We start from the raw sequence: 54,620 nt of genomic DNA, 5'->3' as shown, positions 1-54,620 counted from the left end.
GGCACGGCGGGACGGTTCCGTTCACCTCGGTCACCGTCACGACGGGTCTGCCCACCCGGACGGGAACGGTCTTCGTGGCCCGTACCGGTCTGGGACCGCTGGGCTTCGACGATCCGATGGAAGTCGTGCGGTGGACCCCGCCCGCCGCCGGCAGGGCTGGGCTGTGCGCGTTGGAGAAGCGGGGTTCGGTGGTGCGCGGCCGGGCGTCGATCGACGTGCGGCCGACCGATTCGGGCTCCCACGTCATCTGGGTCGAGGAACTGCGCGTGCGGCTGCTGCCCCGCTGGGCCGATCCCCTGCTGGCGACCGCGGGCCGACGGGTCTTCTCGCGCGAGCTCGGCGTCCTGCTGGAGGACTGAGCGACACGCGCACCGGGTGGACCGCGTCCCCGGGCACACCCAGAAGGGGCGGCGGCGAGGCCGGTGAGGTATTCCGGACTCATGGGTCTCCGGCAATGGCAGGAAGGGCTGCGGGACGGCACCGGGCCGAGCAGGGCACTTCTCGCGGCGCCGTTCGCGCTGATCGCCGTCGTGACCGTGGTCGACATCAATGTGCCGCCCGAAGTGCATCTCGGGCCCTTCCTCGTGGCGGCACCGGCGCTCACCGCGTCGTTCGCCGGTCCGCGCATGACCGCCTTCGTCGGCGTGGTCGCCGTGATGGCCCAGGCTGCCGTGGCGCTGACGCGCTCCAGCATCACCGACCTCAATCACATGTACCAGATCGGCGCACTGTTCCTGATCTCGGCGATCGTCACGCTCTTCGCCCACCTGCGGGAGCGCAGCGCGGCGGAGATGGTGCAGCTGCGCACCGTGGCCGAGGCCGCTCAGCGCAGCGTGCTCCGCCCCCTGCCCGTACGCAGCGGCCCCCTGCACCTCGCCTCGCTCTACCTGGCGGCCGAGGAGGGCGCACAGCTCGGCGGCGATCTGTACGCGGCGGCCCGCACGGCGGAGGGGACCCGCGTGATCATCGGCGACGTGCGCGGCAAAGGCCTGGACGCCATCAGCGGCGCCGCCGGGGTTCTGGGCGCCTTCCGCGCCCTGGCCCGCCAGGAGGGGCGCCTTCCCGGCCTGGTGACACGGCTGGACACCAGCGTGGCGGCCCACCGGATCGACTCACTGAACGAGAGCGCCGACCGGACGGACGATCCCGGTATCGCCGAGGCCTTCGTCACCGCCGCCGTGCTGGACCTGCCGGACGCGGCTCCGGAGCTCCGTCTGGTCAGCTGCGGGCATCCGCCGCCCCTGCTGCTGCGGGCGGGCCGGGTGCACGCGCTCGACGCCACGGAACCGGGCCCGCCCCTGGGGGTGGGTCCTCTGTCGGGGGCGCCGCCCACGGAGGACGTGTTCGCCTTCCGGTCCGGTGACGTGCTGCTGCTGTACACCGACGGCGTCACCGAGGCGCGGGACCGCACGGGACGCTTCTACCCGCTGGCCGAGCGGGCGGCCTCGTGGACCGGCCTGGGGCCCGAGCGGCTGCTGGAGGAGGCGCGTGCCGATCTGCTGCGGCACGCCGGGGGCCGCCTGGGCGACGACGCGGCCATCGTCGCGGTGGAGAGGCTTCCGGGCCCGGGGTGAGCCCGGACCGGCGCAGAGGGCCGGGGGATGGCGCCCCCGGCCCCGAGGCCGGCGCGCGGGTCTCAGGCGGGCCAGGTGCCGGTGGCCAGGAACTGGTCGATCGTCTCGGTGTACGGCCGGATGTCCAGGCCCTGCGCGCGGAGCCAGTCGTCCGAGTAGTACTTGTCGAGGTAGCGGTCGCCCGGGTCGCAGAAGAGCGTGACGACGCTTCCGGTGCTGCCCCTCCCGACCATCTCGGAGACGATCTTGAAGGCGCTCCAGAGGCCGGTGCCGGTGGAGCCGCCCGCCTTGCGGCCGATGGAGCGCTCCAGCACGCGGACGGCCGCGACACTGGCCGCGTCGGGCACCTTCATCATCCGGTCGATGGCTCCGGGCACGAAGCTCGGCTCCATCCGGGGCCTGCCGATGCCTTCGATGCGTGAACCGCAGTCGCTGGCCGCCAGCGGATCGTGCCGGGTCCACCCGTCGAAGAAACAGGAGTTCTCCGGGTCGGGCACGCAGATCCGCGTGTCGTGCTGCATGTAGCGGACGTAGCGTCCGATGGTCGCGGACGTACCACCGGTGCCCGCGGTGGCGACGATCCAGGTGGGCTCCGGATAGCGCTCCAGCCGCAACTGCTCGTAGATGGACTCGGCGATGTTGTTGTTGCCCCGCCAGTCGGTGGCACGCTCGGCGTAGGTGAACTGGTCCATGTAGTGTCCGCCGGTCTCGGCCGCGAGGGCCGCCGACTCCTCGTACAGCCGCCGGGAGTCGTCGACGAAATGGCACTGTCCGCCGTGGAATTCGATCAGACGGCACTTCTCGGGGCTGGTGGTCCGGGGCATCACCGCGACGAACGGCACACCGATCAGCTTCGCGAAGTACGCCTCCGAGACCGCGGTCGAGCCGCTGGAGGCCTCGATGACCGGCTTGCCGCGGCGGATCCAGCCGTTGCAGAGCCCGTAGAGGAAGAGCGAACGGGCCAGCCGGTGCTTGAGGCTGCCTGTGGGGTGCGTCGACTCGTCCTTGAGGTAGAGGTCGATGCCCCAGTGCTCGGGCAGGGGGAAGCGCAGGAGATGGGTGTCCGCCGAACGGTTGGCGTCCGCCTGGACCTTGCGCACCGCCTCTTTGAGCCAGTCCCGGTATTCCGGATCGCTCCGGTCGATGTCCACGGTCTCCATGACGCCACCGCCGGGTGTGTGCTCACCGGTGTCCATCAGCGCTCTCCTTCGGGGGATGACGGCGATACTCCGTGGGCCCACGATATTCTCCCCACCTGCACAAACGTTCACTTTGACGGTCCATAGCCTTCCCTTGGCCCAGGCGTCCCGGCCTCCCGCGCCCCGGTGCGGGGGCCGGACGGAATCGGTCGCGACGCGCTCTGGTGCAGGGGCCGTGTCCCCGGGCAGACTTGCAGAAGCCGGTACAAGGGGGGCGAAGTAGCCATGGCCGAGACAGAATTCAGTGCTGCGGATCTCGGTGCGCCGGATTTCGGCGCGGTGGAGTTCAGAGCGAGCGACGTCAGGATCCAGCGGTGGGCGAGGTCGCTGACCAGAGCCGGCCAAGTGATCGTCAAGGACGGCCGGATCGCCCTGCTCACGAGCAACGGACGGGAGATCGCCAGCGCTCCGGTGACGACGGTGACCGCGGGAAGACCGTGGTTCCCGGCCGCCGACTCGGCGGTCGCCCGCATCAACGGGGTGCGGTACCGGCTGACCATGGGCCAGCGCAATCGCAGACCCGGCGGAGCAGCCCCGGTCCGCAGATTCCTGGAGGCGCTGCGGAGTGCCGCGGGGCGGCGGGCCTGACGCTGCGGTCCGCTACGGACACCGCGAGTTGCGGAGGCCAACCCCCTGCGTCACGCTGGTGACACGTCACTGATGGTGTACCGGCGGTGACAGCGGAAGCCGCCCCGCCGGGAGCCACGCAGGGCGGACCACGCATGACCAGAAACAGCAGTCAGCCATCTGCTGGATCCGTTCCTTCGTCTTCTTCCGGACCTATTTCGGGGAGTCGCAGCCGTGATCAGCGAGCCAAGCAGGCACTGCGCGGTGGAGCTCCAGGCCCTGCCGTCGCGGATCGGTCAGGTCCGCAGAATAATCTCGGCGCAACTGCGCTACTGGCATCTCGATCCTCTGATCGACCATGCGGCGCTAGGCGTGACCGAACTGCTGACCAACGTCCACCGGCATGCACAGCCGGACAAATCGTGCACCGTCGAGATCGAGCTGCTGCTCGACCGGCTGACGGTCTCCGTCCACGACCACGACCCCCGGCTGCCGACCGTGTGCGACGCCGATTCGTCCGCGACCTCCGGTCGCGGGCTGGCGATGATCGCAGCGGTCAGCGAGAGCTGGGGCATACGACCGAGCGACGACGCGGGAAAAGTCATCTGGTTCACCCTGCCCGCGCCGTCCTTCACCACCGCTCTGCCCCCTCTACCGGTCTACGGGTCGACGACCGACGGCCCGTTCGGCTCGGCCGTCCCGGGGCTCATGGAGCCGACCGCGGCACGGACGCGGGCCCGCTCGGCCGTCGTCGGCTGACGGGGAACGAGTCCGCCTTCGGCACTCAGCACACCGGGAGCGCGTCGATCCACCCGCGATCGACGCGCTCCGCCCCGTCCGGGTCCCGGGCCTCACCCGCCACCCGTCACGCCGGGCCGTCCTTGTCGTAGCGGCCGTAGGGCTCGTCGAGGACGGAGAGCCTGCGCCAGTACTCGTCCTCGTCGATCTCGCCCGCGGCGAACCGCCGGCCCAGGAGGCCGATCGGCGAGTGCTCGCCCGCGGGGCCGCCCCTTCGGACACCGTGCGGCTGCCACGGACCTCCGCGTCCGCGCAGGACGGTCCGGCGCAGCAGCGTGACGACGCCGACGGCGACAGCGGCCCAGATGATCGGGAAGAGGAGGATCCAGGGTCCGGGTCCTCCGGAGTTCGCCAGGGTGTCCATCTCGGTCAGCTCCTCGTTCGGGGCGTTCAGCCATGTGTTCCTGTCACGTACGAGCCTGTCTCCGGGCGGGCCCCGGGGCGTCGTACGGGTGGCGGCAGTCCGCGTACGGCACGGGGAGTACGCGCCGTCCGGCGGCGTGCTTCCCCGGGTTCACAGATCGGCGCAGATTCTGTACCTACTGGTATGTACAGTGGCACCATGAGCACTCCGGAGCGGTTGATCGAGGCCACCCAGGAGCTCCTGTGGGAGCGCGGCTACGTGGGCACCAGCCCCAAGGCGATCCAGCAGCGGGCGGGGGCGGGCCAGGGCAGCATGTACCACCACTTCGCGGGCAAGCCCGATCTGGCGCTCGCCGCGGTCTCCCGCACCGCCGAGGAGATGCGGAAGACGGCCGGGCGCCTCCTGGACGGTCCCGGCTCGGCGTACGAGCGGATCTCCGCCTACCTGCTGCGCGAGCGCGAGGTCCTGAGGGGCTGTCCGGTGGGGCGGCTGACCATGGATCCCGAGGTGGTCGCGAGCGACGCCCTGCGGGCACCGGTGGACGAGACCATCGACTGGCTGCGGGGGCGCCTCGCCGAGATCCTCCAGGAAGGCCTGGACGGGGGCGAGTTCCCCCCGGGCATCGAACCCCGTGACGTGGCGGCGGCCGTCGTGGCCACGGCCCAGGGGGGCTACGTCCTGGCCCGTGCGTCCGGGTCCGCGGCGGCGTTCGACGCGGCCGTCCGAGGGCTGCTCTCCCTGCTCGCCCCGCACCCCACACCGGCCCTCCCCGCCTGAGGAGTACGCGATGCACGCCATGCAGTACGAGTTGACCCTGCCCGCCGACTACGACATGGAGATCATCCGCAAGCGGGTCGCGACCAGGGGCCATCTCCTCGACGACTTCCCCGGCCTGGGCCTCAAGGCCTACCTGATCCGCGAACGCGGCGAGACCTCGCCGGTCAACCAGTACGCCCCGCTGTATCTGTGGTCGGTTCCCGAGGGCATGAACAGCTTCCTCTGGGGCCCCGGATTCCAGGGCGTCGTGGACGACTTCGGCCGCCCCGAGGTGCAGCACTGGACCGGGCTCTCCTATCGGGAGGGAGCGGTTCCGGAGGCGCTCCCCCGCACCGCGGTCCGCCATCGCGAGCGGGTCCCGGACACCGTCCGGCCCGCCGCCGCGGTGGAGGCGGCACTGGCGGAGAGCCGCCGGCTGGCCACGGTTCCCGGCGTCGTCGCCACGGCGCTGGCCGCCGATCCGCGCCGGTGGGAGCTGCTCCACTTCACGCTCTGGGAGGAGGAGCCGCAGCCCGGGGTCCCGGGCGACCGCTACGAGGTACTCCACCTGTCGGCGCCGGAGCGTGACCTGCTGGGCCGGGGGAGGCAGTGGTGACCCGGGTCCGTACGGTGCTCGGGGACGTGCCCGCCGAGGAGCTGGGCGTCTGCGACGCGCACGACCACCTCTTCATCCGCACTCCCGTGCTGCCCGGGCTGGAGCTGGACGACCCGGAAGGGGCCCGGGAGCGGCTGCGGAGCTTCGACGAGCTGGGCGGGGGGACCGTCGTCCAGTGGACTCCGTACGGAATGGGCCGGCGGCCCGGAGACCTGGCGGCCCTGTCGCGAGCGGGTGGGACGCGGATCGTCGCCGCCACCGGACTGCACCAGGCTGCCCATTACGCACCCGGGCTGCTCGGCCGGATCATGCCGGCGCTGGAGGACCTGTTCGTCTCGGAGATCACGGACGGGATCGGCTCCACCGGGGTGCGGGCGGGCCTGATCAAGGTGGCCGGGGCGTTCCACGGAGTCGACGGACACGCCAGGCGCACCATGACGGCGGCCGCGGGAGCCCACCACCGTACGGGCGCTCCGATCGCCGTCCATCTGGAACTGGGCACGGGTGCGCAGGACGTGCTGGATCTGCTGTGCGGGGAGCTGGGAGTGGAACCGCGGCGGGTGGTCCTCGGCCACCTGGGCCGGTTTCCCGACGGCGTCGCTCAGCTCGACGCCGCGCGGGCGGGTGCGTTCCTGGCGTTCGACGGCCCCTCACGGACCCACCACGCGACGGACTGGCGGCTTCCCGAACAGCTCGCCGCGCTCGCGGAGGCCGGGTTCGGCGGGCAGTTGCTGCTCGGCGGCGACACCACGGTGCCGGGGACCCCGGGCATGCCGTACCTGCTGCGGCGCCTGCGCCCACGACTGGTGCGTTCGCTCGGCGAGGAGCTCCTGGATGCGGTGCTCGTCACCAACCCGGCGCGGGCGTTCGCCCTGGCCACGGCCTGAGCCGCCCGAACCGGGCCGGCCACGTGCCACCCGCGCCTGGCCGGGGCAGGCCAGTGCGGCCGGCGCGGTCGGCGGGTCAGGCCAGTGCGGCCAGCGGGTCGTCGAGCACGGGCTGCCAGGCCAGCTCGGCAGCGCCCACCAGGCTGTTGTGGTCCAGCGTGCAGGAGAGGATCGGCACGCTCCCGCTGCGGCCCCACAGACTGCGGTCGGCCACCACGGCCCGCAGCCGTTCGGGGTCGGCCTCCAGGAGGTCGCGGTGCAGTCCGCCCAGGATGATCCGGTCCGGGTTGAGGATGTTGACCAGTCCGGCGAGGCCCAGGCCGAGACGGTCGATCAGTTCCTCGGCGGCGGCCCGCACCTGGGGGTCGCCGTACTCCGTGCGGAGCAGGTCGCCGGACTGCTTGAGCAGCGACTCCTCGGGGCCGGGCTGCCGGCGGGCGGCGGTGAGGAAGGCGAGGGGGTCCGTCTCGACGTCGAGGCAGCCTCGTCCGCCGCAGTGGCAGGGACGGCCCTCGGGGTTCACCGTCAGATGCCCCACCTCGAGGGCGAGTCCCGAACTCCCGCTGTGCAGGCGGCCGTCCAGGACGAGGGCACCGCCCACCCCCCGGTGACCGGTCGCGACACAGAGCAGGTGCTGGGCACCGCGCCCGGCGCCGTGCCGGTGCTCGGCGAGCGCGGCGAGATTGACGTCGTTGCCGGTGAACGCGGGGCCGGCGATCCCCGCGGCACGTACACAGGCGGAGAAGATCTCCCGGACGGGCGCCCCGGCCGGCCAGGCGATGTGCAGCGGATTGAGCGCCGTGCCGTCGGGCTCGGCCACGGCGGACGGCACGGCGAGCCCCGCACCGACACAGCGCAGCCCGCTCTCGCGCAGGAGCCGGGCCCCGGCCTCGACCACCTCGCCGAGGACCTGGGCGGGATCGGCCATGACGGCGACGCAGCCGGGCGAGGTCGCGACGATCCGGCCCCCGAGCCCGACGAGCGCGGCACGGAAGCCGTCGGAGTGCACCTGCGCGGCGAGGGCCACGGGCCCGCTGTCCCGGACGGACAGCCGGTGCGAGGGACGGCCCTGCGACCCGGCGGCGGAGCCGGGGCTGGAGTCGACCTTGATGAGCCCGAGCGCCTCGAGCTCCGCGGCCACCGCGCCGGCGGTGGCACGCGTGACACCGAGTTCGGAGGTCAGTACGGCGCGCGTGGGAGCGCGCCCCGTGTGAACGAGCTCCAGGGCGGGCCCGAGCGCGCTGCGGCCCCTCTCCAACTTCGTCCGCGTGGTGGTCGACTTGCCGTTCATGGGGGCGAGTCTCCCATGATCCCGGGCCGTTGCCGACGCTTCGGCATCCTGCCCCGGCCACCGGACAGCCGCCGCGGCAGCTGTCTTGCGTGCGCCGCCGGGACCACCCTATGCTCACTTTGTGCCGCAAGTAAACAAACTGCGGACGGCCCTGTCGGGGGGAACCGGCGGAGACACCGCCCCTCCCCCGCCGACTCGCCTCCGTACCGCGCTGACCGTGTTCTTCGCCCTTGACGGGTTCCTCTTCGCCGGCTGGGTGGTCCGCATCCCGGCCATCAAGCATCAGACCGGAGCCACCCCCTCCACCCTCGGACTCGCCCTGCTCGGCGTCTCCGCGGGTGCGGTGATCACCATGATGCTCACCGGCAGGCTCTGCCGGCGTCACGGCAGCCATGCGGTCACCGTGGTCTGCGGTGTACTACTGTCGCTGAGCATCGCCCTCCCGGCACAGACGGGTTCGGCTCTCTCCCTCGGTCTCGTGCTCCTGCTCTTCGGCGCCGCGTACGGCGGCATGAACGTGGCGATGAACAGCGCGGCCGTCGATCTGGTCGCAGCGATGCGCCGCCCGGTCATGCCGAGCTTCCACGCCGCGTTCAGCCTCGGTGGCATGGCAGGCGCCGGGCTCGGAGGGCTGGTCGCCGGCAGCCTCTCGCCCGCTGCACACCTCTTCGCCCTCACGGGTGTCGGCCTCCTCGTCACCGCGGTCACCGGCCCCGTGCTCCTGCGCGGCGGAACGGCCGCCGCTCCCCCGGCGGGGCAGCGGGTGGCGGACGCCGCGGAGAAGCGGGCGGCGGACGCCAAGGACGAGCGGGCGGCGGATGCGCCTGGGCAACGGGGCGTGGATGCTCCGGCGCGGCCCGGGAGAATGAGCGCCCACGCACGCAGGATCGTCGCCCTGTTCGGCGTGATCGCTCTCTGCACGGCGTACGGGGAAGGCGCCCTGGCCGAATGGGGCGCGCTGCACCTCAGTCAGGATCTCGGAGCCGGCCCCGGTCCGGCCGCCGCCGGATACTCCGTCTTCGCACTGACGATGGCCATCGGCAGGCTCACCGGCACCACGCTCCTCGAACGATTCGGGCAGACCCGCACCCTGGTGGCGGGCGGGGCGACGGCAGCGGCCGGGATGCTGCTCGGTGCGCTGGCGCCGACCCTGTGGCTCGCCCTGGCCGGTTTCGCCGTGGCCGGTCTCGGACTGGCCAACATATTTCCCGTCGCGGTCGGCCGGGCAGGCGCACTGGCCGGTCCGAGCGGTGTGGCGGCCGCGTCGACCCTCGGCTACGGCGGGATGCTCCTCGGCCCGCCGGTGATCGGCTTCCTCGCCGACTGGTTCTCCCTTCCGGTCGCCCTCGTCACGGTGACGCTGCTCGCCGCCACGGCGGCGGTACTGGGCTACGCGGCCCGCAACGCGGCGAACACCTGAGCGGTTGAGTAGGCGTACTCAGGCACGGGCGGCTCCCCCGGCGCACGATGGAGGCCTCAGCCATCGACGGGGAGCGGGACATGAGCAACCAGGTGATGAACATGCAGCAGCTTCGCGCACTTGCGCGGCTGACGTTCGGCAACGCGGTTTCGCGGGTCTATCTCGGCCTCGTGCTGGCGGTCTCGGTGTTCGTCGCGGTGGACACGTTGTTCGTGTCCCACGACGACGCGTCGTTCGCCGGTGTCTGGGTCTTCTTCCTGGCCGCGCCGACCGTGTTCCTCTTCCTCCTGGGCAGCTCGATGGCGGGTGCGGACGCCGGAGGGCCCGCCTGGTTCGTCTATCTCGCGCTGGCCGTGTCGGTGCTCGTGCAGGCATGCGCGCTGGGCTGGTTCTCGCGGCTGCTCCGGGGGCCCCGCCGGAGCAGCCCGGCACACCCCCAGGGCGCCTGAGCCGGCTCTGGCACAATCGCCGGCGTGGAGACCTGGGAGCACCTGACCGCCCTTGCCGCCGAAGGCGACGCGCTCGCCTCCGCCGCCCGAGAGGCAGGGCCCGCGGCGCCCGTGCCGACGTGCCCGGGGTGGCGGGTGCGCGACCTTCTCCGGCACACGTGCATGGTCCACAGCTGGGCCACCGCGTTCGTCGCCGAAGGGCACCGGACCTACCGCCCTGAAGCCGGGGAGCCCGACCTGGACGGGGACGCGCTCCTCGACCGGTTCACCGAGGGCCACCGCATGCTGGTCGACGTGCTCCGGGCCGCGCCCGCCGGCCTGGAGTGCTGGACCGTCTTTCCCGCGGCGTCGTCGCCGCTCGCCTTCTGGGCGCGCCGCCAGGCACACGAGACCAGGATCCACCGGGTGGACGCCGAGTCGGCGAGGGGCGGCCCGCTGACGGCCGTGTCACCGCCGCACGCGGTGGACGGCATCGACGAACTGCTGACCGGCTTCCACGCCCGTGCCAAGAGCCGCGTCCGCACGGACTCCCCGCGCACTCTCCGGGTACGGGCCGTGGACACCGACGCGGTGTGGACCGTACGGCTGTCGGCCGGCCCGCCGGTCACCGTGCGCGGAACCGCCGCCCTGGACACGACCGCCGACTGCACTCTGAGCGGTACGGCCGAGGACCTCTTCCTGGTCCTCTGGAACCGCCTGCCGCTCGCGTCCGTCGACCTGTCGGGTGACCGCGAGGTCGCCGCGCTGTGGGAGAGGACCTCCGCGGTCGTCTGATCCTGAACGGAGTCCGCGTCCGGTCGTGAACGCGGTCCGCGTCCCGCCGTGAACGCGGACCGTGACCCGTCGCGAACGCGGACCGTGTCCCCTCGCGAACGCGGACCGTGTCAGGGCCGGGGCCCGGGACGTCTTCGGTCCGGGCCCCCGAGCCGGTCCCGGGTGCGGCACGCCGGCACGTACTTGTCGCCGGCCACGCCCACTGTGAGACTCGGTACATGCCACGACGCACGCAGGCGGAGCGGGACGCGATCACCGTCGAGACGGGCTACGCACTGGTGAGCGGCGCCTTGGTGGCCGCGGCCACCTTCTCCGGGGTGTTCCTCCCCGCCGTGTTCCTCGATCTGCCGAGCGGTGCCCGGCACCTGCTGTTCCGGGCGGGTGCCGTGCTCGGCGCGCTGGTCTTCGTCGCGCGGGTGGTCCACGTGCTGTGGCGTTTCCCCCGCGCGTCGGAGAAGCGGCGCCTGCCGCCCGGTCAGCCGAGCCAGCCCGGACGCACAAGCCCCGACTCGTAGGCCAGCACGACGAGTTGCGCCCTGTCCCGGACGCCCAGTTTGACCATGGCGCGGCTGACATGGGTCTTGGCGGTGAGCGGGCTGACGACGAGTCTGCGGGCGATCTCCTCGTTGGAGAGCCCCATGCCGACCAGGGCCATGACCTCACGCTCGCGTTCGGTGAGCTCGTCCAGGACCGTCGCCGCAGCGGGTTCCTTGGAGCGAGCGGCGAACTCGGCGATCAGCCGGCGCGTCACTCCCGGCGACAGCAGGGCGTCCCCGCCCACCACCGCGCGCACAGCCCGCAGCAGCTCGTCCGGTTCGGTGTCCTTCACCAGGAAGCCGGAAGCACCCGAGCGGATCGCCTCGAAGACGTACTCGTCGAGTTCGAAGGTGGTGAGCATGACCACCTTCACCTCGTGGAGCGCCGGATCGCCGGTGATCGCACGGGTCGCCGCCAGACCGTCCAGCTTCGGCATGCGGATGTCCATGAGCACGGTGTCGGGGCGGAGTTCGCGCACCAGGCGTACGGCCTCGGCGCCGTCGGCTGCCTCGCCGGCCACCTCGATGTCGGGCTGGGCGTCCAGCAGCGCGCGGAAGCCGGCCCGGACCAGCGCCTGGTCATCGGCCAGCAGTACGCGGATCATGATGCCCCCTCCGTCCCCGCCGCGTCCCGTGCGGCGGCGTCGCCCCGGCCGGGCCTCAGCGGGAGTTCCGCCGTCACCCGGAAGCCGCCTCCGGGCCGTGGGCCCGCGTCGATCGTGCCACCCAGCGCCGCGGCCCGCTCCCGCATCCCGATCAGCCCGTTGCCGCTGCCGCCCGCCTCGTCACCTGTCGCGGGCCCTTCGTCGTCGATGACCAGCCCGAGGTGCGCGTCCCCGTGGGCGACGCGGATGTGCGCGGTGCGCGATCCGGAGTGCCGCACCACGTTCGTCAGGGCTTCCTGCACGATGCGGAAGGCCGCGAGGTCTGCGCCGGGCGGAACCGGGCCGCGCGCTCCGTCGGTCTCGACCGTGACGGTCAGGCCCGCTCCGGCGGCCTGGTCGACCAGCTCGGGCAGCCGGTCCAGCCCGGGAGCCGGGGCCCGGGGGGCGTCGCCCGGGGCCCGGAGGTTCTCCAGCACCTGGCGCACCTCGCCGAGCGCCTCCTTGCTGGCGGACTTGATCGTGGTGAGGGCCGTCCGCGCCTGTTCGGGATCGGAGTCGAGCAGTGCCAGCCCCACCCCGGCCTGGACGTTGATCACGGAGATGCTGTGCGCCAGGACGTCGTGCAGTTCGCGGGCCATGCGCAGGCGTTCCTCGTCGGCCCGGCGTCTTTCCGCGGCCGCCCGCTCCGCCCTGGCCGCCGCCCACTGCTCACGGCGCACCCGGAGGAGTTCCGCCGCGGCGACGATCGCCACGACCCAGGCGGTGACGAACGCTTCCTGCCCCCAGGGAGCCGGGCCGTCGCCGTCCGGCGGAAGCCATCGGTACAGCCAGTGCGCGGCCAGCAGATGCCCCGCCCACAGCGTGCCCAGCGACCACCACGCGGCGGTGCGGTGCCCCGACACGATCGCGCCGAAGCAGCCGACGGCGACAGCGAGGAACACGGGGCCGTACGGATACCCCAGTCCGAGGTAGACGAGCGTAGCGGCGGACGTACCGGCGACGGCGACGACGGGGTGCCGGTGACGCACGAGCAGCACGGCCACCGCCGCGAACAGCAGCAGCCGCGCGACGAGGCCCAGCGGTTCGCGGCCCTGGCCGTGCGCCGCGACGGTGGTGCCGCCCATCACGATCACTCCGACCACGACGGTCGAGAGCCATGGCAGGCGGTCGCCGCGTGTCCCCGAGCCGCCGGGGAGCCCGCCGCCGGCGTACCTCCCGCGCCACGGTGGCCCGTGGCCGGCCCGTCTGCCGCCCGGATCCGGGCGGGGGTCCGCTCCCGGGTGCGCTCGCTGCTGATGCATACCGGCCACGCTAGACGCGCGGACCCCCGGTGCACGTCAGCCGGGCGTGGTGGTCCCCCGTACTCCCTGTGGAGTACCTGTCCGGCCCGGAGGACCTCGTGAGCCGCGCCTCAGGCCCCCTGGCCGCCGGTGCGCGTCGGCACGCGGCCGTCCAGCAGGCCCACCGAGCGGCCGAGTCCGTGCACCGCGTGCCGGAAGAGGGGTTCGCGCGCCTCGACGACCCGGTTGAACTGCCCGAAGAGCTCGAAGGAGATCAGCCCGAAGAGCTGTGCCCACGCGGGAACGAGGGCGGCGACCACGGCCGGCGGGAGATCGGGGGCCAGGTCGGCCGCCATGCGCGCGGCCTCGGGCCCCAGCTCGGGGCCCAGCGGGGGAACGGCGAGTCCCTCGGTGAGGTGCGCGTCGCGCAGCAGGGCGATGAGGACCAGGCCCACGCGGGACGCCGGACCGACGGTGTCCTGGGGGGCGGTGTAGCCGGGGACGGGCGAGCCGAAGATCAGCGCGTACTCATGGGGGTGGGCGAGCGCCCAGTCCCGTACGGCGCAGGCGACCTCCGTCCAGCGGGCGGCGTGGGTGGAGGCCGGACCACCCGCCTTCGAGCGGGCCGCCTCCGCGACTTCGCCCACCGCGTCGTAGGCGTCGACGATGAGCGCCGTCAGGAGGTCGTCGCGGCTGGGGAAGTAGCGGTAGAGCGCGGAGGATGCCATGCCCAGCTCACGGGCCACGGCGCGCAGGGAGAGCTTCGCGGCGCCCTCGGCCGCGAGCTGGGTTCTCGCCTCGTCCTTGATCGCCGCGGTGACTTCGATACGGGCGCGTTCCCTGGCTCCTCGGATGGTGCTCATGGGCTCCAGTGTGCCACGCATTCGGAGCGCCGAACACAAACGAGAGCACCGCTCTTGCTTTAGGGCCCCGCGCTCGTGCACACTGATCTCAAGCGAGAGCACCGCTCTCCCATTGGGGCAGGAGTCACCCGTGTCGCAGCAGCCGTACTACCTCCAGGCCAACGCCTTCGCCCAGCGGATGAACAGCGTCGTCGGGTGGCTCGCCCGCCACGGCGTCAGCCTCCTCGGCTCCGCCGAGATGTCGGTGCGGGGCCGCAAGAGCGGCCGGATGCAGCGCATCCCCGTGAACCCCCACCACTACGAGGGCGTCCAGTACCTGATCTCCGCCCGCGGCCATTCCCAGTGGGTACGCAACATGCGCGTGGCCGGGGGCGGGGAGCTGAAGGTGGGCCGGAAGGTCCGCACCTTCACCGCCGTGGAGATCGCGGACGACGAGCAGAAGGCGCGGATCGTCCGTGCCTACCTGAAGCGCTGGGGCTGGGAGGTCAACCAGTACTTCCAGGGCATCACCGCGAAGTCGACCGACGCCGAACTCCTCGCCGCCTGCCCCGACCACCCCGTCTTCCGGATCACGGTCGGGAGCTGACCTCGTCCGCTCCCCGGCGGTCCATCACATGGAGCGCCCGCTGGGCCAGAGGATGCGAACGGACGAGATCGGCGAGCGAGGTCGTCCCCCGGGTGATCCCCGCGAAGGCGTTCCAGGCAGGGCGGAAGCCGGTCAGCACCGCGTGCAGGAGACCGGGGCGCCGCTCGAACAGCTTGAGCATGCGCCGTCCGACGCTCATCTCGACACCCAGCCCGGCCTTGATCGCGAACGCGTAGTTGAGTGCCTGCCGCCGGGCGTCGACCGCGTCGTGGGACTCCGCGATCCGCACCGCCCATTCACCAGCGAGCCGCCCGGACCGCAGCGCGAAGGAGATGCCCTCCCTGGTCCAGGGCTCCAGCAGGCCGGCCGCGTCACCGCAGACCACCACCCGTCCGCGGGAGAGGGGCGAGTCGTCGCTGCGGCACCGGGTCAGATGACCGGAGGAGACCGTCGGCTCGAACCCGGCGAGACCGAGCCGGCCGACGAAGTCCTCGAGATAGCGCTTCGTCCCCGCTCCGTCACCTCGTGCCGAGATCACCCCGACGGTGAGTGTGTCGCCCTTGGGGAACACCCAGCCGTAACTGCCCGGCATGGGCCCCCAGTCGATGAGCACCCGGCCGGCCCAGTCCTCCGCGACCGTCTCCGGAACGGGGATCTCCGCCTCGAGCCCGAGGTCGACCTGGTCGAGCTTCACGCCGACATGAGCCCCTATGCGGCCCGCGCTGCCGTCCGCGCCGACGACGGCCCGGGCGAGCACCGTCTCACCGCCGGCGAGCACCAGCGCGACCGTGCGCCGGTCGGGGACCGCGGGGCCGTGCTGCTCCACCCGCGTCACCGCCGCACCCGTCCGGAGCTCGGCGCCCGCCTTCTGGGCCTCCTCGACCAGACCGGCGTCGAACTCCGGCCGGTTGATCAGCCCGAAGAGCATGCGCTTGGACTTGCGGGTACGGGACAGCTTCCCGTTGAGCGAGAAGGTGACCGCGTGGATCCGGTCCTTCAGGGGCAGTTCGAATCCGGGCGGCAGGGAGTCCCGCGAATACCCGATGATTCCACCACCGCACGTCTTGTAGCGGGGGATCTCCGCCTTCTCCAGCAACAGCACCCTGCGGCCCGCCACGGCTGCCGCGTACGCCGCGGAAGCTCCGGCCGGGCCTGCGCCGACCACGACGACGTCCCATACCGAGGACTCCTGCGGTACCGACGGCGACTCATCCGGCTCACGTCCGGCGTCTGCGTTCTCGCTGCTCACGATGTGCTTCTGCTCCCGATCCGACCTGTGGCCCCAGCTGCTCACGGCATCCTACGGCGCGTCGCGGCCGAACTCCGCTGTGGGAGGATCAGCCATGAATTCGTCGTACACGCAACGCCGCATCCACGGCGTCGCACCCGGCCGCGTACACACCGCGCCATAGTCCTAACGTCGCACCCACGAGGAGCGTGCCCATGACCGCCCGTCCGATTTCCGAGACCGTTTCCTCGCTGATGCCCCGCGCGAAGGCGGAGCTCGCCGAGTTGGTGGGCTTCAGGTCGGTGGCGGACCCCGCACAGTTCCCCGTGAGCGAGTGCGAGGCGGCGGCCGGATGGGTGGCGGACGCGCTGCGCGCCGAGGACTTCCAGGACGTCGCCCTGGTCGACACCCCCGACGGGACCCAGTCGGTCTACGGCTACCTCCCCGGCCCGGCCGGCGCGCCCACGGTGCTGCTCTACGCGCACTACGACGTGCAGCCGCCGCTGGACGAGTCCGCGTGGCTCTCCCCGCCGTTCGAGCTGACGGAGCGGGACGGCCGCTGGTTCGGGCGGGGGGCCGCGGACTGCAAGGGCGGGTTCATCATGCATCTGCTCGCACTGCGCGCGCTCAAGGCGAACGGCGGCGTCCCGGTCTCGGTCAAGGTGATCGCGGAGGGCTCGGAGGAGCAGGGCACCGGCGGCCTCGAACGGTACGCCGAGGCGCACCCGGAGCTGCTGGCCGCCGACACGATCGTCATCGGTGACACCGGGAACTTCCGCGTCGGACTGCCCACCGTCACCGCGACCCTGCGGGGCATGACCATGCTGCGGGTGAAGCTGGACACGCTCGAAGGGAACCTGCACTCCGGGCAGTTCGGCGGCGCGGCCCCCGACGCCCTGGCGGCGATGATCCAGCTGCTTGCGTCGCTGCGGGCCGAGGACGGCACGACCACGGTCGACGGACTCACGGCCGGGACGGAGTGGGACGGCCTGCAGTATCCGGTGGACGAGTTCCGCAACGACGCCAAGGTGCTCGACGGCGTGGAGCTCATCGGGACCGGCACGGTCGCCGACCGCATCTGGGCCCGGCCCGCGGTCACCGTCGTCGGCATCGACTGCCCGCCGGTCGTCGGCGCCACGCCGTCGCTGCAGGCGAGCGCCCGGGCGCAGATCAGTCTGCGGGTGCCGCCCGGCCAGGACGCCACCGAGGCGACGAAGCTGCTGACCGCACACCTGGAGTCGCACGCTCCCTGGGGTGCGCGGGTCTCGGTCGAACAGGTCGGCCAGGGACAGCCGTTCCGCGCGGACACCACCAGCCCGGCCTACACCTCGATGGCCGACGCCATGCGGCTGGCCTATCCGGGTGAGGAGATGCAGTCGTCCGGCATGGGCGGCTCCATCCCCCTCTGCAACACCCTGGCCGCGCTCTACCCGGAGGCGGAGATCCTGCTCATCGGGCTGAGCGAGCCCGAGGCCCAGATCCACGCGGTGAACGAGAGCGTGTCCCCCCAGGAGCTCGAGCGGCTCTCGGTCGCCGAGGCGCTGTTCCTGCGCAACTACGCGGACTCCAAGAAGGCCTGAGGCCCACGGGCCCCGGGAGTTCGCTCCGGGCGAAGTCGCCCGGAGCGGAATTCCGGGCGGCGCCCTCCTGGCCTCCGTACGTTCGCCGCATGGACACCGTCGAGGTACTCCCTCCCTCAGCTGCACATGTTCCGCTTCCCCATCGGCCGGGCCTACCTGTGGCGTGACGGGGCGGACCTGACCCTGATCGACGCGGGCGGCGTGCGCGCGGCCGGCGCGATCGAGGACGGCGTGCGCCGGCTGGGCCTGGATCCGGGCCGGATCCGGCCCGAAGGGGAGCTCGCCACCGTCCTCCAGCTCGTGGTCGACCCGTGTGGGCGGCGCCTCGGGGACCGTCAGCGCATGGGCGTACCGGGGCCGTTCCCAGTCGTGCAGCACGGGGTCGGGCGCGCGTTCCCCGCTCCGGACGACGGGGCGTCCGACCGGTGGGCAAGGACCTCGCAGCCGTGGCGGTCCGCGAGCTCCTGGGCGGCCCCGTAGTGGTCGCGGTGGCCGTGGGTGAGGCGATGCCGGCGCGCGGGTGGCGCACTCCCCCGGGCGCACTCCCGGCTCCATCGCCGTTCACCTGCCGCGCGACGTCGTGCTGTGCACCGGGGACGCCGTGGCCGGGGTGGGCCGGGTGATGCAGGGAGTGTTCAACACCGGCCACACGCACCCGCGGTCGTCCTTCCGCCGGCTCGCCGCCCTGTCGCCCGCCGTCGCCTGCTTCGGCGCCCCGGTCACCGTCGGCACGGCGGCGGTCCTGCGGGCTGCCGCCGGGTGAACGGCGGCCCCCAGGGGGCTACCGGCCGCCCACGGGCACCCCGGCCTCCAGATTCAGCACGGTGGACCGCTCGCGGGCCCGCAGCGCCCAGCGGAGCCGCTCGAAGCGGGTCGGCGGGAGCATGCCGGCCGCTTCCTCCTCGGTGACGAACCGCCAGCCGCGCAGCTCGGAACCCGGCAGCAGCAGCTGTCCGGCCTCGTCACCGCAGAGGCGGCCGCCGTCGAACAGGAAGCGCAGTCCTCCGTACGCGGGCGGCTTCGGTGCCTCCCAGTCGACCACCAGGAGCTTCGGAACCGTGTCCAGGCGAAGCCCGAGCTCCTCCGCGACCTCCCGGATGCCCGCCTGCGCCGGGGCCTCTCCCGGCTCCACCACGCCGCCGGGGAACTCCCAGCCGGGTTTGTAGGTGGGGTCGACGAGCAGCACCCTGTCCTCCTCGTCGAAGAGCAGCACCCCGGATGCCACGGTCTCCGCACGCGGCTCGGGGGTCTGGACTATCCCGCACTCCCTGGCCTCACCGCTGCGCAGCGCTTCGGCGATGCGCTCGGCCGTCTCGTACGGGGTGAGGGCGCTGGTGTCGATCGTGTGGGCGTCCGCCCCGATCCACCCGAGCGCCGCACGGTAGGGCTCGATGTGCTCGTACGCCCACTGCCGGATCCGCTCGCTGTGCTCGGGGTCTCCGGCGCATTCCTCGCGCTCGGCTATCCGTCTCCGCAGGATCGTTTCGTCCGGTGCGAGCAGCACATGGCGCACCGGGATGCGCCTGGAGGCGAGTCCGCCGAAGATCTCGTCGCGGTAGTCCTGCCGGAGCAGGGTCATCGGCACCACCAGCACCCCGGGGAGTTCGGCGAGGAGCGCGGCGGCCGTGTCGACCACCATGCGCCGCCAGATCGGCAGGTCCTGGAAGTCGGTCACCTCGGCGAGCTTCTTCTGGGGCAGCAGCCTACGCAGCCCCCCGCCGGTGAGTCCGGGGTCGTAGAAGGTGCTGTTCGGGATCAGATCGATCAGTTCGCACGCGGCGCTGGTCTTGCCCGCACTGAACGCACCGTTGATCCAGACGATCACGGTTCCCCCTCTTCCGTAGCCCCCTGTGGCTTGCCCGCATCACCCCGCTCCGGAAACCCGCGGGGGTGATGCGGTTGCGCCGGCGCGTCCGCCGGGGGCATTCCACGGTACGGGCCCGGGCGGTCGCACTGCCGTAACGGGGGACGGCGGACGTCGTTGGAGCGGTCAGTCACTGGAACGACGAGGGGATACGCGGTGCGTCGCACGGTACTTGAGCAGTTTCCCGCGGGAGGGCCGCGGGGCAGCCGGCCCGCCGAGGAGTTCGCGGCGGCCCGCCGGGGCGAGGGCGTGGCGGCCGAAGTCGTGATGGACCTGGAGCGGGACGCCTTCCTGGTGGTGGTGCCCCAGCAGCCGCAGCAGCCCGCGGACCGCGGCCGCTGACACGAGGCCCCTGCCGGTGGGGGCTACGGCGCGGCGACGGCCCGCACGCCGTTCGCGATGCCGGGGCGGACCGTCGAGGCCGCGGCCGCCGCGCCCACCAGGCCCGCGTCGGTGCCCATCACCGCGGAGGTCACGGTGAGGCCCTGGACGAAGGAGAGGGTCGCGTAGTCGCGCAGGGACCTGCGCAGCGGCGCGAAGAGCACCTCGCCCGCACCGGCGACCCCTCCGCCGATCACGGCGATGTCGATGTCGGTCAGGGTGGCGGTGGCGGCGATGCCGGCGGCGAGTGCCTGGGCGGCCCTCTCGAAGGAGGCTGCGGCGACCGGGTCACCGGCCCGCGCGGCGGCGGCCACCGCCGCTGCCGTGGCATCGCCGTCCGGGCCGGGGCGCCAGCCGTTCTCCAGGGCCCGCCGGGCGATGTTCGGTCCGCTGGCGAGGCGCTCCACGCATCCGCGCGCGCCGCAGGGGCAGAGGTCGCCGTCCAGGTCGACGCTGATGTGACCGATGTGACCGGCGTTGCCGGAGGGGCCGGGGTGCAGCTTTCCTCCGAGTACGAGGCCACCGCCGACGCCGGTGGAGACGACCAGGCACAGCGCGTTGTCGTAGCCGCGGGCGGCGCCCAGCCAGTGTTCGGCCGCCGTCATCGCGACCCCGTCGCCGACGAGCGTGACCGGAAGTCCGCCGGTCGCCGCCGCCACCCGGTCGACCAGCGGGAAGTCGCGCCAGCCCGGGACGTTGACCGGACTGACCGTGCCGGCCGAGGCGTCCACGGGCCCCGCGGAGCCGATGCCCACCGCGCCGGCCCGGTGCCACAGCGGGGAGGCCGTCAGCTCCGCCAGGACATCGCCCACCGCGCCCATCACGGCCTCGGCGCCCTCACGGGCGGGCGTCGGGCGCTGTGCCCGCACGAGGAGGGAACCGCCGCCGTCCACCAACGCTCCGGCGATCTTGGTACCGCCGATGTCGAGCGCGGCGACGAGGTCGGTAAGCATCGGTGTGGACTCTCCGGAGGGTGGGGCGCAGGACCTGCGTCTTCAGTCAGATGGTCCACCCAGTCTCCATTCTCTTGACAACGTTGTCCAGGGCCTATGCTCGACGCCACAGCATCCGGCCCTCCCCGGCACCACCCGGCGGGGTCCGGAATCACCCGTTCCCGACGACAGGACAGCGCACCGTGGCCGAGACCGCCCGCCATTCCGAGTCCCGCTACGGCAACAGGCCGACCATGAAGGATGTGGCAGCCCGTGCCGGAGTGGGCCTCAAGACGGTCTCACGCGTGGTGAACAGCGAGCCCGGGGTCACCCCCGACACCGAGCGCCGCGTCCAGGAGGCGATCGAGGCTCTCGGGTTCCGGCGCAACGACAGCGCGCGCGTCCTGCGCAAGGGGCGTACCGCTTCCATCGGCCTGGTGCTGGAGGACCTGGCCGACCCCTTCTACGGCCCGCTGAGCCGCGCCGTGGAGGAAGTGGCCCGCGCCCACGGCGCGCTGCTGATCAACGGCTCCAGCGCCGAGGACCCCGAGCGCGAGCAGGAGCTCGTCCTCGCGCTCTGCGCCCGCCGGGTGGACGGCCTCATCGTGATCCCGGCCGGTGACGACCACCGCTATCTCGAACCCGAGATGAAGGCGGGCATCGCCACCGTGTTCGTCGACCGCCCGGCGGGCCGGGTGGACGCGGACATGGTCCTCTCGGACAGCTTCGGCGGCGCACGCGCGGGGGTCGCCCATCTGATCGCGCACGGCCACCGCAGGATCGGGTTCATCGGCGACCAGCCGCGGATCCACACCGCGACGGAACGTCTGCGCGGCTATCACGCGGCCCTGTCCGACGCCGGGATCGAGGTCGAGGACGCCTGGGTCTCCCTCGGGCCGACCGACCCGGCGCGGGTCAGGGCGGCAGCCGAGACCATGCTGAGCGGCCCCGAGCCGGTGACCGCGCTCTTCGCGGGCAACAACCGTGTGACGGTCACCGCCGTCCGCGTCCTGGCCGAGTGCGACCGCAGGATCGCCCTGGTCGGCTTCGACGACATCGAGCTGGCCGACCTGCTCGGCATCACGGTGATCTCGCAGGACGCCGCGGCGGTCGGCCGCACCGCGGCGGAACACCTGTTCCGCCGCCTGGACGGCGCCGCGCACGCCCCCGCGAGGGTGGAGCTCCCCACCAGGCTCATCCCCCGCGGCTCGGGGGAGCTGCCGCCCGCCTGAGGCGGACCGAACGGCGCCGTCACCGCCCGGGAGGGGGTACGGCGCCGTCACCGCCCCGGAGGGCCTACGGCGCCGTCACGGTCAGCCCGCCGCGGCGGGGCGAGGCGAAGCCGTCCAGATCCGCGCGGCTCAGACCGGTGAGGCCGGTGACCTCGTCGGTGTCCAGCGCTCCGCAGTCGATGCCGCGCAGCAGGTAGCCGCTGAGCGCCTTCGCGGTCGCGGGCTCGTCCATGACGTCCCCGCCCGCCTTGGCGACGTAGGCGGCGAGACGGCCCGCTGCCTGGCCGAGGCCCTCGCGGTAGAAGGTGTACACGGCGGCGTAGCGGGTGGGCAGATGCCCCGGGTGCATGTCCCAGCCCTGGTAGTAGGCGCGGGCCAGGGCACGGCGGGTGAGGCCGTAGTGGAGCCGCCAGGCGTCGTGGACCTGGGCGGTGGGTCCGACCGGGAGGACGTTCGTGGAGCCGTCGCAGACCCTCACACCGGTGCCCGCGGCGGCGACCTGCATGACGGCCTTGGCGTGGTCGGCGGCGGGGTGGTCGCCGGCCTGGTAGGCGGGGCTGACACCGACGCACGCGCTGTAGTCGAAGGTCCCGTAGTGCAGGCCGGTCGCCCGCCCCCGCGCGGCGTCGATCATGCGGGCCACCGCGGCGGTGCCGTCGGCGGCGAGGATCGACTGGCTCGTCTCGATCTGGATCTCGAACCCGATGCGCCCGGCCGGCAGGCCGTGGGTCTCCTCGAAGGCCTCCAGGAGCCGCACGAAGGCGGAGACCTGTTCGGGGTACGTCACCTTGGGCAGCGTCAGGACGAGCCCCTCGGGGAGGCCTCCGGCCCTCATCAGGCCGGTGAGAAAGATGTCGGTGGTCCTGATGCCCCGGTCGCGCACAGCGGCTTCCATGCACTTCATCCGGATGCCCGTGTACGGGGCCGCCGTCCCGTCGGCGTACGCCTGCGCGACCAGGCGCGCCGCACGCGCGGCGGCCTCGTCCTCCTCGGCGTCCGGTCGCGGTCCGTAGCCGTCCTCGAAGTCGATGCGCAGGTCCTCGACCGGCTCACGCTCCAGCTTGGCGCGGACCCGGTCGTGGACGGGTACGGCGAGCTCCTGGGGGATGCCGAGCACCCCGGCGAACGCGGAGGCGTCGGGGGCGTGCTCGTCGAGCGCCGCCAGCGCCTGGTCGCCCCAGGTGCGCAGGGTGGTGGCGGTGAAGGCGTCGGCGGGGACGTAGACGGTGTGGACGGGCTGGCGTGTACCGGGGTCCCCCGGGTAGCGGCGGGCGAGTTCGGCGTCCACCGCTGTGAGGGAGGCGCTGATGTCCTGACCGACCGCGCCGGCGAGGCTCGTTGCCACCTTCTCCTGCTGACCCATGACCGTCACCCTCCACGTGTTCAGTGATTTCCACTTCCCGGAATCTTTCATCCGCATAGTGAAGTTATAAGTCTCCTGGTCGTGCGTCAATGGTGATCGGAAACGGCCCGGGGCCGCGTGGTGAGGACACCACGCGGCCCCGGGCCGTCGTACGGGCAGAGCTCCTGCCGGGTCAGCCCTTGCGGGACTTGACCTCGTCGGTGAGCTGGGGGACCACGTTGAAGAGGTCGCCGACGACGCCGTAGTCGACGAGGTCGAAGATCGGGGCTTCGGCGTCCTTGTTGACCGCGACGATGGTCTTGGACGTCTGCATGCCGGCCCGGTGCTGGATCGCGCCGGAGATGCCGGAGGCGATGTACAGCTGCGGGGACACGCTCTTGCCGGTCTGGCCGACCTGGTTGGTGTGCGGGTACCAGCCGGCGTCGACCGCGGCGCGGGAGGCACCGACGGCCGCGCCGAGGGAGTCGGCGAGCGCCTCGATGATCGCGAAGTTCTCCGCGCCGTTGACTCCGCGGCCGCCGGAGACGACGATCGCGGCCTCGGTCAGGTCCGGGCGCCCGGTCGACTCGCGCGGGGTGCGGGAGAGGACCTTGGTGCCGGTGGCCGTCGCGGAGAAGGTGACGGCGAGGGCCTCGACGGCGCCCGCGGCCGGGGCGGCCTCGACGGCGGCCGAGTTCGGCTTGACCGTGATGACCGGAGTGCCCTTGGAGACACGGGACTTCGTGGTGTAGGAGGCGGCGAACGCCGACTGCGTGGCGACCGGGCCGGAGTCACCGGCCTCCAGGTCCACGGCGTCGGTGATGATGCCGGAGCCGGTGCGCAGCGCGAGGCGGGCCGCGATCTCCTTGGCCTCGGCCGAGGAGGGCAGCAGCACGGCGGCCGGGGACACCGCGTCGTAGGCGGCCTGGAGCGCGTCCACCTTCGGCACGACGAGGTAGTCGGAGAACTCCGGCGCGTCGGCGGTCAGCACCTTGACCGCGCCGTGCTCGGCGAGCACGGCGGCGGTGTCGGCGGCACCGTTGCCGAGCGCGACGGCGACCGGCTCGCCGATACGGCGGGCGAGCGTCAGCAGCTCCAGGGTGGGCTTGCGGACGGCACCGTCCACGTGGTCGACATAGACGAGAACTTCAGCCATGGGACTTCAATCTCCTGCGTGCGAAAGAGGCGGGGCGGTGAAGGGGACGACCGGGGCTCAGATGAACTTCTGGCCCGCGAGGAACTCGGCCAGCTGCTTGCCGCCCTCGCCCTCGTCCTTGACGATCGTGCCCGCCGTGCGGGCGGGACGCTCGGCCGCGGAGTCGACCGCGGTCCAGGAGCCGCCCAGCCCGACCTCGTCCGCCTCGATCTCGAGGTCCTCGAGGTCCAGGGACTCGACCGGCTTCTTCTTGGCCGCCATGATGCCCTTGAACGACGGGTAGCGGGCCTCGCCCGACTGGTCGGTCACGGAGACGACCGCGGGGAGGGACGCCTCGAGCTGCTCGCTCGCGGTGTCGCCGTCACGGCGGCCCTTGACCGAGCCGCCCTCGACCGAGACCTCGGAGAGCAGCGTGACCTGCGGGACGCCGAGGCGCTCCGCGAGCAGCGCCGGAAGGACGCCCATGGTGCCGTCCGTCGACGCCATGCCGCAGATGACCAGGTCGTAACCGGTCTTCTCGACGGCCTTGGCCAGCACCAGGGAGGTGCCGATGACGTCGGTGCCGTGCAGGTCGTCGTCCTCGACGTGGACGGCCTTGTCGGCGCCCATGGACAGCGCCTTGCGCAGCGCGTCCTTGGCGTCCTCGGGACCCACCGTGAGGACGGTGATCTCCGCGTCGTCCGCCTCGCCGGCGATCTGCAGCGCCTGCTCGACCGCGTACTCGTCGAGCTCCGACAGCAGACCGTCGACGTCGTCACGGTCCAGGGTCAGGTCATCGGCGAAATGCCGGTCGCCAGTGGCGTCGGGCACGTACTTCACACAGACAACGATCCTCAAGCTCACGCCGGCTCTCCTACTGCATCGTCATTTCTGGGCTGCCTTGTTGCACGCAGCATAGGCGCCTTATCGGGCGGTTTCCGGTCGGGGCGACCGGGCCCGGCGACTGAAATATTACTCGCCAGTACACCCAGTACGTTACCCATAAGCAAGCGCTTGGAACTGTGACGTAGCCAACGACCGGTCCCTGGTGGCGGCTTGCTCGCGCTCAGTCTCGCAGAGCGGTGAATCGGCCCTGGTGGTAGACCAGCGGCCGGCCTCCTCCGGAGGGGTCCCCGGCCACCACCTGGGCGATCACGATGCGGTGGTCGCCCGCCGGGATCCGGGTCACCACCCGGCAGACCAGCCAGGCCACCACTCCCCCGAGGAGAGGCACCCCCTCCGGGCCGGTGCGCCAGTCGGTGGCCGGGCCGAACCGGTCGGCCCCGCTGCGTGCGAACGTCGCCGCCAGCTCCCGCTGGTCCTCGCCGAGTATGTGCACTCCGACGTGCTCCGCCCCCGCGACGACGGGCCAGCTGGAGGACGAGGTGCCCACACCGAAGGAGATGAGCGGAGGCTCGGCGGCGACCGAGTTGAGCGAGGTCGCGGTGAAACCGACGGGGCCCTCTCCCGCTGCGGTGATCACGGCCACTCCGGCGGCGTGCTGCCGGAAGACGGAGCGGAGGAGGTCGGGGTCGGCGGTCCGTGGAGTGCCGAGATCGGGCGAAGCCGTCATGGAGAGATCCTTCTGCGAGGAGGCGTACGGGTCCGTGGGTTCTTCAGGCACCCGGACAGCGCGCGCTCGCGTGGCGCACGAGGTCGACATGGACCCGGCCGAAGAGAAGGAGTTCTGGCGGCATAGCGTCAGAGTGACGATGCGTGGTGCGCACAGTCAAGTGTGTCCCGTCATGTGGGAGATGCGTCACGGTCCGTCACATCGCCTGCCCCAGTGCGGCGACGACGTCCGCCGTGCGGGGCTGACCCGCCGCCCGGCGCACGACGCGGCCCGTCGCGTCGAGCACCAGGACCGTGGGGGTCCGGCTGATGCCCAGGCTGCGTACGAGCGCGAGATGCGCCTCGGCGTCGATCTCGACGTGGGTGACGCCTTCGACCATCCCCGCCACCTCCGCGAGCGTGCGCCGGGTGGCACGGCACGGCTGGCAGAACGCGCTGGAGAACTGCACCAGCGTGGCCCGATTGCCCAGTTCCGCGCCGAGTTGAGCCGCGTCCAACGTGTCGGCACTCGTCTGCCCGCCCATCTCCGCCTCCCTCTCATATGTCTGCGCAGAGCGTCAGCACCCTGCGACCGCATTACATTCCCGGAAGATTCACGTGACGAGAATCTCCCGCCCCGGGCCCTTTGGGGCTGGCCACGGCGTCGCACATGGGGCACGATCGCCCCAATGCCGAAAACCTACGGCTGCGTAACTTCCGCCGGGAGAACCCTCCCCAGGCATTGAAGAAGGGTCTTCATCCAGATGGCAGAACTCGTCTATCGGCCGGTCATCGGCGCCGCTCGCACGCTGTTCAAGGCGCTCGACCTGAAGATCGACACCCAGGGTTCGGAGCACATCCCGAAGACCGGTGGCGCGGTTCTGGTCAGCAACCACATCAGCTATCTGGACTTCATCTTCACCGGACTCGGCGCCCTCCCCCAGAAGCGGCTCGTCCGCTTCATGGCGAAGGAGTCGGTGTTCCGGCACAAGGTGTCGGGACCGCTGATGCGCGGCATGAAGCACATCCCCGTCGACCGCAACCAGGGCGAGGACGCCTACGCGCACGCCCTCGCGTCCCTGCGCTCGGGCGAGATCGTCGGTGTGTTCCCCGAGGCGACCATCTCGCAGTCCTTCACACTGAAGAGCTTCAAGTCGGGCGCCGCGCGGCTGGCCCAGGAGGCCGGCGTCCCGCTGATCCCGATGGCGCTGTGGGGCACCCAGCGGCTGTGGACCAAGGGGCGCCCGCGCAATTTCCGGCGCAGCCACACCCCGATCACGATCCGCGTGGGCGAGGCCATGGAGGCTCCCACCGACCAGTACGCGGGGGCGATCACCCGCCGTCTGCGCGAGCGCGTCCAGGAGCTCCTCGAGGCGGCGCAGCGCTCCTATCCGGTACGGCCCAAGGACGCGGCCGACACCTGGTGGGTACCGGCGCACCTCGGCGGTACGGCTCCGACGCCCGCAGAGGTGCGCGAGCACGGCTGACGGGCCGCACGGCGGAGGAAACGTCACGCCGGGTCGCGGAGGGCCGTCGTGCCGCGCCGCGGCCCGTCCTCCGCACCGCGCCCGGCCCGTGAAACGCGTGTACGGCCGACCGGATGCAACGCATCTCAGGTCGGCCGTACACGCGTTTCCGCTACTGCCGGGCCATCTCTTCCTTGAGCGCCAGCAGGAAGGCGTCGACATCGTCCTCACGGGTGTCGAAGGCGCACATCCAGCGGACGTCCCCCGCCTTCTCGTCCCAGAAGTAGAACCGGAACCGCTTCTGCAGCCGTTCGGTCACCTCGTGCGGCAGCCGCGCGAAGACCGCGTTGGCCTGGACCGGGTGGAGGATCTCCACACCGTCCACCGCCCGGACCCCCTCGGCGAGCCGCTGGGCCATGGCGTTGGCGTGGCGTGCGTTGCGCAGCCAGAGGTCCCGCGCGAGGAGCGCCTCGAGCTGGACCGAGACGAAACGCATCTTGGAGGCGAGCTGCATCGACAGCTTGCGCAGATGCTTCATGGCCCGGACGGAGTCCGGGTCCAGGACCACGACGGCCTCGCCGAAGAGCGCGCCGTTCTTGGTGCCGCCGAACGAGAGCACGTCGACACCCACCGTGTTGGTGAACGTACGCATCGGCACGTCCAGCGACGCGGCGGCGTTCGCTATCCGGGCTCCGTCGAGGTGCACCTTCATGCCCCGCTCGTGGGCGTGGTCGCAGACGGCCCGGATCTCGTCGGGCGTGTAGACGGTGCCCAGCTCGGTGTTCTGGGTGATCGAGACGACCTGCGGCATCGCCCGGTGCTCGTCCTCCCAGCCGTACGCCTCCCGGTCGATGAGCTCCGGGGTCAGCTTGCCGTCCGTTGTCGGCACGGTGAGCAGCTTCAGTCCGCCCACCCGCTCCGGCGCCCCGCCCTCGTCCACGTTGATGTGGGCGGACTCGGCGCAGATCACGGCGCCCCAGCGGTCGGTCAGCGCCTGGAGGGCGAGGACGTTCGCTCCGGTGCCGTTGAAGACCGGGAAGGCTTCGGCGGTGGGGCCGAAATGGCTGTGCATGATCCGCTGGAGGTGCCCGGTGTAGTCGTCCTCGCCGTAGGCGACCTGATGGCCGCCGTTGGCGAGTGCGAGGGCGGCGAGAACCTCCGGGTGCACTCCGGCGTAGTTGTCACTGGCGAAACCGCGCACCCGCGGGTCGTGGTGACGTCGCGCGTCGGTCCTTACGGTTGCGGGGTCAGCCACAGACGCTTTCCGTTCACTTCTCCGGCGGGCACGTCCCAGACGCCGGCGATGGCCTCGGCCAGCTCCTTGACGTCCGTGAAGCCCGCGAACTTCGCATTCGGGCGCTCGGCGCGCATCGCGTCGTGCACCAGTGCCTTGACCACCAGGATCGCAGCAGCCGATGTGGGGCCCGCGTCGCCCCCCGCCTTGCGGAAGGCGTCGGCGAGGGCGAGCGTCCAGGCCTCGGCCGCCGCCTTGGACGCGGCGTAGGCCGCGTTGCCGGCGGTGGGGCTGCTGGCGCCGGCCGCGCTGATCAGCAGGTACCGGCCCCGGTCGCTCCGCTGGAGCACCTCCTGGAAGGCCAGCGAGGTGGACTGGACGGTACGGATCAGCAGTTTCTCGAGGAAGTCCCAGTCGGCGAGGCTGGTGTCCGCGAAGCCCGCGCCGCCGCGCCAGCCACCGACGAGGTGGACCAGGCCGTCGACGCGTCCGAATTCCTTCTCGGTCTTGAGGGCCCACTCCCGCGCCGCCCCCGGGTCGAGAAGATCGACCGTGTCGCCGGTGACGGTCGCTCCGCCGTGGGCGTAGCGAGCCGCGTCGACCGCTTCGACGAGCCGCTCGGGATTCGCGTCGGAGGCGACCACGGTCGCTCCCGCCTCGGCGAGCCTGAGCAGGGTCGCCCGGCCCGCAGGGCCCGCCGCACCCGCCACCGCGATCACCGCGCCCTCGAGCACACCGCTGTTGGCCCCGACTGTTCCGTTCATCGCCACCGCCTCCTCAGAACCCGCGCTCACGCAGCTGCCCGCCCGGCCTCCGCCGCAGTGATCCCCTTGGTCGAGGCGATCACGTGCTTCAGCTTCTTGGAGAGCGCCTCATAGAACATGCTCAGGGGAAACTCGTCCGGAAGCACGTCGTCGACGAGCTTCCGAGGCGGTTGATCGAGGTCCAGGGCGTCCGGTCCCTTGGCCCAGCGGGATCCCGGGTGGGGTGAGAGATAGGTCGAGACCAGGTCGTACGCCGCGAACCAGTGCACCAGCTTGGGGCGGTCGATGCCGTCGCGGTAGAGCTTCTCGATCTCTTCGCAGAGCTGGTTGGTGACCTGCGGGGCCCGGGCCCAGTCGATCTTGAGGGTGTTGTCCGTCCAGCGGACGACGTCGTGCTTGTGGAGGTAGGCGAAGAGGAGCTGGCCTCCGAGGCCGTCGTAGTTGCGCACGCGCTCGCCGGTGACGGGGAAGCGGAACATCCGGTCGAAGAGCACGGCGAACTGGACGTCACGCCCCTGCCCGAAGCCGTCGGCCTCCAGCTTCACGGCCTCCCGGAAGGCGGTGAGGTCGCAGCGGAGCTCCTCGAGGCCGTACATCCAGAACGGCTGGCGCTGCTTGATCATGAAGGGGTCGAACGGCAGGTCGCCGTGGCTGTGCGTGCGGTCGTGGACCATGTCCCAGAGCACGAAGGCCTGCTCGCAGCGCTTCTGGTCGCCGAGCATCTCCCGGATGTCGTCGGGCAGCTCCAGGCCCAGCAGGTCGACCGACGCCTCGGTCACGCGGCGGAAGCGGGCTGCCTCGCGGTCGCAGAAGATGCCGCCCCAGCTGAAGCGCTCCGGCGCCTCGCGCACGGCGATGGTCTCGGGGAAGAGCACGGCGGAGTTGGTGTCGTATCCCGAGGTGAAGTCCTCGAACGTGATGCCGCAGAACAGCGGGTTGTCGTAGCGCGTGGCCTCGAGGTCGGCGAGCCACTCGGGCCACACCATCCGCAGCACGACCGCTTCGAGATTGCGGTCCGGATTCCCGTTCTGCGTGTACATCGCGAACACGACCAGGTGCTGGAGGCCGTCGGCGCGGCCCTTCGCGGGCTGGAAGGCGAGCAGGGAGTCGAGGAAGTCCGGGACGTCGAAGCCGCCCGCGGCCCATCGGCGCAGGTCGGCGACGAGCGCACGGTGGTATGCGTCGTCGTGCGGGAGCAGCGGGGAGAGCTGCTCGACCGCGGCGACCACACGCTCGACGACGGCCGTGGCCGCCTCGGGGGCCGGAGCGCCGTCCGCCCGGAAGTCTATGGAGCCGTCCTCGGCCTGCCAGGGGCGGAGCTCCTCCACGGCGCTCTTGAGCGACGGCCAGGCAGGGTGCTCCACGACCCGCTGGGCCGCGGTCGTCCCGCCGGTGGCGGTGGCTTGCTCAAGAATTTCCGTCATGACACTTCCTTCACGGGAGAACCTCGCGTCAAGCAACCGTATCCATGCCCGGTTCCTTCAGACAAGTGGAGGGCAGAAGATTATCCTGCCGCCTCCCATGTTCACCGTTATTTTTCCTGCCACACCTCCCTCCGGCAACTTCTTCCGCCGGGTCGGCCGGGCCGTGGCCGTCCGCACGCGCGAACTGGTTCCCTGTGGGTAGGTGCCGCACGCGGGGCAACACGACGGACGGAAGCGGGAGTGCCTTGACTTTTCTCACCATCGGTCATCGCGGGGTCATGGGTGTCGAACCGGAGAACACGCTGCGCTCGTTCGCGCACGCGGAGCAGGCCGGCATGGACGCGGTCGAGCTGGATCTCCATCTCAGCAAGGACGGCGCGCTCGCCGTGATGCACGACGCCGCCGTGGACCGCACGACGGACGGGCGGGGCCTGATCGCCGACAAGACCCTGGCGGAGCTCCGCGAGCTCGACGCCGGACAGGGTGAGCGGGTGCCCGTCTTCGAGGAGGTCCTCGATGCGGTCGGCTCGCCCGTCCAGGCCGAGATCAAGGACGTGGCGGCCGCCAGGGCGCTGGCCGAGGTGATGCTGCGACGCGACCTGCCCGGGCGCGTGGAGGTGTCCTCGTTCCACGACGAGGCCGTCGCCGAGATCGCGCAGCTGGTACCGGGTGTGCGGACGGTGCTCATCGCCAGCCGCTGGGAGAGCGACGTGGTGGACCGGGCGAAGGCGGTGGGCGCCGCGACGCTCGCCCTGAACATCCGGCGCCTGACACTCGAGGTGGTCGAGCAGGCGCACGCGGAGGGCCTGAAGGTGATCGGCTGGGTGGTCAACACCCCGGACCACCTGCGCCTCGCCCGTGCGCTCGGCCTGGACGGCGCGACGACCGACTACCCGGAGATCCGGCGCGCGGGCCGCTTCACCGCGTGAGACGGCCCGCGCACCCCGGGCGCTCCCCCGCGCCCTACAGCTCCTTGACCAGCAGCTCGAACGCGAGGTCGTCGCGCTGCGGGATGCCGAAGCGCTCGTCGCCGTACGGGAAGGGCGTCAGCTCTCCCGTACGGCGGTAGCCGCGGCGCTCGTACCAGGCGACGAGCTCCTGGCGGACCGAGATCACCGTCATCTGCATCTCGCTCGCGCCCCACTCCTCACGGGCCGTGCGTTCCGCCTCGGCGATGATCATCTTGCCGAGGCCGGCGCCCTGCAGCTCCGGCTTGACCGCGAACATGCCGAAGTACGCGGCCCTGCCACGGTGTTCGAGCTGGCAGCAGGCGACCGGGGCACCGTCCAGTTCGGCGACGAGGACCCGGCCCGAGGTCGCCGCGAGCACCTCGCGCACCCCGTCGGCGTCGGTCCGCTGCCCCTGGAGGATGTCCGCCTCGGTGGTCCACCCGGCCCGGCTCGCGTCGCCCCGGTAGGCACTCTCCACGAGTCGCACGAGGACCGGCACATCGTCCTCGCTCGCGTCGCGGAAGGTCAGTTCTGCCCGTGCCGTGGCCGGTGCGATGTCCATGTGGCTCTTCTCCCGTGGTGTGCTGCCGCTGTGCATTCCCGAGACTAACCCGGCGCCGACCGCCCCCCGCAGGCCCGGGCGCGCTCCCCCAGTACCCCAATGCGCCCCGGTAGGAGCGCCCGGAGCGGGGCATCGATGGGACGACACCGGCGTCATTTCGCCGCAGGGGGAGGTGCACCGTGCACGGACCGGCTCTGACCGGCTGGCTGCTCATGGCGTTGTGCGGGGCCACGGGGGCGTACTGCCTGCTGCGGACCCGCACCGGCACGGAGCGGGAGCGCGGATCGGCGCGCGCGGAAGCGCTGATGGGATTCGGAATGGCCGCGATGGCGGTGCCCGCCGCCCTGCTCACTCTCCCGGACTGGATGTGGGTGGCCTACGCGGTGGTCTTCGGTGCCGCCGCGCTGCACGCCGTCGCGCATGCCAGGGACGGCGGACACCACCTGCACCATCTGGTCGGCTCGCTGGCCATGGTCTACATGGCCGTGACCATGGCGCCGGGGGCGGGCCACGCGCCGGAGGGCGGCCATCCCGGCCACGGAGCGGCGGCTGCCGGAGGAGCGGGAGGCGTGCCCGTACTGACCGGAGCGTTGCTCGTGTACTACGGGCTGTACGTCCTGCACTCGGCGGGCCGGCTGATACCGGCCCCCGCACCCGTCGGCGTCCCGGTCGGCGGCAGGGGTGGCGCCCTGACGGGGCCGGGCGAGCGGAGGGAGCTGGCCCTGGCATGCAGACTGGCCATGGGGACGGCCATGTTCGCCATGCTGCTCGCCCTGTGAGACAAAAGGCCCCGCACCCCGTGTCCTACGTCACTTGCCGCGCACGCCCATACCCGTGAACACCCCGCGCTCATAGGCTGACGTCCATGTTGGTCTCCCTCGTGCTGCTGCTGCTCGGTGCGCTGGCCGCCGTCGTGGCCCCGGGTCTGATGGCGAGGGCCCGGTGGCCCGAGCGTGAGCCGGTCGTGGCCCTGTGGGTCTGGCAGTGCGTGGTCGCGGGAGTCCTGTTGTCGTTCGGGCTCTCCATGACCCTGAGTGCGGCCGCCGCCTGGCAGGCCGTCCGCGGCCATGTGTTCGCACCCGCCCCGCACGGAGTGGTCGAGGCCTACGCCCTGGGGGCGTACGGGCCGTGGTCGGCGGTCATCGCCGTCCTGCTGGCCCTGGGCGGCGTATGGACGGCCGCCATGCTCGTGCGGGAGATCCACCGGGCCCGTTCCCGCCGCAGGCGGCGGCGCACCGAACTGCTGGTCCGCTCCCCGCTGATGCCGGGCGAGGAACCCGGCAGCGGGCGCCTGGTGGTGCTGGAGGGGGAACGGCCCGATGCGTGGTGGCTGCCGGGGTCGGCTCCCCAACTGGTCATCACCACCGCCGCGCTCGGCCGCCTGAAGGGGCGTCAGCTCGACGCCGTGCTGGCCCACGAGCAGGGCCACGCGCAGGCCCGCCACGACTGGCTCCTGCACTGCTCGGGCGCGCTCGCGACCGGATTCCCGCAGGTGCCGGTGTTCGCGGCGTTCCGCGACGAGATGCACCACCTCGTCGAACTGGCCGCGGACGATGTGGCGTCGCGGCGCTTCGGGCGCCTCACGATCGCTCTCGCCCTCGTCGAACTCAACGAGGACCGCGGCGTGTTCGGCGCCGCGCCGGCCTCCGGCGCCCATGTGCCCCTCAGGGTCAACCGTCTGCTCACCCCGGTGGAGCGGCTCACCGCTGGCCGCCGGCTGCGGCTGACCGCCGCCGCGGCGCTGGTGCCCGTCGTACCGCTGCTGGTGGCCTTCGTGCCGGGACTCAGGGCGCTGGGATAGCTTCGCGCACGGATCGTGCCGCAGGATCGTCCCCATGCACTCCCCTCCCCCGCGCACCCGGCCCCCCTTCCTCGTCACAGGCCTCGTCTGCGCCGCACTGTCCCTCGTCCTGCTGGTGCTGGTCGCGGTGCGCCTGCCGCCCCTGATGTCGCTGGACACCACGGTGGCCGAGGCACTGCACCGCCGAGCGGTGACCGAGCCGGGGCTGGTCCAGGTCAACCGCGTGCTGACGGACTGGGTGTGGGATCCCTGGACGATGCGCGCGCTGACCGCCGTCGTCGTCATCGCGCTGTGGTGGCGCGGCTCACGGCTGCTCGCCGGGTGGGTCGCCGCGACCAGCCTCCTCGCCACGCTCGTACAGCAGGGACTGAAGGCCGCCGTGGGCAGGGAGCGGCCGCGATGGGCCGATCCGGTGGACTCGGCTCAGTACGCCGCCTTCCCCTCGGGACATGTCATGACCGCCGCCGTGACCTGCGGGCTGCTGCTGTGGCTGCTGCGCCTGCACGGCGCGCAGGCCCCTCTGTGGTGGGGCGCGCCGGCGCTTGCCGTGGTCTCGGTGGCCGGTGTGGCGTTCACGCGCGTGTACCTGGGCGTGCACTGGGTGAGCGACGTGCTGGGCGGCGCGCTGCTGGGCGGCTCCGTGGTCGCGCTCTCCGTTGCCGGACACACCGCGTACACCGGCCGCACCCGGCAGCCGGCCGGCGGTGGCGACAGCCCCTTGTAGGCACCGCCCGGGACGGCGATGATCGGCTTCATGCAGACCAAGGGCGTACTTTTCGACTTCTCCGGGACCCTCTTTCGGATCGAGCCCGTCGCCGCGTGGCTGCGCGCCGTCCTGGACGCACGGGGCATTCCCATGGAGCCGGCCGGCTTCGAGCGGTGCGTGCGCCGGCTGACCGACGCCGGAGCGCTCCCCGGAGGGCCGCCCCCCGAGCGGGTCCCGCCGGAGCTGGCGGCCGCCTGGGCCGGTCGCGACAGCAGCGCGGAGCTGCACCGGGAGGCCTACACGGGTCTTGCCCGCCAGGGGGACCTCCCGGACCCCGCCCTGCACGACGCGCTGTACGACCGCCACATGAGCCCTGAGGCCTGGCAGCCGTATCCGGACGCGGCCGAGGTCCTGCGCGGGCTCCGCCGCAGCGGTGTCACGGTCGGTGTCGTGAGCAACATCGGCTGGGACCTGCGGCCCGTGTTCCGGGCACACGGCCTGGACGGGCTGATCGACGCGTATGTCCTGTCCTACGAACACGGCACGCAGAAGCCCGATCCGCGCCTGTTCCGCACGGCGTGCGCCCTGCTGGGGCACGACCCCGCGGACGTGGTCATGGTCGGTGACGACCGCCGGGCGGACGCCGGCGCGGCCGTTCCGGGGTGTGAGGTGCGTTTCGTGGACCCTCTGCCCGTGGCGGACCGGCCGGACGGTCTGCGGGCGCTCGGCCTGCCGGGAACGGACGGTGGAGCACCCGGGAGCCACGGATCGTGAAGGATTCCGGGAGAAGGTGTGAGGGATATCCCTGTCCCTGAGTGGGGTCAACCGCCCGCCGGGGGTTTAGCTTGGTGGACATGTCCCCGTATCCGAACCCGTCCGTCGCCGTGCGCCCCGCCTCCGTGGTCAATGAAGAGATCCGGACCTTGTGGCAGCGCTCGGGCGGACTGCTGTCCCCGGACGACGAGACGGAGTATCAGCGGCTGCTCGTGGAGTGGGCCGCGGCCGCGGGCACGAGTGTCCGGCCGGCCGCCTGAGCCTCGGGCCGTTCCGGCCCCCGGCTGATTCCGGCGATCCCCCGCATCGCCGGAATCAGGGGTACAGCATGTCCCCGCTCCGCCTGCGGGTCAATGGAAATACGTGTGCCCCGCCGGGCGTGGACCGCCCGGCGGGGCACACTTTCATCCGCGGAAGCCGAGGACGGCTCAGCGGTCGAAGTAGTCCGGCTGCGTCTGCACGTTGAGCTCGGGCAGCCGCACCTTCTTCGCCGGGTCCGTCCGCCGGTCGTCGAGCTTCAGGACGTCGAAGCCCTTGGCGATGTCGTTGGAGTAGATGTAGCCGTTGTAGTAGTACGCCGACCACGGGCCGGCCGTGGTGACCGCCTCCGTGGAGACCGGACCGCGCTCGAAGTACGCGATCTCCTTCGGCTCGGAGGAGTTGGTGAAGTCCCACACCGAGACGCCGCCCTGGTACCAGGCCTGGACCATCAGGTCACGGCCCTTGACCGGGATGAGCGAGCCGTTGTGCGCGACACACACCTCGGTGTCGGCCTGCGGCCGGTCGATCTTGAAGTAGCTGCGGAAGACCAGCTTGCGGTGGTCGCCCCGGCCCGTGATGTCGTAGATCCCGTCCGCGCCGCGGTTCGGGCCGATCTCGTCGTTGCACGTGGCCGCGCCGCCACCGCCGAGTTCGTCGGTGAACACGACCTTGTTCGCACCCTGGTTGAAGGTCGCGGAGTGCCAGAACGCGAAGTTCACGTTGTCCTGGACCCGGTCGATGATCTTCGGGTTCTCCGGGTCCTTGATGGAGAACAGCAGGCCGTCACCCATGCACGCCCCGGCCGCCAGGTCCTTCGAGGGCAGAACGGTGATGTCGTGGCAGCCGGTGGTCTTCGAGACGCCCGGGTTGGCCGGGGCGCCCGGGTTTCCGCCGTCCGGGAAGAGGACGGGGAAGTTCACGATGCGGGAGTCCTCGGGAGCACTGCGCGGCACCTTGATGACGGAGATCCCGTCGTGCGGGGGCCGGCAGTCCGGGAACGTGTCGTTCGGCGAGTAGGACGAGACGTACACGTAGACGTTCTTGCGCTCGGGGACGATCGTGTGGGTGTGCGAGCCGCATACCGTCTCGACAGCGGCGACGTACTTCGGGTTGCGCTTGTCGCTGATGTCGAAGACCTTCATGCCCTCCCAGGAGGACTTCTCCGTGGCCGGCTGGGTCGTGCTGGCACACGAGTTGTCGCTGCGGGAGGAGTCGGTCGACAGGAAGAGGAGATTCCCGGAGACCGAGATGTCGTTCTGCGAGCCCGGGCAGAGGACCTGGGCGACGGTCTTCGGCTTCTTCGGGTTGCGGATGTCGAAGATCCGGAAGCCGTCGTAGTTCCCGGCGTAGGCGTAGGTGCCCTGGAACGCCAGGTCGGTGTTGAGCCCCTGGAGCGCGTCCTTGGGGATGTTCGTGAGGTGCTCGATGTTGTCGCTGTGGACGATCTCGTCCACGCCGGGTATTTCACCGCTCTCGATGGCGGCCCTGGCTTCGGCCTGCTTACTCACGGATACACCGCTGCGGGTGGCGGCGGTGTCACCCGGGTCGGGTGTCGCGGCCGCGGGTCCGGCCGTGAACAGCGTGGCGATGAGCCCGGCCGCGGCTGCCGCCACACCCAGACGTCTGCGCCGCACGCTGGTGGTGTGCAACGAGGTCACTGCGTCCTCCCTTGTATCCGTCCGTCGACGAACGGTTCCTGGACTCCGGCAGTATCGTCCCTTCCATGTACACACCAACAGATGGCAACAGAGACGTAATAAAAGTTTTTGATCACCGGCCGGTGGAAGGTGTTAGGACGGTCTGCGACACACTCAAGTGGCAATGGAGGTCACCGTGCTGATGCCCCGTCGGACCACACGCGTGCGCGCGGGCGCGCTGCTGACGGCGCTCGCGGCCGTCCTCGCCCTCGGGGGCTGCGACGGGGACAGCGGCGACGGCGAGGCGAAGGCCGGGGCGGACAAGGGCTTTTCGGTCGTGGCGCCAGGGAAACCCGGTGAGCCGGCCAGGACCCTGTCGGTCGAGGAAGCGCAGAAGGCAGCCGGGGACGACACACCCAACTCCGCCGACTTCCGCTACGCCCGCATGATGATCCAGCATCACGAACAGGCCCTCGTGCTCACCGCTCTCGTTCCCACGCGCGCATCCTCCCCATCGGTCGAACGGCTCGCGAAGCGCATATCGGCGGCCCAGAAGCCGGAGATCGGCGCCATGGAGGGCTGGCTGAAGAACAACGGCGGCGACGAGCGCGAAGAGGCTCACGACCACGCGGCGATGCCCGGCATGGCGACCGACGAGCAGATCGAGCAGCTGCGCGGCGCTCGGGGCAGGAGCTTCGACCGGCTCTTCCTCGATCTGATGATCACCCACCACCAGGGCGCGGTCACCATGGCGACCGAGGCGCTCGCGGACGGCAACAACGTGCTGGTGGAGGAGATGGCCAACGACGTCGTGGCACAGCAGACCGTGGAGATCGACCGGATGCGCTCGCTGATGACCTGACGCGGCCGCGCCCGCACTCCGTGACTGCGGTCCATTCGGCCCCGCGGGCTGCGTCCGTCCGACGTAATCGGCCCCGGCCGGGGGCACGCCGCAGTCGTCGCCTGCCGATGCCCGGGGCAGTGTGGTGCGCTGAACGGGGGGCTACGGACGGGAAGAAATCGCATGTCTCGATCGGGCCGGCTCCCGAACGGCGGTGCCGCGTGAGCGCCATGCCTCCGAGTGGTTCCGGGACCGCCGCCGAGACGGCGCCGCCCTCGCGTGGGCCCAGGACCGAGGTACGCCTCGCCCTGGTGATGAACGGCGGTGTCAGCCTCGCCGTGTGGATGGGCGGAGTCGCTCACGAACTGGACCTCCTGCGCCGGGCGTCGCTCCCCGACCCCGACGACAGCGACATCGCGGAACTGGACAAGCCGGTGTTCAACCTCTGGCGAGAGCTCGCCGAGGAGGCACGGATCCAGGTCGTGATCGACATCGTCTCGGGGACATCCGCCGGCGGCATCAACGGACTCCTGCTTGCCACGTCGATCGCCCGCAGAAGCCCTCTCGCGAATCTGCGCCGCCTGTGGCGGACGTCGGCGTCGCTGGACCAGCTGCAGAAGGGGCGCCCCGAGAACAGCGTGCTCAACGGGCACTACTTCGAGCGGAAGATCTCCGAGGCGCTCAAGGAGATGCCGGACAACACGGACGCGAATGCACCGGGACAGCGTCCGGACGACCCCATCACGCTGTTCGTCACGGCCACCGCCCTGGACGGCCGGTCCAGACGCTACAAGGACAGCCTGGGGCAGTCGTTCGAGGTCAACGACCACCGGCGGTTGTACCGCTTCGAGAACCAGCCGAACGGCTCGCGCGGGGAGCACTCCCCGGGGCACGGCCCGAGGGATTTCACGGAGGACAACGACGAGATCCTCAAGCTGGCCGCCCGCGCCACCGCGGGCTTCCCCGTCGCCTTCCAGCCCGTCAGCGAGCTTCCGCTCCTGGGGCACCGGGTGATCCCGGAAACACCTGCGGGGGCGAGCAACGTCATGGACGGAGGCGTGCTCAACAACGAGCCGTTCGGGCCCGTCCTCGACGCCATCACGAGGAGGAAGGCCTCTCGCACCCCCGTGGACCGCGTGCTCATCTACATCGTGCCGTCCGGCGGGCAGCTGGCCGACGAGCGGGTCAGAGACCTTCGATGCGACGAGATCTCCTGGGCGACCGCGGGCTGGAGCGGCCTCCAGTATCCGCAGGAGGTGAACCTCCGTGCGTCCATGGAGGAGATCAGCAATCGCCTTCAGACCAGCGGCGGCCTCGCCCGCGACGAACTCTTCGGCCGCCTGCTCGGCGAGATTCTGGGGTCCTCGCCGGACGGGCAGCTGGAGGCTCATGTCACGACGGCCGCGCACAGCCTGCTGGGCGAGTACCGGCGCAGCCGCGTCAAGGCGGTGCTCCTCTCCCCTCGCCCGGCCGGCAGACACGCCGAGGAGGTGACCAGGCTGGCCTGCCTTCCGGAGACCGGCAGTGGGGCGATCAACTCCATCCTCGCCGAGAACTTCTGCTGGTATCCCCCCGGGACGGAGGACGCCGTGCTGCGTCCGGACATGGCCGTCTGGAACTGGGGCCTGATCGTCGCCGAGCGAGTGCTGCAGTGCCTGGGCAACTACATGCAGGTCAAATTCGTCACGGAGAGCAGTGAAGGTGACTCCGTGAGCCATGGCAGGACCGCCGACGCGGTGGAGACCGTCGACAGGTGCCTGATCGACGTCATGGCGATCATGGACGAGGTCGTGGCGGAACAGGACCACCGGCGTCCGCGTGGGGACGTGCCGTCGAGCGATCACGAGATCGCCGCACTCGTCCATCAGGTTTTCAGCGACCTGCGCGTACCCGAGCGGGTGGCCGAGAGGATCGGCACGGCCGTGGAGCGGTGCCATCAGGCACTGCATCCGGAGTCGGGGGCCGGCTGGGACACCGGGAAGCTGCTCTCCACCTGCCTGAAGGTGGAGATCCTCACCCAGGCGTTCGCGCCTCCGGCACTGGCCCTGGAAAAGCTGACTCCGAGGTTCCGCTTCTTGCGCATGGGACCCGACGCCGTCGGCCCGCTCTTCGACGAGGACTGGTCGAGGGATCTCGGCGACCGAAAGCTGTACGGGACCCGGTTCCGGCACTTCGGCGCCTTCGTCAGCAGTGACTGGAGGCGTTCGGACTTCCTGTGGGGGCGCCTGGACGCCGCCCACCACATGCTTCCGCTCTTCCGCAAGGAGCACCGCGAGGCCGATGTCCATCACGCCGTCCTCGCCTCGGAGACCCGCGAGGCGGGCGAGGCGGCGGCCGCGAAGATGCGTGCCCGGCTGAAGGACCTCAAGAACAGGACCGACGCACAGCTCCTGGACGACGACGGTGCCAAGTCCCTCAAGAACGCCGGGGACACCACGATCCGCATGGCCCTGAGCGACCGGTTCTTCCTGCGCACCAGCCTCCTCGCCGCATGGGCGGTCGTCTGGGAGAACTGGAAGCGGGAGGAGAAGCAGGAGACCAGGAAGATCGGAATGGCTCTGGCGAAACCGTGGATCGTGACGGCGGCGGCCGTTGCCGTGACGATGGTCCTGCTCTTCCTCGGCATCGCCCTGGCGACGCTCCTGCTGGTCGCCTGCGACGACGGCGCCCTGTCGGACGCGGCGCTCAGGACACCGCACTCGGAGCCCCGCGCCTCTCCCGGGCGGCTTGCGGAACCCGCCGCCCGGGAGAGGCCCTGACGAGCGGTCAGCCCTCGCTCGCGCGGGAGAGGCCCTGAGCGGTCAGCCCTCGCCGAGACGTCCGGCCTGCATGTCCACGGCGCCGAGGACGCTGTCCAGCAGGCCGGGGAAGAGGGCGTCCAGATCTTCCTTGCGCACACAGCTCAGCTTGGCCGTGCCGCGGTAGAACTGCGTGATGACGCCGTTCTCGCGGAGCACCCTGAAGTGGTGCGTGGTGGTGGACTTGGACACCGGGAGGTCGAAGCGGGAACAGGCCTGCTCGTCCGCCGCGCCGGCCAGCTGGCGCACGATCCGCAGCCTGACCGGATCGGAGAGCGCGTGGAGTACGCCCTCGACGCGGATCTCCTCGCGCGAGGGGTGGGCGAGTACGCGAGCGGCGTTGGTCGTCACGGTGGCTCCACTTCGTACAGGGGCTCTCATTGTACGAGAGTTGTCGTAGTTCTAGCCACGGGCCGCTGTCACGAGCCGGACGCGCGGGCTGCCGTCCGGCCTCCGGCCGAACTCCTCCAGCGGCAGGAGCCGCACCGTGAACCCGGTCCGCACCAGGTCGTCCACGACACCGTCGAGCGGGAAGGTGCGGTAGTACATGACGAAGGGCGGGCGCCACAGCGCGTTGCGCACCCGCATGGCCACGTCGAAACCGAGCAGCGACCAGTAGGCCGCGGAGCCGACCGCGGGCGGCGCGCCCACCGGGAAGACGAACAGACCGCCCGGCCGCAGTGCCGCGTACACCTGGCCGAACAGGGCCGGGCGCTCCTTCGGAAGGAAGTGGCCGAACGCCCCGAAGCTCAGGGCCAGGTCGAAGGCGCGCGAGAACGGCAGCGCCAGGGCGTCGGCCCGGACCCAGTCCACCGCCGGGCCGCCCGCGTCCGCCGTGTGTGCGGACCGGGCGACGTCGAGCATCCCGGCGCTGAAGTCGATGCCGGTGACCCGTTCCCGGCACAGCCCGCGCAGCACGCCCGCACCGGCACCCGTGCCGCAGCAGACGTCCAGGCCGCGGTCGAACGGCCCGAGGGGCCGCACCGCGTCGGCGACGGCCCGGAGCACCCGGTCCGGGGTCCTGTACGGCGTCCGGTCGAACTTGGGGGCGAGCAGGTCGTATCCGCGCATCGTCGAGGAGAACGCCTGGACGGCCAGTTCGCGCAGCGTGGGGCCCTGAGGAGTGAACATCGCGGATCAGCGTACCCACAGAGGTGGTGTCACACCGCGTAACCGTACTGTTCGGGCGCCCCGACGTCGCCGCCGAGCGCGCGCGAGGCGTTGCGGGCGAAGTAGGGATCGCGCAGCAGTTCGCGGCCGAGCAGGACGGCGTCGGCGCTGCCGTCGGCAAGGATCTTCTCGGCCTGCACGGGGTCGGTGATGAGCCCGACGGCCGCGACCGGGAGGCCTGTCTCGGTGCGGACCCGCTCGGCGAACGGCACCTGGTAGCCGGACTCCACGGGGATCCGCGCCTTCGGTGCCAGTCCACCGGTGGAGACGTCCAGCAGGTCGACGCCGTGTGCGAGCAGCCTGCGCGCGAGTCGGACGGTGTCGTCCGCCGTCCAGCCCTCGCGCGGGTCGTCCTCGTTCTCGGTCAGCCAGTCGGTGGCGGAGACGCGGAAGAACAGCGGGAGCTCCTCCGGCCACACGGCGCGCACGGCGTCCACCACCTCGAGGGCGAAGCGCGTCCGGTTCTCGAAGGAGCCGCCGTAGGCGTCGGTGCGGTGGTTGCTGTGCGGGGAGAGGAACTCCCCGATGAGGTAGCCGTGCGCCCCGTGGATCTCCGCGACCTGGAAGCCCGCGTCGAGCGCCCGGCGGGCGGCGTCGGCGAACTGGCCGACGACCTGCTGGATGTCCTCGACGCTCAGCTCGTCGGGCACCGTGTGGCCCTCGTCGTACGCGAGGGGGCTCGGGGCGATCGGCGTCCAGCCCTCGGGCTCACCGGCGCCGATGGGGGCTCCGCCGCGCCAGGGCAGGCCGGTCGACGCCTTGCGTCCGGCGTGGGCGAGCTGGATGCCGGGGACGGTGCCCTGCCCGCTCAGGAAGGCGGTGATCGGGCGGAACGCCTCCACCTGCCGGTCGTTCCAGATGCCGAGGTCCGCGGGGCTGATCCGGCCCTCCGGGCTCACCGCGGTGGCTTCCACCAGGACGAGGCCGGTGCCGCCGGCCGCGCGGGAGGCGTAGTGCGCGAAGTGCCAGTCGTTGGCCGCACCCGTGCCGGGGCCGGTCGCCTCCGCGCTGTACTGGCACATCGGGGCCATCCAGATGCGGTTCGGAATGGACAACGACCGCAGGTCGTAGGGCTCGAACAGTGCGCTCACAGGGGGCTCCGATTCCTCGGGACGCGACGGGCGGCGCGACGGTCCGGGCAGGCCGGGCCGTCGCGTCGTACGAATTTCACCGTACTACGAGAATCACCGTACTACGGCGATCGTCGAATTACGAGGCGGCCCGTACGGGCTCCCACCGCCGTCACCTCCCGGGCCGCAGCCGGCGCCGGAGCCGGATGTCCGCATCGGCCCCGTACATCTGGCTCCAGCTGCGTCCGCCTCCCGACGTCCACGTCACCTGGACGTTCGCCCCGTCCGTCCGCACGGCCTGCACCGTCATGAGACGGTCCCCGTCCCGTACGTCGCCGCGCAGCAGCTCTCGCGCCTTGACGGTGACGGGCTCCCCCGACCGGGCGCTCTCCGCCTCGGCGGCCGCGGCCACGAGGGCCGCGGCCAGTTCCCTGGCCGCGGCCGGGGAACAGGACCAGGAGGCGCCCGCAGGGTGGCCGTCGATCAGGAGGCCGACCTGGAGAGGCCCCTGCTCGGGCCCGGGGGCCACCTCCAGCGTCGCGCCGTGTCCCTCGGTGTCCCTGATCTCGATGCTCATCCCTGCCGCCTCCTCGTCCCGCTCCGGTCAGCTCAGCCGGAGACTCTCCGGCGGGCCCAGATGGCTGGGCTTGAGGCCGCCGGTGTCCACCACGAGGTTCTGGAGTACCACGGTCGGGTCGACCATCCAGAATTTCAGCACGTGGACCCCGGTCCTGCCGATGCGGTGCGTGGTGGCGGTGCGGTTGACGTTGTCCGAGGTGTTGCGCGCCCACTGCGGGTTCATGGTGCCGTCGTCGGAGCCCGTGATCTCGGTGATGTTGACGGACTGCGGCGCGTCCTCGTCGAAGGAGACGGCGTACGTGAGCCCGTCGCCGGCCAGGGCGTTGTTACGGGGCGAGAGGTACGCCCAGACCGTGACCGGCCCGGTCGTGAACAGGCTGACCCGGTACTCCAGCCGCGGCCCCCGGCCGCCCGGCGCCTGGCGTGCCGCGGTGACCGGGAAGGGCTCCATGCCCGCTCCGGTGCGGCCGATGCCGGGAATGCGCCGCCAGGAAATTCCGTCCCGGCCGACCGCCCGGTGGAAGTGGTCGGCCTCGACGGAGACGTATCCGTTGGCCTCGACGAATCCTTCGAGCCGCGTCCGCTCCAGTCTGGGCCGGTCGACCACGGCCCGGACGACGACCTCGCTGCCTCCGGGGCCGGACACCGTGACGGGAACCCGCGTCACCCCCTTCGGAGCGCGCGACCAGTCGACCCGGAAGGTGACCCGGGTCTGCGCGTCCACCCGTCCCCGGGTCCGGTCGGCGATCAGCCAGGAGGCTCCCGTACGGATGCGGAAGTCGAAGGGCTCGGTGCCGCGGTTGAACACCTCGACGTACTGCGCGGGCTGGCTCTGGTACGGGCTGAACACCGGGAGCACCGCTTCGGCGCCGCCCCCGCCGGACCCCGGCCACCAGTCCGGCGAGCCGTCGACGGCCACGCCCATCTCCGCCCTGTGCGGGAGCTCGATCCGCCGCACGGCGGGGAAGATCTCGTCGGCGATCGCCACGTTGTCCAGCTCGGGCTGCTGCCAGGGGGCGTTGGGCCCGTAGCGGTCGACATCGCCGTACCCGATGTGCGGCTGGGTCTGGAAACCCTCCCATTTGCCTCCGGCCACCTCGGTGTTGAACCGCTCGGCGAGGGCGAGGTCCTCCGCGAGGCCGGCCTCGGCGGTGGCCGCGAGCTGGTTGGTCAGGGCGCGGCCCTGGGGCGCGTAGTGGAGGTTGGTGAACTCCGCCTCCCGCAGGGTGTAGAGGTTGGCGGTCGCCTGCACCGCGTATCCGACGAGCTCGTACCAGGAGTCCTGGGCGGACGCGGGCAGCACCCGGCGGACGCGGTCGGCGGCCGCAGCCAGGCGCTGCCAGTCCTCGGTGACCCGCTCCAGCTCGCGGTAGTCGACGATGCTGAAGGGTGTGGCCCGGTCGTCGTAGGTGACTGCGGAGGAGTCCGTCGCCGGATCCTTGGCGGGGTCGAGGGTGATCTTCCTGTTGAGCAGCTCGGGCTTGCGGCGGGACTGCAGCCGGGCGTACGTCCGCAGGATCCCGGCGATCTCCTCCGCCTGCCGCTCGCCGAAGTTCTGCGCGGCGTACCGCTCCTCCCACTCCGCGAGCGCCTCCAGGGGCCAGCGGCCGGGGTCCCAGGCGTACTCCAGGAAGAACTGGGTGGGCAGCTCGTTGCCCTTGAGGTCGCCCACGTTGGTGACCCAGAGTCCGTGGTTGCCGTACGCCGCGCTCTGGTGGAGCTGGTCCCACATGTTGGGGAGCGAGGCGGTGTCGACCCACTTGTAGTTCCGGCCCACCCCGACGTAGTCGAAGTGGTAGTAGAGCCCGTAACCGCCGCCGCGGGGGTCGTTCTCCAGATCCGGCAGCTTGCGGACGTTGGCCCAGTTGTCGTCGGTGAGGACGACGGTGATGTCGTCCGGGACGCGGAGTCCGCGGTCCCAGTAGTGCTGGACCTCCTTGTAGAGGGTCCACACCTGCGGGACAGCGTCCGGTGCGCCCAGTTCGTCGGCGAGGATCTCGCGCTGGGTGGCGATGATCTCCGTCATCAGCTCGATGCCGTCGCCGTCGGGCAGGCTGACGTCGCCGTTCCCACGCATGCCGAGGGTGACCACGCCCTCGAAGTCCTCGTCGGCCATGCGGCGGACACCCTCCCGCCAGTAGGCCCTGATGGCCTCGGCGTTGCGGCGGAAGGACCACTCGCCGGTGCCGCCGTAGGGGTCGTGGCCACGCTTGGTGATGTTTCCCTCGCTGTCGCGCACGGCGGCGACGGCGTGCCGGTTCCACTCCTCGATGCCCCGCATCATGGGCGCCTCGTGCGAGGTGCCCATGACGACGCCGTAGGCCTTCGCGGTGGCGTGGTTCTCCGGGTCGTCCTCGGCGAAGGCGCGCCCCCAGACGGCGGGCCAGAGGTAGTTGGCCTTGAGGCGCAGCATCACCTCGAAGATCTTGGCGTAGAAGCCGGCGTTGAACCCGCCTTCGAAGCCGGGCGCCTTGCCGGGACCGAAGAAGGCGGGTGCCCACGTGCCCAGGGCAGGATTCTCGTCGTTGATGAAGAACCCCCGGTACTTCACGGCGGGGGTGCCCTGGCTGTGCAGGCCGGGCAGGACGTACAGCGCGTCCCGGCGGACGGGGGCGACGTCGTCCCACCAGTACCAGGGCGAGACCCCGATGCCCCGGGAGACGTCGTACGCGCCGAAGATCGTGCCGCGCTGGTCGCTGCCCGCGATGACGAACGCGCGGTCCACCCCCGGCAGTGGCTTCTCCACGACGGTCTGGAGGCTGGTCTCCCACCGGTCCGTGATCCCGGAGGCCTTGAGCCTGCCGGCGGAGATCAGGCCGTCGATCAGCGGGCTGCGGCCGATGGTGCCCACGAGGACGATCTCGCGGCCCCGCGGTGCCGCGTTCCGCGCGAGCGCGGGGCGCACGCCGGTGACGCGCTCGATGTCGTCCCTGAGGTCACCGGCCACCCGGAGGACGCCGTCGTAGTCCGTGTCGCTGACCACGATCGGGGCAGCTCTGCCGTCCCTGACCAGGGGGAAGGCGCCGGGTCGGGGCGTGAACGAGATGTACGCGCCGGGATCGGTGGGCCGGACCGCCCCGGATCCGCCGCCACCGGACGGAGCCGCGGCGGTCTCGGGGGCCAGTCCCATCAGCGATCCGAGCGGCGTCGCCGTGAGCGCCGTGAACCCGAGACCCGCCCCGAGGACCGATCTGCGGCTGGTGTGCTTGTCCATGCTGCTCTCCCATTTTGTTCACACACATGACAAATTGGAGGGGCGTGAGCCCCTGACAGGGTCTTCGATGCGGGGTGACGGCGTCAGTCGACGACACCGGGCGCCGCGGCGGGCGCCGGCCCGGCGGCAGGCACCGGTCCGCCCCCGTCCTCCCCGGATGCGGGGGACAGCGCGGCCACGATCGCGTCGGCGGTGTCGTCGGGCTCGGGGCCGATCAGGCCGACGACGACGTACACGACCAGCGAGGTGACCAGCGGCGTGACGATCACGAGCGTCTGGTCCGTACTGTCCAGCACGAACTTCACCACGAGGTACCCGAGCAGCCCCAGCGCCCAGGAGGAGAGTGCGGCCCGCGGCCCGAACCGGCGGAAGGCGGGCAGCAGCCCCAGCAGCATGGGGATGGATATGGGGCCCATCACGGCCGCGACCAGCCCGACGATGATGCCCAGCACCCCTCCGAAGTGGTCGGCCTCGATCGCGACGATCATGCTGATGCCGATGAAGACCACCGTGCACACCCGGGCGACGAGCAGCCCGGTCGCCGGGGACAGGTCGCGGGCCCGGCGGACCACGGCGGGGATGATGTCGCGGGTGACGACCGCGGAGACCGCGTTCGCGTCCGAGGAGGCCATCGCCATGGTGTGGGAGAACATCCCGGCAAGCGTCAGCCCGACGAGCCCCGCGGGCAGGTAGGACTCCGCCATCAGCGCGTAGACCTTCTCGGGTTCCGCGATGTCCGGCAGCAGCACCGCCGCCGCGACGGGCGGGAACAGCAGCACGGCCGGCCAGACGACGTACAGCAGGGCCGAGAGCCCCGCCGAACGGCGGGCGGCCTTCGGGGAGTCCGTGGCCATGTACCGCTGGGCCAGGTTCCACATGCCGCCGTTGTACTCGAAGAGCTTCACGACGACGTACGCCCCGAGGAAGGTCGCCGTGTACGGACCGACGAGCGGCTGTGCGTGTCCTTCGGGCAGCCTGTCCCAGAGGGTGGCCAGACCCGCCGGGCCGTCACCGAGCCGGTCCAGTACGACCCAGAGCATGGCGAGCGCGGCGGCTCCCTGGACGACGAACTGACCGAAGTCGGTGAGCGCGTCGGCCCACAGGCCGCCCACCGTGCAGTAGAGCAGGGTCACGGTGCCGGTGATCAGGATGCCCGTGGTCATCGACATGCCGGTGAACACGTTGAGCAGCACGGCCACGGAGGCCCATTTCGCGGCGACGTCGAACACCTTGAGCAGCGCCCCGCTCCAGGCGAGGGCCTGCTGGGTGGGTACGTCGTAGCGCTTGGCGAGGTATTCGAGGGGCGAGGCGACGTCGTAGCGCCGCCTCAGCCGCTGCCAGCGCGGGGCGAACAGCCAGGCGCCCACCGCGGTGCCGAACGCGAGCGGCAGGAAGGCCCAGACGTAGACGGTGATGCCGTAGCTGTAGGCGATGGCCGCGTACGCGACGAACACGGCCGCGCTGTACCCGGACATGTGGTGGGAGATTCCGGAGAGCCACCAGGGCATCCGGCCGCCTCCGGTGAAGTAGTCGCTCACGTCGCCGACACGGCGGTGCGACCAGAGGCCGATGAGCAGCATCACCAGGAAATAGCCGCCCAGGGCGGCCCAGTCGAGCGGGGCCATCAGAACTCCTCGGTGTACGGGGGGTGGCCGCGGCGGCCGGCGGGGAACCGGCGGCCCCGGCGGATCACCAGCGGGGCGTCTTCTTCTCGTAGGAGGGGTCGATCCGGCGCATGTAGCCGGTGTCGTCACGGTTGCGGAGTCCGCACGCGATGTACTGCTCGTGCAGCCGGGCGAGGGCGTCCCGGTCCAGTTCGACGCCGAGACCGGGCCCCCGGGGGACGCGGACCGCGCCGTCGGCGAAGGTGAGCGGGCCGGGGACCACGACCTCCTCGGTCTTCCACGGCCAGTGGGTGTCGCAGGCGTAGGTGAGGTTCGGCGTGGCGGCCGCCAGGTGGGTCATCGCGGCCAGGCTGATACCCAGATGCGAGTTGGAGTGCATCGAGAGCCCCATCCCGAAGGTGTCGCAGATCCCGGAGAGGAGCCGGGAGCGGTGCAGACCTCCCCAGTAGTGGTGGTCCGACAGCACGACCTGGACCGATCCCCGCTCGACCGCGGGCGCCAGGTGGTCGAAGGCGACGACGCACATGTTGGTGGCGAGCGGGATCGCCGTCTCCCGCGCGACCGCGGCCATCCCGTCGAGATCGGGGGTCGGGTCCTCCAGGTACTCCAGGACGCCCTCCAGGCGGCGGGCCACCCCGACCGATGTGTCCACGCTCCAGGCCGCGTTGGGGTCGAGCCGCAACGGCATGCCGGGGAACGCGTCGCGCAGGGCGAGGACCGCCTCGGCCTCCTCCTCGGGAGGCCGCACCCCGCCCTTCAACTTGACGGCCGAGAAGCCGTACTGGTCGATCATGCGCCGGGCCTGGGCGACGATGCCCTCGGGATCCAGGGCCTCGCCCCAGTCGTCGGGTTCCGCCCCGGGGTGGCCGGCCCACTTGTAGAAGAGGTAGGCGCTGAAGGGGACGGTGTCCCGTACGGCGCCGCCGAGCAGGTCGCTGACGGGGCGGCCCGCCGCCTTGCCCTGGATGTCCAGGCAGGCCACCTCGAACGGGGAGAAGACCCGGTCGACGGCGCTGCTCGTGGTGATCATCCCGGTGAGCCCGGACCCGCCGGTCCCGTTGTCGTCCACCAGCGCCCCGGCCACCTTGCGGTGCATGGCGCCGAGCGCGTACACGTCCATACCGGTGATCGCGTCCGCGGCCGCCCGCAGCCGGCGCAGGTGCCCGTCGTCCGCGTAGGTCTCGCCGAGGCCGGCCGGGCCGTCGCCCGTGTCCACCTCGACGACCGCTCGCAGCGCGAAGGGCTCGTGCACACCGACCGCGTTCAGCAGCGCCGGGTCCCTGAAGGCAACCGGAGTGATGCGCACTCCGGTGATCCGGAGGTCCGTCGTCATCCGTCGCCTCTTCCGTACCGGTGGGGTGGTCGTGGGTCAGCGCCGGCCGGCGGCGAGCGCCAGGGTCTGGCGCAGGGTGCCGTAGGCGGGCTTGGGGGCGTAGTCCTCGTCGAGGATGTTGGCCGCGCCCTGGCCGGGGAAGGTGTCCGGCACCCAGGAGTAGGTGTCGGTGAAGCCCCAGACGGTGAAGTCGTTGCAGCCGGGAGTGAGGAGGCAGCCGCGCAGGAGGACGCCGTAGCCCTCGGCCTGGGCCTCCAGCTTCGTGCTGTCGGCCGGCAGGGGGATCCGGACGTCGGCCTCGGTGATCGCGGTCTCCAGGCCGAGGCGGTCGAAGCGCAGCATGTTGTCGGCGATGTCGTGCGGTGCGCTGTACTGCACGCCCAGGTGACCCTGGATCCCGACGCCGTGGACCGGCACACGCTGTTCGCGCAGGGTGGTGACCAGCTCGTGGAGGGCGGTGCTCTTCGCGTTGACGCCCTCGATGTTGTAGTCGTTGATGAACAGGCGGGCCTTCGGGTCCGCCTGGTGCGCCCAGCGGAAGGCGTCGGCGATGTAGCCGGGGCCCAGCTTCCGCAGCCAGATGCTGTCCCTCATCGTTCCGTCGTCGTCGAAGGCCTCGTTGACGACGTCCCACTGCCAGATCCGGCCCTTGAAGTGGGTGACCTGGTCGGTGATGTGCCGGTGCAGGATCTCCCGCAGCTCCCCGGCGGTGAAGTCGCCCTCGGTCAGCCAGGCGGGCAGCTGGCTGTGCCACACCAGGGTGTGCCCGCGGACCAGTTGCCTGTTCTTCTCGGCGAAGTCGACGAGTCCGTCTGCGGCAGCCCAGTCGTAGGTGCCCCGCTCCGGCTCCACCGCCTCCCACTTCATGACGTTCTCCGGGGTGACGGAGGAGAACTCTCCTACGACCCCTGCCCGGTAGGGCGCGTCGCCGGAGAGAGCGGTGGTGTCGACGGCGGTGCCGATGCGCAGTCCGGCCTTCTTGCCGAGGGCTGCGAGGGTCTGCGGGGCCGGGGCATGGCTCCGGCCGCCGTGCCGCCCGGTGTCAGCCGTGGTGGCGGAAGCGCTGGAGAGGGTGAACGCCGGGACGAGGAGGACGGCGGCCACGGAACCCACCGCGACGGAGCGAATTGTCTTGAGCATGACAGATGCCTTTCCGTGATGACACGTGGAAGCGGAACCGCCGGCCGAGCACACCGGGGGGCGGCCCTCGAAACTTTCGACATCTCCCCGCGCACCCCTCGGGGGGTGCGCGGGACGGGCGTGCGGGGAGCCTCGGCCCCCCGCACGTCACTTCTGCGCGAGCGGTGCGTCGACCGACGTGTCGCAGACCATGCGGCGCCGGTGACCGACGGTGCGCTCCGGTCCGGTGAGGCGCAGCCGTACGGTGTGCTTGACGTCGGCCGCATCGCTGGAGGCCGCGAAGCGCAGCTCCAGGTCACCGGGCTCGACGATGCGGCGCCCGCCCGTCCCGGTGAAGGAGACCAGGTCCGGGTGGAAGCGGAAGCTGACCCGCCGGGACTCCCCCGCGGCGAGCGGAACCCGGGCGTACCCGATCAGCCGCACCTCGGGACGCGTGGTCTGGGCCACCGGGTCGTGGACGTAGAGCTGGACCACTTCGGCCCCGTCGTGGTCCCCCGTGTTGCGGACCGTGACCGCGAGTTCGGCCTCTCCGTCGGTGGGCAGCTCGGCCGGCACGTCGGCGTCGGCCTCCCAGGCGAACGAGGTGTACGAGAGCCCGTGCCCGAACGGATAGAGCGGCGTCGGGTCCAGGTTGCTGACCCCGTTCGCCAGGCCGAGCGGGGGCTGCAGATAGGTCCACGGCTGCCCTCCGGTTCCTCGGGGTACACCCACGGGAAGACGCCCGGACGGGTTGACCCGCCCCGAGAGCACGCCGGCGAGCGCCGGGCCGCCCTCCTCGCCCGGGAAGAACGCCTGCACGCAGCCGGCCAGCCGGTCCGCCCGGCCGCCGAGCGCGTACGTACGACCTGTCAGCAGCACCAGGACGACCGGGGTGCCGGTCGCGAGCAGCGCGTCCAGGAGCTCGCCCTGGAGGCCGGGCAGCGCGAGGTCGGCCACGTCGCAGCCCTCGCCGGAGGTGCCGCGGCCGAAGAGTCCGGCGCGGTCGCCGAGAACGGCCACGCAGACGTCGGCCCCGGCCGCCAGCGCGGTGGCCGCCCCGATGCCCCCGGCGTCCGTGCCGTCCACGTCGCAGCCCTGCGCGTAGTCGATCCCGGCCCCGGGGAACTCCTCGCGGAGCGCCTCCAGCACCGTGGGGATGACGATGCCCATGGGCGCCTCGGGGTGCTGGACCCCGACGTGGCTCGGGAAGGAGTAGCAGCCGAGCATGGCCAGCGGGTCGTCGGCGCGCGGTCCGACGACCGCGATCCGTCCGGTGCCGCTCAGCGGTAGTGCGCCCCCGGGGTTGGACAGCAGGACGCAGGACCGCTCGGCGAGCAGCCGGGCCAGGGCCCGGTTCTGCGGCGGGTCGAGGTCCACCGTGCCGCGCGCCTGCTCCGGATCGACGCCCTTGAGCACGGCGGGCAGTGGCTGCCGGCCGGGGTCCAGCAGTCCGAGCTCGCACTTCTGCAGGAGGACCCTGTGCAGAGCACGGTCCACCAGCTCCTCGGTGACGGAGCCGTCGCGTACGGCGGCGACCAGCGCGTCACCGTAGCTGCGCACGGTGGGGAGCTCGATGTCCACGCCGGCCGTCAGGGCGAGGCGGGCGGCGTCGCCGCGGTTCTCGGCGACCCTGTGCAGGGTCTCCAGGAAGCCGATGCCGAAGTAGTCGGCGACGACCGTGCCGCTGAAGCCCCAGGTGTCGCGGAGAAGTCCGGTGAGGAGCGACGGGTCGGCGGCCACCGGGACCCCGTCGATCTCGGCGTACGAGTGCATCACCGAACGGGCGCCGCCCTCACGTACCGCCATCTCGAACGGCGGCAGGATCACGTCGGCCATCTCCCGCGCGCCGGCCCGGACCGGGGAGAGGTTGCGTGCGCCGGCCGACGCGGAGTAGCCCGCGAAGTGCTTGAGCGTGGCGACGATCCCCGCTGATTCCAGGCCCTTCACGTAGGCGGTGGCGACGGTGGCGACGAGATACGGGTCCTCGCCGATCGTCTCCTCGACACGCCCCCAGCGCAGATCCCGCACGACGTCCAGGACGGGGGCGAGCCCCTGATGGATGCCGACCGACCGCATGTCGCTGCCGATCCGGTGCGCCATCTCCGCGACCAGCTCCGGGTCCCAGGCCGCCCCCCAGGCGAGCGGGACCGGGTAGGCGGTCGCCCCCCACGCGGTGAATCCGGCCAGGCACTCCTCGTGGGCGACGGCCGGGATCCCGAACCGGCCCGCCTCCACGATCCGGGCCTGGGCCCTGGCCAGCGAGACGGCTCCGACGCCCGGGTCCACCGGGGCGGTTCCGAACGGCCGGGTGAGCTGGCCGAGTCCGCGGGTGGTGATGTCCTCGAAGTCGACCGGATCGACCATGTCGTTCTGGTGCGGTGCGACTCCGTCGCCCTCCGCGTCGGCACCCACCCAGATTCCGTAGAGCTGGGCGGCCTTCTCCTCGAGCGTCATCCGGGCCGACAGGTCGGCCACCCTCGTCTCGGGGCTGAGGGAAGGGTCGCGCCACGGACCGTCGACGGCGGAGGGCGGATCGGTCTTGCGGGCCTGCGGGACGGGGTGGATCGCCATGGCGGCAGGGGTTCCTCTCATGAGTGCGGTGGTCCGGGGCGGCGTCGGCGTGCTACTTGCCGCCCACCCCCATCAGTCCGTTGATCAGCGCCCGCCGGGCCACGAGGTACACGGCGAAGATGGGTATGACGGAGAGGACGATCGCTGCCAGCACCGCGGGGATGTTCACTCCGAACTGGCTCATGAAGTTGAACAGTCCCAGCGTCAGTACGCGCTGCTCCTCCGACTGGGTCAGGATCAGCGGGAACAGGAAGCCGTTCCAGGCCTGCAGGGCGGAGAAGATGGCCACCGTGCTGATCCCGGCCCTGGACAGCGGCACCGCCAGCTGCCACAGCATGCGCATGGGCGAGGCGCCGTCGAGGGCCATCGCCTCGTACATCTCCTCGGAGACGTCGCGCATGGTGCCGCTGAGCACGAGGACCGCGACGGGCATCGCGAAGGCCGCGGTGGGCAGGATGATCGCCCACAGCGTGTCGTACAGCCCCATCTTCCCGATCATCAGGTACAGGGGCACGATCACCGCCTGCGCCGGGATCGCCACGCCGAGGAGGAAGGTCCGGAAGGCGAGCGACGAGAGCCGGCTGCGGGTGCGGACCGCCACGTACGCCACCGGGACCGAGAACACGAGCACGAGGGCGACCGTGGCCACGGCGACGAGCGCGGTGTTGCCGATCAGCGAGAGGAACCCGCTGTCCAGCACGGTGTCGTAGTTGTCCAGTGTGGGGTCCGTGGGGATCGCCAGCGGATCGCCGTTCAGCGCCTCGTCCTGGTGCATCAGCGACGCGGAGACCAGTGTGTAGAGCGGCACCAGGACGATGAGGAGCCAGATCAGCGAGCCGAGGCCGGCCACCGGGTTGCCGAGGGGCCTGCGCCGGCGGACGGGACGTCCGCGGTGTGGCGCGGTCGGCGTC

The 54,620-nt window shown here is 71.7% G+C and carries 54 protein-coding genes and 1 pseudogene (2 of these 55 running past the window's edge); 25 read left to right on the top strand and 30 right to left on the bottom strand.

The window, feature by feature from the left end:
• Nucleotides 1-359, top strand: the 3' portion of a protein-coding gene (locus tag ACFUNE_RS09605) for an SRPBCC family protein (protein ID WP_383564459.1). The gene continues 76 nt to the left of window position 1, outside the view; the window shows 359 of its 435 coding nt (coding positions 77-435); its start codon lies beyond the left edge, outside the window; it ends in the stop codon at nt 357-359.
• Nucleotides 360-440: 81 nt separating this feature from the next.
• Nucleotides 441-1,574, top strand: a complete 1,134-nt coding sequence (locus ACFUNE_RS09600) for a PP2C family protein-serine/threonine phosphatase (protein ID WP_383564457.1) — start codon at nt 441-443, stop codon at nt 1,572-1,574.
• A 62-nt stretch (nt 1,575-1,636) separates the two neighbouring features.
• On the opposite strand, the gene ACFUNE_RS09595 is transcribed toward ACFUNE_RS09600, so the two are convergent.
• Nucleotides 1,637-2,770: a PLP-dependent cysteine synthase family protein gene (locus tag ACFUNE_RS09595; protein WP_383564455.1), complete on the bottom strand. Its 1,134-nt coding sequence runs from the start codon at nt 2,768-2,770 to the stop codon at nt 1,637-1,639.
• Nucleotides 2,771-2,998: 228 nt separating this feature from the next.
• Between ACFUNE_RS09595 and ACFUNE_RS09590 the strand changes: the two genes are divergently transcribed.
• Together ACFUNE_RS09590 and ACFUNE_RS09585 are read left to right on the top strand one after the other, a co-directional pair.
• The gene (locus ACFUNE_RS09590; protein ID WP_383564454.1) at nt 2,999-3,361 is read left to right on the top strand and encodes a hypothetical protein; all 363 of its coding nucleotides are present in this window, start codon (nt 2,999-3,001) and stop codon (nt 3,359-3,361) included.
• Between the two features lie 213 nt (nt 3,362-3,574).
• Nucleotides 3,575-4,099, top strand: coding sequence for an ATP-binding protein (locus ACFUNE_RS09585; RefSeq protein ID WP_383564452.1), 525 nt, complete (start codon nt 3,575-3,577; stop codon nt 4,097-4,099).
• A gap of 106 nt (nt 4,100-4,205) precedes the next feature.
• On the opposite strand, the gene ACFUNE_RS09580 is transcribed toward ACFUNE_RS09585, so the two are convergent.
• On the bottom strand, nt 4,206-4,502 hold the full coding sequence (locus ACFUNE_RS09580) for an SHOCT domain-containing protein (RefSeq protein WP_383564450.1): 297 nt from the start codon (nt 4,500-4,502) through the stop codon (nt 4,206-4,208).
• A 198-nt stretch (nt 4,503-4,700) separates the two neighbouring features.
• On the opposite strand from ACFUNE_RS09580, the gene ACFUNE_RS09575 reads away from it, so the two are divergent.
• The 3 genes from ACFUNE_RS09575 to ACFUNE_RS09565 are packed head-to-tail and all read left to right on the top strand — an operon-like array spanning nt 4,701 to nt 6,761.
• Nucleotides 4,701-5,279 carry a TetR/AcrR family transcriptional regulator gene (locus tag ACFUNE_RS09575; RefSeq protein WP_383564448.1) on the top strand — a complete coding sequence of 193 codons (579 nt, stop codon included), beginning with the start codon at nt 4,701-4,703 and terminating at the stop codon, nt 5,277-5,279.
• Between the two features lie 10 nt (nt 5,280-5,289).
• A complete protein-coding gene (locus ACFUNE_RS09570; protein WP_383564445.1) occupies nt 5,290-5,874 on the top strand; it encodes a DUF4865 family protein in 585 nt (194 codons plus the stop codon).
• A complete protein-coding gene (locus tag ACFUNE_RS09565) occupies nt 5,871-6,761 on the top strand; it encodes a phosphotriesterase (protein ID WP_383564443.1) in 891 nt (296 codons plus the stop codon). The genes ACFUNE_RS09570 and ACFUNE_RS09565 overlap by 4 nt, the downstream gene beginning before the upstream one ends.
• Nucleotides 6,762-6,837: 76 nt before the next feature.
• Here ACFUNE_RS09565 and ACFUNE_RS09560 read toward each other — a convergent pair whose 3' ends face one another.
• Complete coding sequence (locus ACFUNE_RS09560) at nt 6,838-8,052, bottom strand: ROK family protein (protein WP_383564441.1); 1,215 nt, start codon at nt 8,050-8,052, stop codon at nt 6,838-6,840.
• Between the two features lie 121 nt (nt 8,053-8,173).
• Between ACFUNE_RS09560 and ACFUNE_RS09555 the strand changes: the two genes are divergently transcribed.
• The 4 genes from ACFUNE_RS09555 (at nt 8,174) to ACFUNE_RS09540 (ending at nt 11,210) form a co-directional block, all read left to right on the top strand.
• Nucleotides 8,174-9,472 (top strand): MFS transporter, encoded by a 1,299-nt coding sequence (locus ACFUNE_RS09555; RefSeq protein WP_383564439.1) that lies wholly within the window; start codon nt 8,174-8,176, stop codon nt 9,470-9,472.
• 80 nt (nt 9,473-9,552) lie between these two features.
• Nucleotides 9,553-9,921, top strand: coding sequence for an SCO4225 family membrane protein (locus tag ACFUNE_RS09550; protein WP_383564437.1), 369 nt, complete (start codon nt 9,553-9,555; stop codon nt 9,919-9,921).
• Nucleotides 9,922-9,945: 24 nt separating this feature from the next.
• Nucleotides 9,946-10,695 carry a maleylpyruvate isomerase family mycothiol-dependent enzyme gene (locus ACFUNE_RS09545; protein WP_383564435.1) on the top strand — a complete coding sequence of 250 codons (750 nt, stop codon included), beginning with the start codon at nt 9,946-9,948 and terminating at the stop codon, nt 10,693-10,695.
• 218 nt (nt 10,696-10,913) lie between these two features.
• The gene (locus tag ACFUNE_RS09540) at nt 10,914-11,210 is read left to right on the top strand and encodes a DUF6332 family protein (protein ID WP_383564433.1); all 297 of its coding nucleotides are present in this window, start codon (nt 10,914-10,916) and stop codon (nt 11,208-11,210) included.
• Here the strand turns inward: ACFUNE_RS09540 and ACFUNE_RS09535 are convergent.
• The 3 genes from ACFUNE_RS09535 to ACFUNE_RS09525 form a co-directional block, all read right to left on the bottom strand.
• The gene (locus tag ACFUNE_RS09535; protein ID WP_383564431.1) at nt 11,171-11,836 is read right to left on the bottom strand and encodes a response regulator; all 666 of its coding nucleotides are present in this window, start codon (nt 11,834-11,836) and stop codon (nt 11,171-11,173) included. The genes ACFUNE_RS09540 and ACFUNE_RS09535 overlap by 40 nt on opposite strands.
• Nucleotides 11,833-13,137, bottom strand: a complete 1,305-nt coding sequence (locus ACFUNE_RS09530; RefSeq protein WP_383564428.1) for a sensor histidine kinase — start codon at nt 13,135-13,137, stop codon at nt 11,833-11,835. The genes ACFUNE_RS09535 and ACFUNE_RS09530 overlap by 4 nt, the downstream gene beginning before the upstream one ends.
• Before the next feature lie 110 nt (nt 13,138-13,247).
• Nucleotides 13,248-13,979: a TetR/AcrR family transcriptional regulator gene (locus ACFUNE_RS09525; RefSeq protein WP_383564426.1), complete on the bottom strand. Its 732-nt coding sequence runs from the start codon at nt 13,977-13,979 to the stop codon at nt 13,248-13,250.
• A gap of 130 nt (nt 13,980-14,109) precedes the next feature.
• Here ACFUNE_RS09525 and ACFUNE_RS09520 point away from each other — a divergent pair, with 130 nt between their 5' ends.
• Nucleotides 14,110-14,565: a nitroreductase/quinone reductase family protein gene (locus ACFUNE_RS09520; protein WP_383564424.1), complete on the top strand. Its 456-nt coding sequence runs from the start codon at nt 14,110-14,112 to the stop codon at nt 14,563-14,565.
• Here the strand turns inward: ACFUNE_RS09520 and ACFUNE_RS09515 are convergent.
• The gene (locus ACFUNE_RS09515) at nt 14,549-15,814 is read right to left on the bottom strand and encodes a geranylgeranyl reductase family protein (protein ID WP_383564422.1); all 1,266 of its coding nucleotides are present in this window, start codon (nt 15,812-15,814) and stop codon (nt 14,549-14,551) included. The genes ACFUNE_RS09520 and ACFUNE_RS09515 overlap by 17 nt on opposite strands.
• Before the next feature lie 194 nt (nt 15,815-16,008).
• Here ACFUNE_RS09515 and ACFUNE_RS09510 point away from each other — a divergent pair, with 194 nt between their 5' ends.
• Nucleotides 16,009-17,373 (top strand): dipeptidase, encoded by a 1,365-nt coding sequence (locus ACFUNE_RS09510; RefSeq protein WP_383564420.1) that lies wholly within the window; start codon nt 16,009-16,011, stop codon nt 17,371-17,373.
• A gap of 335 nt (nt 17,374-17,708) precedes the next feature.
• On the opposite strand, the pseudogene ACFUNE_RS09505 reads toward ACFUNE_RS09510, so the two are convergent.
• A pseudogene (locus ACFUNE_RS09505) lies at nt 17,709-17,831 on the bottom strand (hypothetical protein); the annotation flags it as partial.
• A gap of 62 nt (nt 17,832-17,893) precedes the next feature.
• On the opposite strand from ACFUNE_RS09505, the gene ACFUNE_RS09500 reads away from it, so the two are divergent.
• Nucleotides 17,894-18,136, top strand: a complete 243-nt coding sequence (locus tag ACFUNE_RS09500; RefSeq protein WP_383564418.1) for an MBL fold metallo-hydrolase — start codon at nt 17,894-17,896, stop codon at nt 18,134-18,136.
• An 18-nt stretch (nt 18,137-18,154) separates the two neighbouring features.
• On the opposite strand, the gene ACFUNE_RS09495 is transcribed toward ACFUNE_RS09500, so the two are convergent.
• On the bottom strand, nt 18,155-19,198 hold the full coding sequence (locus tag ACFUNE_RS09495) for an NUDIX domain-containing protein (RefSeq protein WP_383564416.1): 1,044 nt from the start codon (nt 19,196-19,198) through the stop codon (nt 18,155-18,157).
• Between the two features lie 195 nt (nt 19,199-19,393).
• Between ACFUNE_RS09495 and ACFUNE_RS09490 the strand changes: the two genes are divergently transcribed.
• Entirely contained in the window at nt 19,394-19,579 is a 186-nt protein-coding gene (locus ACFUNE_RS09490; RefSeq protein ID WP_383564414.1) for a hypothetical protein, read from the top strand.
• A 23-nt stretch (nt 19,580-19,602) separates the two neighbouring features.
• On the opposite strand, the gene ACFUNE_RS09485 is transcribed toward ACFUNE_RS09490, so the two are convergent.
• Nucleotides 19,603-20,571 carry an ROK family protein gene (locus ACFUNE_RS09485; RefSeq protein ID WP_383564412.1) on the bottom strand — a complete coding sequence of 323 codons (969 nt, stop codon included), beginning with the start codon at nt 20,569-20,571 and terminating at the stop codon, nt 19,603-19,605.
• A 182-nt stretch (nt 20,572-20,753) separates the two neighbouring features.
• Between ACFUNE_RS09485 and ACFUNE_RS09480 the strand changes: the two genes are divergently transcribed.
• Nucleotides 20,754-21,782, top strand: coding sequence for a LacI family DNA-binding transcriptional regulator (locus tag ACFUNE_RS09480; RefSeq protein WP_383564410.1), 1,029 nt, complete (start codon nt 20,754-20,756; stop codon nt 21,780-21,782).
• A gap of 64 nt (nt 21,783-21,846) precedes the next feature.
• On the opposite strand, the gene ACFUNE_RS09475 is transcribed toward ACFUNE_RS09480, so the two are convergent.
• From ACFUNE_RS09475 to ACFUNE_RS09455, 5 genes are all read right to left on the bottom strand, one after another.
• A complete protein-coding gene (locus ACFUNE_RS09475) occupies nt 21,847-23,145 on the bottom strand; it encodes a DUF6986 family protein (protein WP_383564408.1) in 1,299 nt (432 codons plus the stop codon).
• A gap of 172 nt (nt 23,146-23,317) precedes the next feature.
• Entirely contained in the window at nt 23,318-24,280 is a 963-nt protein-coding gene (locus ACFUNE_RS09470) for an electron transfer flavoprotein subunit alpha/FixB family protein (protein ID WP_383564406.1), read from the bottom strand.
• 57 nt (nt 24,281-24,337) lie between these two features.
• On the bottom strand, nt 24,338-25,123 hold the full coding sequence (locus ACFUNE_RS09465; RefSeq protein WP_383564404.1) for an electron transfer flavoprotein subunit beta/FixA family protein: 786 nt from the start codon (nt 25,121-25,123) through the stop codon (nt 24,338-24,340).
• Between the two features lie 202 nt (nt 25,124-25,325).
• Nucleotides 25,326-25,832 (bottom strand): flavin reductase family protein, encoded by a 507-nt coding sequence (locus ACFUNE_RS09460; protein WP_383564402.1) that lies wholly within the window; start codon nt 25,830-25,832, stop codon nt 25,326-25,328.
• 196 nt (nt 25,833-26,028) lie between these two features.
• The gene (locus ACFUNE_RS09455; RefSeq protein ID WP_383564400.1) at nt 26,029-26,355 is read right to left on the bottom strand and encodes a TlpA family protein disulfide reductase; all 327 of its coding nucleotides are present in this window, start codon (nt 26,353-26,355) and stop codon (nt 26,029-26,031) included.
• A gap of 219 nt (nt 26,356-26,574) precedes the next feature.
• Here ACFUNE_RS09455 and ACFUNE_RS09450 point away from each other — a divergent pair, with 219 nt between their 5' ends.
• A complete protein-coding gene (locus ACFUNE_RS09450; RefSeq protein ID WP_383564398.1) occupies nt 26,575-27,297 on the top strand; it encodes a lysophospholipid acyltransferase family protein in 723 nt (240 codons plus the stop codon).
• 151 nt (nt 27,298-27,448) lie between these two features.
• On the opposite strand, the gene ACFUNE_RS09445 is transcribed toward ACFUNE_RS09450, so the two are convergent.
• Genes ACFUNE_RS09445 through ACFUNE_RS09435 form a run of 3 tightly spaced genes read right to left on the bottom strand, consistent with a single transcriptional unit; the run spans nt 27,449 to nt 30,698 of the window.
• Nucleotides 27,449-28,531 carry a threonine aldolase family protein gene (locus ACFUNE_RS09445; RefSeq protein WP_383564396.1) on the bottom strand — a complete coding sequence of 361 codons (1,083 nt, stop codon included), beginning with the start codon at nt 28,529-28,531 and terminating at the stop codon, nt 27,449-27,451.
• A complete protein-coding gene (locus tag ACFUNE_RS09440; protein ID WP_383564394.1) occupies nt 28,510-29,274 on the bottom strand; it encodes an SDR family NAD(P)-dependent oxidoreductase in 765 nt (254 codons plus the stop codon). Before ACFUNE_RS09440 ends, ACFUNE_RS09445 begins: the two co-directional genes overlap by 22 nt.
• A gap of 26 nt (nt 29,275-29,300) precedes the next feature.
• Nucleotides 29,301-30,698, bottom strand: a complete 1,398-nt coding sequence (locus ACFUNE_RS09435) for a DUF6421 family protein (RefSeq protein ID WP_383564392.1) — start codon at nt 30,696-30,698, stop codon at nt 29,301-29,303.
• A 278-nt stretch (nt 30,699-30,976) separates the two neighbouring features.
• Between ACFUNE_RS09435 and ACFUNE_RS09430 the strand changes: the two genes are divergently transcribed.
• Nucleotides 30,977-31,627 (top strand): glycerophosphodiester phosphodiesterase, encoded by a 651-nt coding sequence (locus ACFUNE_RS09430; RefSeq protein WP_383564390.1) that lies wholly within the window; start codon nt 30,977-30,979, stop codon nt 31,625-31,627.
• 34 nt (nt 31,628-31,661) lie between these two features.
• Here the strand turns inward: ACFUNE_RS09430 and ACFUNE_RS09425 are convergent, their stop codons facing one another.
• The gene (locus ACFUNE_RS09425) at nt 31,662-32,210 is read right to left on the bottom strand and encodes a GNAT family N-acetyltransferase (protein WP_383564388.1); all 549 of its coding nucleotides are present in this window, start codon (nt 32,208-32,210) and stop codon (nt 31,662-31,664) included.
• Nucleotides 32,211-32,389: 179 nt separating this feature from the next.
• Here ACFUNE_RS09425 and ACFUNE_RS09420 point away from each other — a divergent pair, with 179 nt between their 5' ends.
• The 5 genes from ACFUNE_RS09420 (at nt 32,390) to ACFUNE_RS09400 (ending at nt 35,751) form a co-directional block, all read left to right on the top strand.
• Nucleotides 32,390-32,989 carry a DUF5134 domain-containing protein gene (locus tag ACFUNE_RS09420; RefSeq protein ID WP_383564386.1) on the top strand — a complete coding sequence of 200 codons (600 nt, stop codon included), beginning with the start codon at nt 32,390-32,392 and terminating at the stop codon, nt 32,987-32,989.
• 86 nt (nt 32,990-33,075) lie between these two features.
• Nucleotides 33,076-34,011, top strand: coding sequence for a M56 family metallopeptidase (locus ACFUNE_RS09415; protein WP_383564384.1), 936 nt, complete (start codon nt 33,076-33,078; stop codon nt 34,009-34,011).
• A 34-nt stretch (nt 34,012-34,045) separates the two neighbouring features.
• The gene (locus tag ACFUNE_RS09410) at nt 34,046-34,735 is read left to right on the top strand and encodes a phosphatase PAP2 family protein (protein WP_383564382.1); all 690 of its coding nucleotides are present in this window, start codon (nt 34,046-34,048) and stop codon (nt 34,733-34,735) included.
• 30 nt (nt 34,736-34,765) lie between these two features.
• Nucleotides 34,766-35,491 carry an HAD family hydrolase gene (locus ACFUNE_RS09405; RefSeq protein WP_383564380.1) on the top strand — a complete coding sequence of 242 codons (726 nt, stop codon included), beginning with the start codon at nt 34,766-34,768 and terminating at the stop codon, nt 35,489-35,491.
• Between the two features lie 80 nt (nt 35,492-35,571).
• Nucleotides 35,572-35,751, top strand: a complete 180-nt coding sequence (locus ACFUNE_RS09400; protein ID WP_383564378.1) for a hypothetical protein — start codon at nt 35,572-35,574, stop codon at nt 35,749-35,751.
• Between the two features lie 168 nt (nt 35,752-35,919).
• On the opposite strand, the gene ACFUNE_RS09395 is transcribed toward ACFUNE_RS09400, so the two are convergent.
• Nucleotides 35,920-37,410 carry an LVIVD repeat-containing protein gene (locus tag ACFUNE_RS09395; RefSeq protein ID WP_383564376.1) on the bottom strand — a complete coding sequence of 497 codons (1,491 nt, stop codon included), beginning with the start codon at nt 37,408-37,410 and terminating at the stop codon, nt 35,920-35,922.
• Nucleotides 37,411-37,591: 181 nt separating this feature from the next.
• Here ACFUNE_RS09395 and ACFUNE_RS09390 point away from each other — a divergent pair, with 181 nt between their 5' ends.
• Nucleotides 37,592-38,251, top strand: coding sequence for a DUF305 domain-containing protein (locus ACFUNE_RS09390; protein WP_383564981.1), 660 nt, complete (start codon nt 37,592-37,594; stop codon nt 38,249-38,251).
• 209 nt (nt 38,252-38,460) lie between these two features.
• The gene (locus ACFUNE_RS09385) at nt 38,461-40,989 is read left to right on the top strand and encodes a patatin-like protein (RefSeq protein ID WP_383564979.1); all 2,529 of its coding nucleotides are present in this window, start codon (nt 38,461-38,463) and stop codon (nt 40,987-40,989) included.
• A gap of 42 nt (nt 40,990-41,031) precedes the next feature.
• Here ACFUNE_RS09385 and ACFUNE_RS09380 read toward each other — a convergent pair whose 3' ends face one another.
• From ACFUNE_RS09380 to ACFUNE_RS09335, 10 genes are all read right to left on the bottom strand, one after another.
• Nucleotides 41,032-41,409: an ArsR/SmtB family transcription factor gene (locus tag ACFUNE_RS09380; RefSeq protein ID WP_383564374.1), complete on the bottom strand. Its 378-nt coding sequence runs from the start codon at nt 41,407-41,409 to the stop codon at nt 41,032-41,034.
• Between the two features lie 21 nt (nt 41,410-41,430).
• Nucleotides 41,431-42,159 carry a class I SAM-dependent methyltransferase gene (locus tag ACFUNE_RS09375; protein ID WP_383564372.1) on the bottom strand — a complete coding sequence of 243 codons (729 nt, stop codon included), beginning with the start codon at nt 42,157-42,159 and terminating at the stop codon, nt 41,431-41,433.
• A 29-nt stretch (nt 42,160-42,188) separates the two neighbouring features.
• Nucleotides 42,189-43,289 (bottom strand): NADH:flavin oxidoreductase/NADH oxidase, encoded by a 1,101-nt coding sequence (locus ACFUNE_RS09370; protein WP_383564370.1) that lies wholly within the window; start codon nt 43,287-43,289, stop codon nt 42,189-42,191.
• Nucleotides 43,290-43,440: 151 nt separating this feature from the next.
• On the bottom strand, nt 43,441-43,845 hold the full coding sequence (locus ACFUNE_RS09365; RefSeq protein WP_383564368.1) for a hypothetical protein: 405 nt from the start codon (nt 43,843-43,845) through the stop codon (nt 43,441-43,443).
• 27 nt (nt 43,846-43,872) lie between these two features.
• Nucleotides 43,873-47,061 (bottom strand): glycosyl hydrolase 115 family protein, encoded by a 3,189-nt coding sequence (locus ACFUNE_RS09360; RefSeq protein WP_383564366.1) that lies wholly within the window; start codon nt 47,059-47,061, stop codon nt 43,873-43,875.
• 83 nt (nt 47,062-47,144) lie between these two features.
• Complete coding sequence (locus ACFUNE_RS09355) at nt 47,145-48,686, bottom strand: sodium:solute symporter family protein (RefSeq protein ID WP_383564364.1); 1,542 nt, start codon at nt 48,684-48,686, stop codon at nt 47,145-47,147.
• Between the two features lie 64 nt (nt 48,687-48,750).
• On the bottom strand, nt 48,751-50,019 hold the full coding sequence (locus ACFUNE_RS09350) for a glucarate dehydratase family protein (protein WP_383564362.1): 1,269 nt from the start codon (nt 50,017-50,019) through the stop codon (nt 48,751-48,753).
• Nucleotides 50,020-50,055: 36 nt separating this feature from the next.
• Nucleotides 50,056-51,159: an endo-1,4-beta-xylanase gene (locus tag ACFUNE_RS09345; RefSeq protein ID WP_383564360.1), complete on the bottom strand. Its 1,104-nt coding sequence runs from the start codon at nt 51,157-51,159 to the stop codon at nt 50,056-50,058.
• 147 nt (nt 51,160-51,306) lie between these two features.
• Nucleotides 51,307-53,709 carry a glycoside hydrolase family 3 N-terminal domain-containing protein gene (locus ACFUNE_RS09340; protein WP_383564358.1) on the bottom strand — a complete coding sequence of 801 codons (2,403 nt, stop codon included), beginning with the start codon at nt 53,707-53,709 and terminating at the stop codon, nt 51,307-51,309.
• 52 nt (nt 53,710-53,761) lie between these two features.
• Nucleotides 53,762-54,620, bottom strand: partial view of a carbohydrate ABC transporter permease gene (locus tag ACFUNE_RS09335; RefSeq protein WP_383564356.1) — the 3' portion only. The gene runs 41 nt beyond the window's last position; 859 of the gene's 900 nt are visible here — the last part of the coding sequence; its start codon lies beyond the right edge, outside the window; the stop codon is at nt 53,762-53,764.

Source organism: Streptomyces sp. NPDC057287 (assembly GCF_042667905.1).
In the GTDB taxonomy this organism is placed as follows: domain Bacteria; phylum Actinomycetota; class Actinomycetes; order Streptomycetales; family Streptomycetaceae; genus Streptomyces.
Note: the sequence above shows the minus strand (reverse complement) of the source record. Positions and strands in the feature narration are given on the sequence as shown.

What these genes read in the sequence shown, in the direction of transcription:
- ACFUNE_RS09580 (WP_383564450.1), bottom strand. Translation starts at nt 4,502, where the DNA reads ATGGACACCCTGGCGAACTCCGGAGGACCCGGACCCTGGATCCTCCTC.
- ACFUNE_RS09435 (WP_383564392.1), bottom strand. Translation starts at nt 30,698, where the DNA reads ATGACGGAAATTCTTGAGCAAGCCACCGCCACCGGCGGGACGACCGCG.
- ACFUNE_RS09405 (WP_383564380.1), top strand. Translation starts at nt 34,766, where the DNA reads ATGCAGACCAAGGGCGTACTTTTCGACTTCTCCGGGACCCTCTTTCGG.
- ACFUNE_RS09390 (WP_383564981.1), top strand. Translation starts at nt 37,592, where the DNA reads ATGCCCCGTCGGACCACACGCGTGCGCGCGGGCGCGCTGCTGACGGCG.
- ACFUNE_RS09365 (WP_383564368.1), bottom strand. Translation starts at nt 43,845, where the DNA reads ATGAGCATCGAGATCAGGGACACCGAGGGACACGGCGCGACGCTGGAG.
- ACFUNE_RS09550 (WP_383564437.1), top strand. Translation starts at nt 9,553, where the DNA reads ATGAGCAACCAGGTGATGAACATGCAGCAGCTTCGCGCACTTGCGCGG.
- ACFUNE_RS09570 (WP_383564445.1), top strand. Translation starts at nt 5,290, where the DNA reads ATGCACGCCATGCAGTACGAGTTGACCCTGCCCGCCGACTACGACATG.
- ACFUNE_RS09595 (WP_383564455.1), bottom strand. Translation starts at nt 2,770, where the DNA reads ATGGACACCGGTGAGCACACACCCGGCGGTGGCGTCATGGAGACCGTG.
- ACFUNE_RS09460 (WP_383564402.1), bottom strand. Translation starts at nt 25,832, where the DNA reads ATGACGGCTTCGCCCGATCTCGGCACTCCACGGACCGCCGACCCCGAC.
- ACFUNE_RS09470 (WP_383564406.1), bottom strand. Translation starts at nt 24,280, where the DNA reads ATGGCTGAAGTTCTCGTCTATGTCGACCACGTGGACGGTGCCGTCCGC.
- ACFUNE_RS09455 (WP_383564400.1), bottom strand. Translation starts at nt 26,355, where the DNA reads ATGGGCGGGCAGACGAGTGCCGACACGTTGGACGCGGCTCAACTCGGC.
- ACFUNE_RS09410 (WP_383564382.1), top strand. Translation starts at nt 34,046, where the DNA reads ATGCACTCCCCTCCCCCGCGCACCCGGCCCCCCTTCCTCGTCACAGGC.
- ACFUNE_RS09525 (WP_383564426.1), bottom strand. Translation starts at nt 13,979, where the DNA reads ATGAGCACCATCCGAGGAGCCAGGGAACGCGCCCGTATCGAAGTCACC.
- ACFUNE_RS09560 (WP_383564441.1), bottom strand. Translation starts at nt 8,052, where the DNA reads ATGAACGGCAAGTCGACCACCACGCGGACGAAGTTGGAGAGGGGCCGC.
- ACFUNE_RS09450 (WP_383564398.1), top strand. Translation starts at nt 26,575, where the DNA reads ATGGCAGAACTCGTCTATCGGCCGGTCATCGGCGCCGCTCGCACGCTG.
- ACFUNE_RS09600 (WP_383564457.1), top strand. Translation starts at nt 441, where the DNA reads ATGGGTCTCCGGCAATGGCAGGAAGGGCTGCGGGACGGCACCGGGCCG.
- ACFUNE_RS09380 (WP_383564374.1), bottom strand. Translation starts at nt 41,409, where the DNA reads ATGAGAGCCCCTGTACGAAGTGGAGCCACCGTGACGACCAACGCCGCT.
- ACFUNE_RS09440 (WP_383564394.1), bottom strand. Translation starts at nt 29,274, where the DNA reads ATGAACGGAACAGTCGGGGCCAACAGCGGTGTGCTCGAGGGCGCGGTG.
- ACFUNE_RS09425 (WP_383564388.1), bottom strand. Translation starts at nt 32,210, where the DNA reads ATGGACATCGCACCGGCCACGGCACGGGCAGAACTGACCTTCCGCGAC.
- ACFUNE_RS09415 (WP_383564384.1), top strand. Translation starts at nt 33,076, where the DNA reads ATGTTGGTCTCCCTCGTGCTGCTGCTGCTCGGTGCGCTGGCCGCCGTC.
- ACFUNE_RS09375 (WP_383564372.1), bottom strand. Translation starts at nt 42,159, where the DNA reads ATGTTCACTCCTCAGGGCCCCACGCTGCGCGAACTGGCCGTCCAGGCG.
- ACFUNE_RS09385 (WP_383564979.1), top strand. Translation starts at nt 38,461, where the DNA reads ATGCCTCCGAGTGGTTCCGGGACCGCCGCCGAGACGGCGCCGCCCTCG.
- ACFUNE_RS09530 (WP_383564428.1), bottom strand. Translation starts at nt 13,137, where the DNA reads ATGCATCAGCAGCGAGCGCACCCGGGAGCGGACCCCCGCCCGGATCCG.
- ACFUNE_RS09360 (WP_383564366.1), bottom strand. Translation starts at nt 47,061, where the DNA reads ATGGACAAGCACACCAGCCGCAGATCGGTCCTCGGGGCGGGTCTCGGG.
- ACFUNE_RS09340 (WP_383564358.1), bottom strand. Translation starts at nt 53,709, where the DNA reads ATGGCGATCCACCCCGTCCCGCAGGCCCGCAAGACCGATCCGCCCTCC.
- ACFUNE_RS09590 (WP_383564454.1), top strand. Translation starts at nt 2,999, where the DNA reads ATGGCCGAGACAGAATTCAGTGCTGCGGATCTCGGTGCGCCGGATTTC.
- ACFUNE_RS09510 (WP_383564420.1), top strand. Translation starts at nt 16,009, where the DNA reads ATGACCGCCCGTCCGATTTCCGAGACCGTTTCCTCGCTGATGCCCCGC.
- ACFUNE_RS09540 (WP_383564433.1), top strand. Translation starts at nt 10,914, where the DNA reads ATGCCACGACGCACGCAGGCGGAGCGGGACGCGATCACCGTCGAGACG.
- ACFUNE_RS09575 (WP_383564448.1), top strand. Translation starts at nt 4,701, where the DNA reads ATGAGCACTCCGGAGCGGTTGATCGAGGCCACCCAGGAGCTCCTGTGG.
- ACFUNE_RS09475 (WP_383564408.1), bottom strand. Translation starts at nt 23,145, where the DNA reads ATGGGTCAGCAGGAGAAGGTGGCAACGAGCCTCGCCGGCGCGGTCGGT.
- ACFUNE_RS09485 (WP_383564412.1), bottom strand. Translation starts at nt 20,571, where the DNA reads ATGCTTACCGACCTCGTCGCCGCGCTCGACATCGGCGGTACCAAGATC.
- ACFUNE_RS09345 (WP_383564360.1), bottom strand. Translation starts at nt 51,159, where the DNA reads ATGCTCAAGACAATTCGCTCCGTCGCGGTGGGTTCCGTGGCCGCCGTC.
- ACFUNE_RS09430 (WP_383564390.1), top strand. Translation starts at nt 30,977, where the DNA reads ATGGGTGTCGAACCGGAGAACACGCTGCGCTCGTTCGCGCACGCGGAG.
- ACFUNE_RS09355 (WP_383564364.1), bottom strand. Translation starts at nt 48,686, where the DNA reads ATGGCCCCGCTCGACTGGGCCGCCCTGGGCGGCTATTTCCTGGTGATG.
- ACFUNE_RS09350 (WP_383564362.1), bottom strand. Translation starts at nt 50,019, where the DNA reads ATGACGACGGACCTCCGGATCACCGGAGTGCGCATCACTCCGGTTGCC.
- ACFUNE_RS09535 (WP_383564431.1), bottom strand. Translation starts at nt 11,836, where the DNA reads ATGATCCGCGTACTGCTGGCCGATGACCAGGCGCTGGTCCGGGCCGGC.
- ACFUNE_RS09400 (WP_383564378.1), top strand. Translation starts at nt 35,572, where the DNA reads ATGTCCCCGTATCCGAACCCGTCCGTCGCCGTGCGCCCCGCCTCCGTG.